This window comes from Microbacterium sp., assembly GCF_047607225.1.
Lineage (GTDB): Bacteria > Actinomycetota > Actinomycetes > Actinomycetales > Microbacteriaceae > Microbacterium.
In genome coordinates this window covers 1-57671 of record NZ_JASGDO010000013.1, presented here as the reverse complement: position 1 = coordinate 57671, position 57671 = coordinate 1, and the positions used below count along the sequence as shown (strand labels likewise).

Below are 57671 nucleotides of genomic sequence, written 5' to 3'. Positions count from 1 at the left end.
TGCAGTCGCGCGTGCGATGAGAACAGCCCGAACAGCAGCCACCTCTTGAACAACGCCGCTGAGGGGGTCCCCTCGAATCCGCCGATGTCGTGGCTCCAAAAGCCGAAGCCGCTCAGGCCGAGCGACAAACCCGCGCGCAACGACTCGGCCATGGACTCGTAGGTGGCCTCGCAGTCTCCGCCCCAGTGCACCGGGAACTGCTGGCCGCCGGCGGTGGCGGAGCGGGCGAACAGCACCGCTTCGCCACGGCCGCGTTCGTCCTCCACGGCCTCGAAGACGGTCTGGTTGTAGAGCTGAGAGTAGTGGTTGTGCATGAGGTCCGGGTCCGAGCCGTCGTGCCAGACGACGTCCGTCGGAATCCGCTCGCCGAAGTCGGCCTTGATCGCATCGATGCCTTGTCGCAGCAAGTGGCGGATCTTCCCGGCGAACCAGTCCCGTGCCGCGGGGTTGGTGAAGTCGACCAATGCCATGCCTGCCACCCACAGGTCCCACTGCCAGACCGTGCCGTCCCGGCGCCTCACCAGGTAGCCTGCATCCGCCGCTTCGCGAAACAGCGACGAGCGCTGGCCGATGTACGGGTTGATCCATGCGCTCGTTCGCAGACCGCGATCGTGCAGGCGGGTGAGCATCCCTTCGGGGTCGGGGAATGCGGACCGGTCCCATTCGAAATCGCACCAATTGAGCGGCTTCATCCAGTAGCAGTCGAAGTGGAACACGCTCATCGGGATCTCGCGTCGGCTCATTCCGTCGACGAACTCCGTCACGGTCTCCTCGTCGTAGTCGGTCGTGAAGGACGTGGTCAACCAGAGCCCGAACGACCACTTCGGCGGCAGGGCGGGCCGACCCGTCATCGCGGTGTAGCGCTCCAGGATCTCGCGAGGTGAGGGACCGTATATGAGGAGGTACTCGAGATCATCGCCGGCGGTCGAGAACTGCACAGCCGACACGACCTCGGAGGCCACCTCGAAGGACACGTGCGCGGGAGTGTTGACGAAGACGCCGAACCCGGCGTCGGTGACGAAGAACGGGATGCTCTTGTATGCCTGGTCGCTCGCCGTGCCGCCGTCCTCGTTCCAGGAGTCGATGACTTGGCCGTTCTTCACGAACGGGGTGAATCGCTCTCCGAAGCCGTACACACTCGCCCCCACCGGCAACGTCAGGCGGTGGAGCATGTACGGGCCGTCATCGGCCACATGCATCGACGCCGTCGACTTGGCGCCCGCTGAGGTCAGGGGGCGGTCGTGCCCCCGGAACCGTAGCGACCACGGTCCGCTCACCGCGAGGCTGCCGGTGAGATCGCCGGAGCGAAGCGCTATCTTTTGCGGGTCCCGCGTCACCGTCACGGCCTTCTCCGTGGCAGCGCTCTCGTCGAGCACGAACTGCGGACGTGCCGGAGTGAGACGGGTGCGACGGCTCACCCTCACCCTGATGACATCGGAGGCGGGCGCGTCGAGGTCGGTGGTGATCGTCGGGGTGTTCAGGTGCGACCCACGGTCCACGAGCGGCCGGCTCAGCGCCGCAACGGATACCGTTTCGCTGGTGGAGGTCACGTCCACCGCCTCGACGGCATACGCGGCGGTGACACCGTCACGCAGGAGCCAGTATCCGTGGGAGAACTTCATCGGGGGTCCTTCGTGGTGGCGAGAGGCCGGGGCGGCGCGGTGCTCGACAGGGACGTCAGATGTGGGGTGAGCAATCGGATCTCCGCCGCGGAATCGCCCTCGACGCTGCGGAGCACCGTCTCGACGGCGATCCGTCCGATATCCGCCGCAGGTACTGCGATGTGGGTCAGTGGCACCCGCGTCTGGGCCGCGATGTCGCTCGGGCAGAGCGCGATGACGGAGATGTCCTCCGGTACCCGGAGGCCGCGCGCTTCGAGCGCGACCAGGAGCGCCGGCAGGACGGCCTCGTTGTGCACGATCAGACCGGTGGTCTCGGGACGCTCGTCGAGGACCGAGCCGAGGCCGGCGACGGCGGCCTCGTGATGGGGCTCCAGAGCGCGCCAGTGCGCGCGGATGCCGCGGCTGCGAGCCGCGTCCTCGAAGCCGGAGGCGAACCGCACCGCATACGTCGATGATCGCCGGTAGACGGCATCGGGTGACCCGAGCATGGCGATCGTGCGGTGTCCGAGGTCGGCGAGGTGGTTCACGGCATGGGCGCCTGCGCGGTACATGTCCAGGTCGACGCAGGGGAGCGGCCCGGGATCGTCCGGGTAGCCGATCAGCACGCACGGCAGACCGCTGTTTCGGAGTACGGGAAGGCGTGGATCCTGCATCTCGAGGTCCATCACGATCGCCGCGTCGACGAGCGAGCTATCCCGGACGCGCAGCACTCCCTCGGCCCCCTCGTCCTGGGTGATCAGGAGGACGTCGTGGTCGAACTCGCGCGCGGTGGCGGCGATGGAGGCCACGAACTCGAGCAGGACGGGGACGTTGTTGTCGGCGCGGAACGGTGCGACGAGGGCGAGCGCGTTCACCCGGCTGCTGGCCAGTGCCCGGGCCGAGGCGTTCGGTCGGTACCCGAGTTCGTCGACCGCGGCGCGCACTCGATCGCGGGTGTCTTCCGAGATGGTCCGCTTCCCGGAGAGCACATAGCTCACGGTGCTGCTCGACACCCCGGCGCGTCGGGCCACGTCGGCGATGGTCACCATGACGGTCCCCTATCCGCGCGGTCACGGGTCAGCTCCGCGTGCTCCGAGATCAGCGAGCGGTACCAGCGCGCCGAATCCTTGGGAATGCGACGCTGCGTGCCGTAGTCGACGAAGAACAGCCCGAATCGGATCGAGTAGCCGAGCTCCCACTCGAGGTTGTCCAGGAGAGACCACACGTAGAGTCCCCGCACATCGACGCCATCGGCGACGGCGTTCGAGATCGATTCGACCGTCGTGCGCAGGTAGTCGATCCGGGCGGTGTCCCGCACACGGCCCGTGGGATCCACGTAATCGTGCAGCGACGCCCCCATCTCGGTGACGTAGAGGGGGAGATCGCGGTATTCGTCGCGAATGCGCACCAGGCACTCCCTGATGCCCTCCGGAACCGCGGCGATCCCGGCGCTCATCATCGGACCCTCGGGATGGATCTGGCGGGCGCCGAGGACGGGCACGGCCGGGTCTGCGGCGACGAGGTGGTTGAGGTAGTAGTTCACGCCGAGGTAGTCGATCGGCTCGCTGATCACGGTCAGATCGCCTGGACGCACGATCGCATCGTCGAAGAGAGTCGGGAACAGCTCGGCGAGGTCTGGGGGGTAGCTGCCGCGGAACAGCGGGTCGAGGTAGACGCGATTCTGCTCACCGTCGAGCAACCGCGCCGCGGCCACATCCGCGGGACGGCGAGACCACGGCCGGGGGAGGGCCATGGACAGGGTGATTCCCATCTCGGCCCCCTCCGCCTCGATCGCACGGAAGCGAGCGAGCGCTTCGCCGTGGCCGAGGAGGAGATGATGGATCGCCGTTCCCGCGGTGTGGTAGTCGCGGTGGCCGGGGGCGTGGACACCGCGGGAGTAGCCCTGTCCGACGACCGTCCAGGGCTCGTTCAGCGTCAGCCACTTCGGCACGCGGTCGCCGAGGGCCGCGAGCACGATCTCGGCGTAGTCGGCGAAGCGGTGGGCCGTATCGCGCGCGTACCAGCCGCCCCTCTCCTCGAGGGCCTGCGGCAGGTCCCAGTGAAAGAGCGTGGCCATCGGTTCGACGCCTCGATCCAGCAGTGCGTCGACCAAGCGCGAGTAATGGTCGAGGCCGCGCTGGTTGACCGCTCCCGCACCGTCGGGCACGATGCGTGGCCACGCGATCGAGAACCGGTAGGCGCCCATCCCGTGGGAGGCCATCAGCTCGATGTCCTCCGGGTAGCGGTGGTAGTGATCGGCGGCCAGATCGCCGGTGTCACCGTTGAGGGTGCGCCCGGGCGTGTGGGAGAACGTGTCCCAGATGGATGTCCCTCTGCCGTCTTCTGCCACGGCTCCTTCGACCTGGTACGCCGCTGTCGCGGCGCCCCATAGGAAGTCGGGACGCAGCCGTCGTAGCGTGGCCTCGTTGATTCCCGACGCTGTCACCGGATGGCTCCTTTCGAACGGCGGTTGCGTGCCGTCATGTCGATCGTGACGGCGGCGAGGAGGATGAGCCCGGTGGCGATCACCTGGACGGCGGCGGGTTGGCCGAGCAGGGCGAGCCCGTTCTGCACGCTGCTGATCACGAGCGCCCCCAGGAGGGCGCCCACGATCGTGCCTCTACCTCCGAACAGGCTCGTTCCTCCGATGACGGCGGCGGCGATCGCGTTGAGCGAGGTGTTGCCTCCGCCGGTGTTCACCGACACAGAGTAACTGCGAGAGGCGTCGAGGATTCCGGCCAGGACGGCCAGGACGGCAGCGGTCACGAAGATCGCGATGCGCAGCCACCCCACGCGGATCCCGGTTCGTCGAGCCGCTTCGGCATTTCCTCCGACCGCGTAGATGTGTCGGCCGAACACCGTCGATGAGGTGAGCAGGGCGAGGACCCCGGTGACGGCGAGCATGATGAGCAGCAGGTAGGGCATGCCGAGGTAGCGGTCCAGCACGGCCATGCCTCCCAGGGCGATGATCGCGACCACGGCGCCGATCGCGATGTCGCGCAGGGCGGGGTTCGCGTCGTAGCCCGCCCTGCGGTCGATGCGGCGGCGGATGACGATGATCCCGGCGCCCACCACCGTGATTCCGACCGCGACGGCCCATCCGGCGGGACGCGGGAGGTAGGTGGAGGCGATGGAGGTGAGGAACGGGTCCTCGATCCGCACTTGTCCGCTCTTGCCGCTCAACGCGAACAGCTGGAGACCCTGCCAGACGAGCATGCCCGCCAGAGTGACGATGAACGACGGCGCTTTGAACACCACGACCCACGATCCCTGCACCAGCCCGATCGTCGCTCCGATGACGAGGGCGATCAGGATCGCTGCCCATGCCGGCCACCCGGCGGAGGCGGACAGGAGCGCCATGACCGACGCCGTCAGCCCGCTGACCGCCCCGATCGAGAGGTCGATCTCGCCGAGGAGGAGCACCAACATGATTCCGAGTGTGAGCACGGCGAGGGTGCCGGTCTGGAGGACGAGATTGGAGAGGTTGCGCGGCGACAGGAAGGCATCGTTGGCGAGTTGGAAGCCGACGCCGATGAGCAAGAGGGCGACCAGCACCGGCCACAGGCCGAGCTCGCCCCGGTTCCACCAGGTACGGATGGTCGGAAGGCCGAAGGACGGGGTCATGAGGTCTCTCCTCGGGGAGCGATCGCGTGGGAACCGGTGATGGCGGCGATGACGTCCTGCGGTGTGCTGCTCGAGGTGCGGAAGACTCCTGCGTTGGCGCCGAGGCGCATCACGGTGACGCGATCGGCCACCTCGAAGACGTCGACCATGTTGTGCGAGATCAGGACGACCGAGATGCCCTTGGCCCGGAGGGCGCGGATCAGGCGGTAGACCATCGCCGTCTGCTGGACTCCGAGAGCGGCCGTGGGTTCGTCCAGCACCACGAGGCCGGACCCCCAGAGCACCGCGCGACCCACGGCGATCGACTGCCGCTGGCCACCGGAGAGAGTGCCGACCTGCGACCGCAGCGACGGCAGCGTCACGGACAGGTCGTCGAGCACGCGCTGGGCTTCAGCGGACATGCGCTTGACGGCCAGGAACCGCGACAGTGGCCCACGTCGGGGGGTCCGCAGCTCTCGGCCGAGGTAGAGGTTGGCCACGACGTCGAGGTTGTCGCACAGCGCGAGGTCCTGGTACACGGTCTCGATGCCCGCATCGACGGCGTCTTGCGGTCCGCGTATGTCGACAGGGGTGCCGTCGACCTCGATCGAGCCGCTGTCGGCGACGTGCACGCCCGCCAGTGTCTTGATGAGGGTGGACTTCCCGGCGCCGTTGTCGCCCACCAGCGCCATGATCTCGCCCGGGGCCACCTCTAGGTCGACTCCGCGGAGGGCTTCGACGGGGCCGAAGGTCTTTCGGATCCCCCGCATCCGGAGCCGGGGGGTTCCGGATGCGGGGGATGAGGAACGAAGGGACTCAGAAGTCACAACTGGCCGCCGCTTCTCCGGAGCACAACTCCTCGCGAGTGATGAACCCGTCATCGATCACTCGAGCGATGTTCGAGCGGTCCAGGGTGATGGGATCCAGGAACAGCGCAGGGACCTTCTTGCCCTCGTTGTCGTACTGGTCCGTCAGGCCGGTGTCGCTGTCGCCGCGCGCCAAGGCGACCGCTGCCTTCGCAGCTGCCTGCGCCTGGATGTTGAAGTCCTTGTAGACCGTCATCGTCTGATTTCCCAGCAGGATCTCCTGCAGGCCTGCCGTCGTGGCGTCCTGCCCGGTGACGATGACCTTGCCGTTGAGGTCGCGGGCCTTCAGGGCGGCGATCACTCCCTGAGCGAGACCGTCGTTCGCGGCGAGGACTGCGTGAACGTCGTCCTTCAACGCCGTCAGAGCCTGCTCGGTCTGCGTCTGGGCGTTCGCGGTCAGCCAGTCGGGGGTGTCCGCCTCGTACCCGATCGTGATGTCACCGGCATCGACGAGAGGATCGAACACCTTGTGCGCGCCGGTCTTGAAGGCGATGCACGCGGTGCACACCTGTGCTCCGTTCATGATGGCGATCGTCGGGTCCTCTCCGGCATGGTCCACGATGTACTGCGCTTGGAGCTCACCCACCTTCTCGTTGTTGAACGTGATGTATCCGTCCAGGTCGGCGCCCTCGATCAAGCCCTCGTACGCGATGAGTGACACGTTCTCTCGCTTCGCGAGATCGGCGATGGGCAGTGCGCCGTCCGAGGTGATGGGGTTCACGACGATCACCGTCGCTCCCTGCGTGACAGCCGCTTCGGCCTGCTGCAGCATCTCGGTCTCGCTGGCTGCGGTGCTCTGGATCAGCTTGGCCTCGGGGTCGATCTCTCGGACGGCCTTTTGGAACGCGGGCCAGTCTTTCTCCTCCCATCGCGCCGAGGAGGTGGCATCGGGCGATATCCAGGCGATGGTGATCTCTCCGCCGGAGGATACGGGCGGATCGTCGGCCGCACAGCCAGTCAGCGAGATAGCGAGTGCGGCCGCAGCGACGATGCCGACGACAAGTGGGTTTCTCATGGATGCAACTCCGTTGTTAGGACATGTGTCTTGACGCATCTCGACGCACATTGTCGAAACGCTTCAACATCTGTAGCTCTGAAAATATGGGATGAGAAGTAGCCAAGTCAAGCAGAATCATCGAATCGCTTCGACGTCGCGGCGGCGAGATCCACTCCGGCCGCCCGGGGGGCGCCCCTACCATGGGGGACATGACCGACTCTCCCCGCTCGGGCATCGAGCTCGCCGAACTCAGCGCCACCATCCGTCCTCAGGACGACCTCTTCCGCCACGTCAACGGCGCGTGGCTGGAACGCACCGAGATCCCCGACGACAAAGCCCGCTGGGGCTCGTTCCACCTGATCGCCGAGCAGGCCGAGAAGGACGTGCGGACGATCATCGAGGAATCGCAGTCGGCCGAGCCGGGCACCGAGGCGCGCAAGCTCGGCGACCTCTACGCCAGCTTCATGGACGTCGAGCGCATCGAGGGACTGGGCGCCACTCCGTTGGCCGGACAGCTCGCCCGCGTCGACGCGATCAGCGACGTCCCCTCGCTGCTGCGGACGATCGGTGAGCTGGAGCGGGAAGGCGTCGGCGGTGTCGTCGGCACCTACATCGAGCCCGACCCGGGCAATCCCCAGCGCTACGTCGTGTTCTTCGTCCAGGGTGGACTGTCGCTTCCCGACGAGAGCTACTACCGCCTCGAGAACTTCGACAAGACCCGCACCGCATTCCGGTCCTACGTCTCCACGATCCTGGGTCTCGCGGAGGCCGCCGACCCCGACGCGCAGGCGGATCGGGTGCTGGCGCTGGAGACCGAGCTCGCCACGCACCACTGGGACAACGTGCGCAGCCGCGACGCGGTCGCCACCTACAACCTGATGTCGTGGGACGCCGTGGGCGAGCTCGTCGGCGTCGACCTGGGGTCGTGGCTGTCGGCGGTGGCGCCGGGGCATGAGGCGGGCTTCGGCGAGATCAACGTCAACCAGCCGAGCTATCTGGAGGGCCTGGGCTCACTCCTCACCCCGGAGCGCCTCGACGACTGGAAGGCCTGGCTGCGGCTGCACATCGTGCGGGCCTCGGCTCCCTTCCTCTCCAGCGCGTTCGTCGACGCCAACTTCGCCTTCTACGGCACCGAGCTCACCGGCGTGCCCGTCAACCGCGAGCGATGGAAGCGCGGAGTGGGCTTCGTGGAAGCGGCGATGGGCGAGGCGGTCGGCAAGGTGTACGTCGAGCGGCACTTCCCGCCCGCGGCCAAGGGGGCGATGGACGAGCTCGTCGCGAACCTCATCGAGGCCTACCGTCAGTCGATCTCGACTCTCGACTGGATGACCGACGCCACCCGCCAGCGTGCGCTGGAGAAGCTCGCGGCGTTCACGCCGAAGGTCGGGTACCCCGTGAAGTGGAAGGACTACTCCGCGCTCGAGGTCGATGCGACCGACCTCATCGGCAACGTGCTGCGTACGAACGCGTGGGAGCACGACCGGCAGCTCGCGAAGCTCGGCGGGCCGATCGATCGCGACGAGTGGTACATGACGCCACAGACCGTCAATGCCTACTACAACCCGCTGATGAACGAGATCGTGTTCCCGGCGGCCATCCTGCAGTACCCCTTCTTCGATCTGGAGCGCGACGCGGCGGCGAACTACGGCGGTATCGGCGCGGTCATCGGACATGAGATCGGCCACGGCTTCGATGATCAAGGGAGCGCCTTCGACGGCACCGGGGCACTGAACGACTGGTGGACCGACGAAGACCGCGCGGCGTTCGAGGAGCGTACCTCCGCCCTCATCGCCCAGTACGACGCCCTGGTCCCCCTGGGCCTGTCCGAGGAGCACACCGTCAACGGCGCGCTCACGATCGGCGAGAACATCGGCGACCTGGGCGGGTTGGGCATCGCGATCAAGGCGTACCGGCTCCACCTGGCCGCTCAGGGCGAGAGCGGTGACGGTCCAGTGATCGATGGCCTCACCGGCATCCAGCGGCTGCTCCTGAGCTGGGCGCAGATCTGGCAGCAGAAGGGGCGCGACGCCGAGACCATCCGCCTGCTGACGATCGATCCCCACTCGCCCAACGAGTTCCGCTGCAACCAGATCGTGCGCAACGTCGACGAGTTCTACACGGCGTTCGACGTCACCGAGGGCGACGCGCTGTGGCTGCCCGCCGATCAGCGCGTGACCATCTGGTGATCTCGGGGCCCGAGCGCTCCTCGGGCCCCACCCTCCGCGCCCGCCCGGCGCATCCCCTCCGTTGGAAGGACCAGCGTGACCGCGGCCGACCCGTCCGAACCGCAGGTGCCCCTCTCGCGGCGTCGCGCGGTGTCGGGGGCCGCCCAGGCGCCGGATGCCGCACCGGAGTTCCGGCGCCGCCCGCCTGCACGTGCCGGAGGTCGACGCGACGCGCCGCTCCGGCGCTCCCGTAGGTCGGTCGACGGTCGTCGTGCCTTCGCCGCCTCGACACGGGCGCTCGACGAGCTCGCCACGGCGGGGGCCCAGGTCTCGGTGCGGGTCGTCGACCTGGATCGCGGCACCGACGTCCTCTCCGGAGACGATCACCTCATCCTCCCGGTGGGGGGAATGGGCGTCGTCGCTCTCCTGATCGAGGCTGCGGCGCAGTTCGAGACCGGCGCGCTGGATCCCCTCGCGATCGTGGAACGCTCCTCCGTCGACCCCGTGGAGGTCGCGGGCTTATGGCGGCACCTGAAGGCGCCCGCGCTTCCGGTGTGCGACCTCGCGGTGTTGGCCGCCTCGACAGGCGACGCCATCGCCGCCAACGCGCTCCTCTCCCGCGTGGGGCTGGACGCGGTGAGGGAGCGACTGGACCGGATCGGTCTGGTCCGCACGGCGCTTCTCGACGGGTTCCGCGACCGTCGGGGCCTCGACGACGCTCCACACGTCTCGCTGGCCTCCACGGGTGAGCTCGCGACGTTGTTCGCGGCGCTCGTGAACGCGCAGGTCGTCTCGCCCGCCGTGAGCGCTCAGGTGTCGGAGTGGCTGAGCCTCAACACCGACCTCTCGCTCGTGGCGGCGGCGACGGGCCTGGATCCGTTCGCGCACGACGACGACCGGCACCAGCTGCTGTTCGTCAACAAGACCGGGCGGGCTGACGGTGTGCGTTCCGAGGCGGGCGTCCTCGCCGGGCCGCGTGCGGGGGTCGCGTACGCCCTCACCGTGTGCTTCGACGACCTGTCGATCTCCCACCGGCTCCGCGCCCACGAGGCCTTCCGCCTCCTGGGCGTCGACCTCATGGAGTACATCCACTGACGCGGCACGCGCCGCCGATCCCTCCCCTCCTCCTCCCGCTCTGCCGAGAGCACATGCTCTCATCGAGCGCATACGTCGCGTGCGTCACCAACATGTGCGTTGGACGAGAGCATGTGCTCTCGGCGATGAGACGAGATGAGACCGGCCCGGGTGGGTGGGGTGGGGCCTGGGTGGGACGGGGCCCGGGTGGGTGGGGTGGGGCCCGGGCGGGTCAGAAGACGATCGTGTGGTTGCCGTGAGGGATCACGCGGTCCTGCGCGTGCCAGAGGACGGCGCGCGACAGCACCTGACGTTCCACGTCGGCGCCGCGTCGCGCGAGCTCGGCGACGGTCTCGGCGTGGGTCACCCGGATGGTGTCCTGCTCGATGATCGGGCCCTCGTCGAGGTCGCTCGTGACGTAGTGGCTCGTCGCGCCGATCAGCTTGACGCCCCGCTCCTTCGCCTTCTTGTACGGCTCGGCACCGATGAAGGCGGGAAGGAACGAGTGATGGATGTTGATCACGGGCACCCCCACCTCGTCGAGGAACTCGGGCGAGAGGATCTGCATGTAGCGAGCCAGCACCACGAAGTCGACGTTGCCGACGAGGAGCTTCAGAATCTCCCGCTCCGACGCCGACTTGTCGGGCCCGGCCACCGAAGGGACGTGGAAGAAGGGCACCCCGAACGTACGGACGTCTTCGGCGGTGGTGGTGTGGTTGGAGATCACCATGGGGATGGTGACGGGGAGATCGCCCCGGCGGTGACGCCACAGCAGGTCGAGGAGGCAGTGGTCCTGCTTCGACGCGAGGATCGCCATCCGCTTCGGCACCGACTGGTCGGTCAGCGACCATTCCAGCTCGAACGGGGCGAGTGTCTCGGCCACCTCGGCCTCGATCGTCGGCCGGTCGGCGGCGAAGTCGGGGCGGTGGAACACGACCCGCTGGAAGTAGGCGCCGCCGCGGGGGTCGTCGGAGTACTGGTCGAACGCGACGATGTTGCCGCCGATGCGCGTGATCATCGCCGAGACGGCGGAGACGATTCCGGGGCTGTCCTTGCCGTGCACGATGAGACAGGCGTGGGCGGGAAGGAGGTGCGGGTTGTGCACGGGAGGCATGCCTTCGATTCTGCCGTGCATGACTGCGGAACACGGCATCGGGCGCGCCCGTTCCGTTCCTGCGGCGCTCGGCCCGCTCAGCGGGGGAGCGCGGGATGCGTCTCGGCGGCGGGCCGGTTCGGAATGAACACGGCGATGACCAGCGCGATCACGGCCGCCGCGCCGCCCAGCACGAACGAGAGCTGGAACGCGCCCGCCGTGGGCACGGCCACGCCGTCTTGCACCGTGGACACCGTCGCCAGGACGGCGCCGATCACGGCGGCCGCGGTACTCGTGCCCAGTGAGCGGAAGAGAGCATTGAGCCCGTTGGAGGCGCCCGTCTCGTGCTGCGGCACGGACCGCATGATCAGCATCGGCATCGCGGCGTAGCCGAACCCGATTCCGACGCCGACGAGGAGGTTGGCCACCAGCAGGTGCCACACCTCCGAGGAGAATGCGAGGGTGAAGCCATACGCGGCGATGAGGGCGATCGCGCCGAGGACGAGAAGGCGCCGCGGGCCGACGGTCCGCGCGAGGCGGCCGGAGAACGGCGAGAGCACCATCATCACCAGGCCCGCCGGCATGATGACGAGGCTGGCGGCCAGGAGCGACAGCCCGAATCCGGCCGGCGGAGGCAGTTCCAGCAGCTGCGGGTAGGAGACGTTGGACGCGAACAGCGAGAAGCCCATCGCGATCGAGGCGATGTTGGTCAGGAGCACGGGCCGCCGGGCGGCGACCCGCAGATCGAGGAGCGGCTCCTCGATGCGCAGTTCGAACCACCCCCATGCGAGCAGCACCACGAGCCCGCCGATCCCGAGTGCGAGCACGGCCGGCGATGCCCAGCCCCATTCGTTCCCGCGCGAGATCGCCAGGAGCAGCGCCGACAGCCCGAGCGCGAGCCCCAGGGTGCCGACGTAGTCGAAGCGCCCGGCGGTGCGCAGCACGCTCACGGGCACGATCCACACCACGAGGGCGAACACGATCGCTCCCAGCGCGGCCGACATCCAGAACAGGGCGTGCCAGTCCGCGTACTGCGTGACGAGGGCGCTGAGCGGCATGCCGAGGGCGCCTCCGACACCGAGCGTCGCGCTGATCAGGGCGATCGCCCCGTCGACGCGGTCTTCGTGCAGCATGTCTCGCAGGATCGAGATCCCGAGCGGAACGACACCGGTGACCGCGCCCTGGAGTCCTCTGCCGACGATCACCCCGACGATCCCCGAGGACAGGGCGGCAATGACCGAGCCGACCACGAGCGCGGCCAGCAGCACGAGCACGATGCGGCGCTTGCCGTACATGTCGCCGAGTCGGCCGGCGATCGGGGTGACGACCGCGGCGACGAGGAGGGTCACCGTGACGACCCACGCGGTGTCCTCGCGGCTGGCGTGGAGGAGCTCGGGCAGGCGGGCCTGGATCGGAACGACCAGCGTGAACATGAACGAGGAGCACAGCCCCGCGATCGCCAGCACCGCGACCACGGCTCCTTGCGGGGGGATGCGCGTGAGCCGGCGTCGAGCCGAGTCGTCGCGAACCATCGTTTCAGGCTAGTGGCGATCCGCAGGCCCGGGGCCGTCTCCCAGCCCGTCGGTCGCGCGCGCGTCAGTGACCCGTCGCGCATCTCTCGGCCACGATCGCGCCCACCGGCCGTTCGTCGCGCGTCTCGCGGAGATGCGTCTCGAGCACGTCGAAACCGGCGGCGGCGAGGCGCCCGCGCAGGTGGTCCGCCGGCCATCGGTATGCCCGAGCGACGGCGTGGTCGAACGGCTCGAGTGACGCGCCGCTGAAGAACCCCAGGACGAGTCGTCCACCGGGCCGGAGCACCCGGGCGAACTCCGCGAGCGGCGTGTGCAGATCCTCCGGAGCGTGGTGGATCGTCGAGAACCACGACAAGACGCCGCCGAGGGCGCCGTTCGGCTCCTGGATGTCGTCGATGCTCTCCGTCGCGAACGACACCCCGGGGAACGTCGATCGTGCGTGCTCGATGAACGACGGCACCAGGTCGATCCCGCGTACGTCGAGCCCCAGCTCCGCGAGGTGCTGTGTCCAATGCCCGGGTCCGCATCCGGCGTCCAGCACCCGACCCGCGACTGCGTGGGCCCACGACTCGACGATCTGCCGGTCGGAAGGGTGGACGGCCGACATCGCACCGAGGAGCTGTGCGTACTCATCGGCGCGGCCCGAGTAGGCCGCGGTCGTGGTCGTCACCTGTCCAGGCTAGCGATGGTGTTCGACCGGCCCCGCGCCCCCTCGGCATGCCGGTACGCAGGCCCGGCGCCGTTCCCCGCGCTCCGATGTCCGGTCAGTCGACGTCGAGCTCCACGGTCGCGAAGGAGTGCGGGGGAAGCCGGAGCGACAGCACCCCGTCGACGATCGTCGTCTCGAGCGGCGCCGGAGCGACCGCCTCGGGGGTGTCGACGTCGTTGAACGCGGCCGTCGAGTCACCCGTCAGCACACGGGCGCGGGCCACGCGCGCACCCCGCCCACGCAGGTCCACCGAGACGTCGAGGTCGCCCTCGGCACCGAGGTGCGTGAGCGAGAGGAGCGCCTTCCCGTCCTTCGTCGAGGCCGAGCTCGACACGAGCGGCAGTTCGGCGCCGCGCGCCGTCGTCGACGGGCTCTCCAGCACGTGCACCGGGATCGACTGTGCGTCCTGGTGCCCCTTGTTCATCTCGAACACGTGGTACGTCGGCGTGAGCACCATCGCGTCGCCGTCGGTGAGGATCATCGCCTGGAGCACGTTGAGCGTCTGCGCGATGTTCGCGATCTGCAGGCGCCGCGCATGCCGGTGGAAGGCGTCGAAGTGGATCCCGGCGACGAGGGCGTCGCGCACCGTGTTCTGCTGGAAGAGGAAGCCCGGGTTCGTCCCCTCCTCGACGTTCCACCACGTGCCCCACTCGTCGCACACGAGCGCGATGCGGCCGTCGGGGTCGTAGGTGTCCATCACGGCGATGTGTCCGCGGAGGATGCGATCCACCTCGGAGGCATAGGCGAGGGTGTCGTAGTACTGCGCGGTGGTGAACGCCGTGGCGTCCTCCGTGTTGATGCCCGATCCCGAGTGCGTGTAGTAGTGGAACGACACGGCCTGGTACACCGGCTTGCCGTACAGGGTGCAGCCGACGCAGTCCAGCGCCTCCATGAGGGCCCGCGTCCACTGCAGGTCGCCCTCATTGGCTCCGGCCGCGATCCGCATGAGTGCGTTGCCGCTGTGGTCGCGACAGAAGGTGGCGTACTTGCGGGCCTCGTAGGCGTACTGCTCGGCGCTCATCGTGCCGCCGCAGCCCCACGGCTCGTTGCCGAGGCCCCAGAACGGCACCTTCCACGGCTCGTCGCGTCCGTTCGCGCGGCGCAGGCGCGCCATGGGGCTGTCGTCGCCGCGGGTGAGGTACTCGACCCACTCGCTCATCTCCTGCACGGTCCCGCTGCCGACGTTGCCGGCGATGTACGGTTCCGCGCCGAGCATCTCGCAGAGGTCCATGAACTCGTGCGTGCCGAAGTGGTTGTTCTCGACCACGTCGCCCCAGTGGGAGTTGACGACGCGGGGCCGCTCTTCGCGCGGACCGATTCCGTCGCGCCAGTGGTACTCGTCGGCGAAGCATCCGCCCGGCCAGCGGAGGTTGGGGATGTCGAGCGCACGGAGAGCCGCGACGACGTCACTGCGGATGCCGCGGACGTTCTCGATCTCGGAGTCCTCGCCCACCCAGAAGCCGTCGTAGATGCAGCGGCCGAGGTGCTCGGCGAAGTGGCCGTAGACGTGTCGGTTGATCGTGGCGCCGGTGACGTCGAGGTCGACGACGATTCGGGCGGTCGCGGTCACGGAGTTCTCCATTCGGTAGCAGGCGTCAGGGGCACGAGGTCGGGCCGTTCGACGGTCGTGGTGAGGTCGTGGCGCGCGCCGTCGGCGGCCGCGTTCAAGAGCTCGGTCATGATCTCGAGGACATGGAGGCCCAGCGCGCCGTCGGCACGGCCGTGGCCGCGGACGAAGTCGATGAGCCCGATCCCGCGGGCTGCGTCGGCGTACCCGGCGCGGGCCGCGATCGGGGTCCAGCCGGGGGTGCCCAGAGCGCTCACGCGCACCTCGCCGTCGAACAGGTTCGGGTCGGGCACCGAGACCGAGCCGAGCTCACCGTGCACCTCGATCGGCGAGGCCCCGGTCGCCACCGCATCGAAGCTGAAGGTCACCGTCGACAGCGCTCCGCCCGCGTGGGTGAGCACACCCGTCACGTGGGTGTCGACCTCGACGGGGATCTCCTCACCCGCCCGCGGGCCGGAACCGATCGTCCGCACGGTGCGGGGGCGGGAAGAGGCTCCCACGACCGATACCACGGGGCCGAGGAGGTGGACGAGCGAGGTCACGTAATACGGACCCATGTCCAGCAGCGGCCCGCCTCCCGCGCGGTAGTAGAAGTCGGGCTGCGGATGCCAGAGCTCGTGCCCCGGGGCCACCCACGTCGCGACGGCCGAGAGCGGCCGTCCGATCGCGCCCGAATCGACGACGGCGCGTGCGGTCTGCACGCCGGTGCCGAGCACCGTGTCGGGCGCCGCGCCCACCCACGCGTCGCCGCGCGTGGCGAGGAGGTCCACGCCGTCGGCGAACGCCGCCGTCAGGGGCTTCTCGCCATAGACGTTCTTGCCGGCGGCCACGGCTGCGCGGGCGATCTCGGCGTGAGCGGCGGGGATCGTCAGGTTGAGGACGGTGGCGACCTCGGGGTCGGCGAGCAGCTCCGCCACGGACAGTGCGCGACACCCGGCGATGCCCGCAGCGACCGTGATCGCCCGCTCGTGATCGAGGTCGGCGACCGCGACGATCCGGATGCCCGGGTGGCTCGTGAGCGTCTCGAGGTAGGTGCCCGAGATGACGCCGAGCCCGACGATGCCTACGCCGTGCGGGTCGCCCACAGCATTCCCCTCTCGATGACGGTGCGGACGGCCGGATCCTGCAGCACGTCGAGGCTGTGGCCGGGGGTGGCGACGAAGATCCGTCCACGGCCCCACAGGCGGGTCCAGACCGCCGGGGAGGTGATCGGGCGGTGCCACGGGTGGTAGGGCTGGACCGGGTGGGTCGTGGTGGCCAGCACGTCGATCAGGTCGTCGTGCAGCACCCAGTACTGCTCGGTGAGGAGCGGGAAGTCGCCGAGGCCGGCGGTGATCTCGTGATCGCGGCCGAGCTCGGTGATCTCCACGGTGTAGGGCAGGAAGTTGTCCGACTCGTCGCCGCGGCACTCGTCGGGGTGCTTCGACGGGTGCGTGGCGAACTGTCCGCCCACGAGCTGCAGGTAGTCGGAGTTGTCGCGATAGGAGTCGGCGATCCCGCCGTGCCAGCCTGCGAGCCCCGTTCCCGCCTCGACCGCGGCGCGAAGACCCCGGAACGCCTCGGTGGAGATCTTCGACATCGTCACCGACTGCAGCACGAGGTCGGTCGCAGCCATGACCTCGGCATCGGCATAGACCTCGTTGTCCTCTTCGACGCGCACGTCGTAGCCGTGGTCGCGGAGGAAGGGGAGGAACAGCTCGGTCGCTTCGACGGGACGGTGGCCGTCCCAGCCGCCGCGGACGACGAGTGCCTTCTTGGCGGTCATCGGTGATCCTTTCGGCTTCGCTGCCTGTGACGCGCCCTCACGATGTCACGCCGGGGATGCGCGCCGCTGAAATGTGCGCAAAAATTGCGGGATGACGACGTCGGGACGCGCGACCCTCGCTCAGATCGCGCACGAGGCCGGTGTGAGCACCTCGACGGTGTCGCGCGCCCTGCGCGGACGGGGCGAGATGGCGGCGCCCACCCGGGCGCGCATCCTCGCCGCGGCGCGGCGCCTCGGCTATGCGCGGGAGGACGAGCCGCGTGGGCGCCCCCGCACCGGGACGGCCCGCCTGTTCGATCTCGTGCTCGGCCACTACCACGACCCGTACACGGACGAGGTGACCGCCGGGGCGCATCAGGCGGCGGCCGAGCTGGGGTACGACCTCGTCCTGACCGCCGAGAGCGACGATCCGGGCGACGACTGGCCGATCCGGGTGCGCGGTCGGGGCTCGGCGGGCGTCGTGCTGGGCCTCATCCGCCCCACACTGAGCCAGCTCACGGTGCTCCGCGACGCGGGCATCCCGATCGTGCTGATGGAACCTCCGTCGGAGCCGTCGGTCGAGCTGACGAGCGTGCGCACGACCGACCGGGCCGGTGCTGCGGAGGCGGCCGCGCACTTGATCGAGCGGGGCTGCACGCGGTTCATCGTGGTGGCCGGTGCGCCCGCCTACCGCTATGGGCGGGCTCGCGTCGAAGGCTTCACCCGCACGGTCGAGGAGCTCCTCCCCGGCGCTCCGCTGATGCGCGTGCAGGCCGGATGGGAGGCCGTGCAGGCGCGCCAGGCGGTGCTGCCCGCGCTGCGATCGCTTCCCGGGAGCGGGCCGGTGGGCTTGTTCGCCTGCTCCGACGAGATGGCGGCGGGTGCCTACCGGTCGATCGCGGAGCTCGGTCTGGGCGTGCCCGCAGACGTGCGGGTCGTCGGCTTCGACGACGTACGTGGCGCGCGGTACCTGCAGCCCGGACTCACCACGGTGCGCCAGCCGATCCGCGAGATGGCCTCGGCCGCGGTGCGTGCGCTCGTGGATCCCGACCTGCCGATCGGCTCGGTGATCGAGCTCCCCACCACCCTCGTGGTCCGGGGCTCCACTCATGCCGGATGAATCGGGAAGTAGACGCTGAAGCTCTCGTCGGCGATCGCGTGCAGGGGAGCGAGTCGCACGGAGCGCGGTTGCCCGACGGTGCGGTAGCCGGTGAGCCACTGCGACCACTGGCGTTCGTTGTCGACGGCAAGAATGGTCTCGGGGCGCGCCGCGTCGCCGGACAGCGTGATCTCGGCGTCGACGAGTCCCGCGAGGACCACGGGTCCCTCCACGAACGCGACCGTCGTAGGGTCATCGGGGATCGGCACGGCGCGGACGGTGTGCGGGAAGTCGACTTCGACCGTGGTGATGCCGGCGGCGTGCGGAACCTCCAGGGTGTCTCCGCGGCGGGTGGCTCCCTCGGCGCCGCGGACGGCCGGTTCTCCGTCGGTCCACTCCGGAACGCGCAGGCGGAGCCTCCCCGCGACGGGTGAGTCCAGGCGCACCCGCACCCGCCATGCGCGGGGTCGGTGCAGGTCGCCGGCCTCCCCCGCGTTGGAGTCCGGACCGACGTAGCCAGCGTGATCGACCAGCTCGACCGTCAGCCGACCGCCGCCGGGGAGGTCGGCCTCGACCGGGATGTACTGTGCGACCGTCACCGTCGCTCCGTCGTCGTCGGACGCGGTGTACACCCCGAGCGAGGCGTGGCGCGTGTGCGCCTGCACGAGGGTGCCGTGGCAGCACCAGAAGTCCTCTGTGGGAGAGCCCCATGCCTTGCGGGCGCCGCCGTGGAGCGGCAGGAAGTAGGCGACCATGCCGGTGCCGGGGTGCTGCTGGGCGAGGATGCCGTTGTAGAGGTTCTTCTCGATGTAGTCGGCGTAGGCGAGGTCGCCCGTCCAGCGCAGCAGTGTGTCCGCCAGCCGGATCATGTTGTAGACCGCGCAGTGCTCCTGCGTCTTCTCGCCGCGGCGGGACGCGAAAGCGTGCGGCGGCGTCCAGATCTCGCCGGAGGTCTGTCCGCCCGTGGCGAAGGTCCCGCGCTGGGTCACGGCGCTGTCCCAGTAGGCCGTGACGATCCGCTGCCACCGCTCGTCGCCGGTCACCTCGTAGGCCCGCGCCGCACCGAGGATCTCGGGGATGGTCGTGTTGGCGTGCATGTTGGTGAGCACGTCCCGTCCCGCCAGCAGCCCGTCGAACAGCGACCGGTGCGTGTACCGATCGAGCAGCTCGAGGTACATCGGGTCGCCCGTCGCCTCCAGCAGGTCGGCCCACACCTCCAGCATGCCGCCCGTCTCCACTTCCAGGATCCGCTGGAAGGAGTCGTCGTCGAAGGTCCGTGCCCAGCCGAGCAGGCGTCCGGCCGCCGCGTGGGCGATCTGTCTCGCGCGCTCCTCGCCGAGCTCGCGAGACACGTCCACGAGACCCATGAGCGTCTTGTGCATGTCGTACTGCGGTGCCCACACCTCCCGCCCGTCCGCGAGGCGATCGAGGAAGGCAGGCGGGATCGCGAACACCCATCCGTCGCCGTTCTCGCGCTGGCAGAGCTCCAGGCCGTCGAGCACTTCGCCCAGGGTGGCGCGCAGGTGTGCGTCGCCGGTCACCGCGATCTCCCTCGCGGCGGCCGAGAGCCAGTGACCGACGAAGTGTCCCCGCAGGAGCGAGCCGGGTGTCTCCCACCCCCAATGGCGGTCGAGCCCGCGGGATTCGGCGTCGTCGCGCGAGGGGTGGAGGTGCCAGGCCTGTGAGCCGATGCCGGCTTCGATCAGGTGGTTCTGGAGCAGATTCGGAGCCCGGAGTGACCGGAGGTAGTCGCGGTTGAGCCGGCGCCGATCCTCGAAGAGGCCGGGGCGCAGGCGTGCCGCCCCCGGCGGGAGAGCGGTGAGCGCCGCGGGGGGTCGCGGGTGGTCGACATCGGACGGAGCAGCGGTGGCCGTCATGGCTCGAACCTCCTCGGTGAGATCGATCTCTCACTGTACTTCGCGGGGTGGATTGCGCAACACTGGGATGCATGCCTTCCGCAAGGATCGTCCATGTCTTCACCGATGAAGTCTCCGTCGTCATCGCTCAGCGCGGGGCCGCGCTGCCGGCGATCTGTCACTGGGGGGAGCGGATCGACGTCGCCGACGACGCCGTGCTCGCAAGCCTCGCCGGTGCCGTTCTCTCCCGCCCGGGGGCCGTGATTCTGCCGGAACACGCCGAGGGGTGGGGTGGTCGTCCGGGGCTGTCCGTGCACCGCGCGGGCGTCGCGTGGACGCCGGTGTTCGAGGTCGAGAGCCTCTCGCTCGGCGGTGCGACGCTGGCGCCGGAGACGGTCGTGCAGAAGCGGGTCTCGGCGCTGGGGGAGGGCCTCGTCGCCCTGCACGCCGTCGACCGGTGGGCCGGAATCGACCTCGAGCTAGAGATCGATCTCACGTCGGAGGGACTCCTGCGGACGCGTACCGTCGTGCGCAACGACAGTGCGGGCGCGGAACTCCTGGACGTGCTCGAGGTCTCGCCCCTTCTCGCCGTCCCGACGCGGGCCACCGAGATCCTCGACTTCGTCGGACGATGGGCGTTCGAACGGGCGCCACAGCGTCATCCCGTCGCGATGGGGATCCACGCGCGGGAGTCGCGGCGCGGCCGCACCGGGCTCGACGCGACGGGCGTGATCGCGGTGGGGGAGCCCGGCTTCAGCGGACCTGGCGGCGACGTCTGGCTGCTCCACGTCGGCTTCAGCGGAAACCACGTCCACGCGGTCGAGCGCACCGACGGCACCCTGGCGCTGCGCGGCGGCGAAGTTCTCCTCCCCGGCGAAGTGCGGCTGGCGACGGGCGACACCTACCGCACCCCCTGGGTGTACGGCAGCTTCGGAGACGGTCTCGACGCGGCCTCGTCGCGCTTCCACCGCCACGTCCGCGGGCTGAACCGCGCGGCGCGGCGACCGCGTCCCGTGACGCTCAACATCTGGGAGGCGGTCTACTTCGACCTCCGACCCGATGACCTCATCGAGCTGGCGACGGCCGCCGCCGACGTCGGGGTGGAGCGCTTCGTCGTCGACGACGGCTGGTTCCTCGGACGCCGCGACGATCATCGAGGCCTCGGCGACTGGATCGTCGATCCCGAGATCTGGCCCGAGGGCATGGGCCCCCTCGCCGACCACGTGCGCGCGACGGGGATGGAGTTCGGCCTGTGGGTGGAGCCCGAGATGATCAACCCCGATTCCGACCTCGCCCGCGCGCACCCCGACTGGATCCTCCGGGCGCGGCCGGAGCTTCCTCCTGAGGCGCGCTTCCAGCAGGTGCTGGATCTGACAAACCCCGAGGCGTTCGCCCACATCCTCGAGGCGCTCGACGGGCTCGTGCGCGATCTCGGTGTGGCGTATCTGAAGTGGGACCACAACCGCGACCTCGTCGCCGCCGGGCACCCGCACACCGGCACGCCCGCTGTGCACGAGCAGACGTGGGCGCTGTACCGGCTCCTGGACGAGTTGCGCGAGCGGCACCCCGATCTGGAGATCGAGTCGTGTGCATCCGGCGGGGGGCGGGTGGACCTCGGTGTGCTCGCGCGCACCGACCGCGTGCACACGTCGGACAACCACGACGCGCTCGACCGGGCGCGCATCCTCCGCTGGACGGGGCTCCTCGTGCCGCCCGAGATGCTCGGATCGCACGTCGCCTCTTCCCCCTCTCACGCCACCGGTCGGCATCACGACCTCCACACGCGATGCGCCATCGCCTTCCTCGGCCACTTCGGCTTCGAGCTCGACGTGCGCGCCGTGAGCGACGAGGAGCGGGCGCAGCTGCAGCGCTGGGTGACGCTCTACCGACGGTTCCGCGGGCTGATCCAGCAGGGGAGGGTCGTCACCGACGACGGACTCGCGTCTCTGCGGGGCGTCGTGGCGCCCGACGCGTCCGACGCGCTGTACTCCATCGTCACTCCGCCGCACTCGGCCGACACCTCTGCACGGGTGCGCCTGACGGGGTTGTCTCCGCGCAGGTCGTACCGCATCGAAGCGGCGCTTCCTTCGTGGCTCGGCCCGTCCGACTACCGACCCGCCTGGGTCGATGCCGCCCCGGCGCTCGGCTCCGACACCGCCGCCGGTCCGGTGTTCTCCGGCAGTGCGCTCGCGGCCATGGGGCTCGAGATCCCGCTGTTCGCCCCGGATCGGGCGCTCCTCGTCCGCGCCACCGCGGTGGGAGACGACGCATGAGCGCGCTCGAGACGGCATCGGGGCACCCGACGCGGATGGACCCGGAACGCCGTGCCCGGGCGGAGCGTCCGCCCATGGGATGGAACAGCTGGGACTGCTTCGGCGGATCGGTCACCGAGGCGGAGGTGCTCGCCAACGCGGAGTACCTGGCCGAGAACCTGCGAGGCCACGGCTGGGACACCGTCGTGGTCGACATCCAGTGGTACGAGCCGGACCCCGGCACGCACGACTACCGCGAGGCGTCGGACGCCGTCCTGGACCAGTGGGGACGACCCCTCCCGGCACCGGGCCGGTTCCCCTCGGCGGCGGGCGGCTCCTTCCGCCCCTTGGCCGACCGCGTCCACGCCCTCGGGCTGCGCTTCGGCGTGCACCTCATGCGGGGCGTGCCCCGGCGTGCCGTCGAGCGCGGGCTCCCCGTGCTCGGGACGGACGTGACCTGCGCCGACATCGCCGACGAGACCCGGCTCTGCCCGTGGAACCCCGACAACGTGGGGGTGGATGTGACCCGCCCGGGAGGTCAGGAGTACTACGACTCGTTGATGGCCCTCCTCGCCGAATGGGCAGTGGACTTCGTCAAGCTCGACGACGTGCTCTATCCGCCGGTCGAGTCGGCGGAGATCGCCGCCGTCTCGCGCGCCATCGATCGCAGTGGTCGGCCGATGGTCCTCTCGCTGTCGCCGGGACGGGAGCTCTCCCTCGCTCACCTGGAGGAGTTCCGCGACGTGGCCCAGATGTGGCGGATCTCCGACGACTTCTGGGACGACTGGGGGCAGTTGCGCGAACAGTTCCAGCGTGCGGCGCGCTGGGCTCCGCACCAACGCCCGGGGGCCTGGGCCGACGCCGACATGCTTCCGCTCGGGCGCATCGGCATCCGTGCGCACGTCGGTGGAGACCGGCTGAGCCGCTTCTCGCTCGACGAACAGCGCACGCTCCTGACGCTGTGGTGCCTCCTGCGCTCGCCGCTCATGTTCGGCGGTCATCTTCCCGACACCCCGGCCGACACCCTCGAGCTCCTGACGAACGAGACCGTCCTCTCGCTCCTGGGCGGCGAGGGCAGCCGTGAGATCATTCGGGACGGCGACCTCGTCGCGTGGGAGGCCTCGGTGTCGGGCCGAGCGTTCCGTGCCGTCTTCTGGCTCGGAGACGAGCCGCGGGCCTACCGGGCGCACTTTGCAGACCTCGGGCTCACCGACGCCGCGCGTGCGGAGGACGTGTGGACCGGAGAGGAGCTCCCGATCGAGGGTGCCGCAGTGCCGCTCACGGTGCCGGCTCACGGGGTGCGCCTGATCGCCTTCGACTGAGACGGGCGGCGGACTGGGGTTTATCCTCGGGAGATTGCGGGTGCTCGTGAAGAGCGGCTTTCGAGAGCCGTGTCACACTTCGTGCCGTGCCGGGCATTCCCTCTTCGACAGCGGAAGTGCCGTGGTCTTCGATGGAGGGGGTAGCGGTGAGCAAGCGCAGTGTTGATGAGGTCCTGTCGGGCAGCAGCCCGACTTTCGTTCCTTCGGTCGCGACGGAAGCGGCGCTGGACGCGCTCGTTCTGGAGTCGCGGAACGCGGCGTCAGGTCACGGGCGGAGGCGGCGGAAGCGCCTTCTGTGGCTGGTTCCGGGAGCGATCGTCGCGGTGGGCGCCCTGACGGCGGGCGCTGTCGTGGCCGAGCAGATGACGCGGCTGGATGTCCCCATCACGGTCGAGTACACGACCGACACAGGTGTGACGGTGTCGTGCACTGCGCACATTGCGAGCTCGCTCTTCTCACCTCGACTGGCGGAGGTGACCGAGTACTACAAGACGCATGAGTTCGCCGCCGACGGCATCGGTCAACGCATCTACAACTACGCGCTCGTCCTCACCGGCGAGAGGGAAGGAACGCCCGCAGATCTGCCCCGCTCCGTGGAATGGCTTCCCGGCGACGGGAGCAGTCCCGACTGGGAGCCGCAGCCAGCCCGCAGCGCTCTCACCGAGTCGATGCTCGACTTCATCGTGATCGACGTCGAGAACGAGCTCGGGCTCTCCGCCGGCCGCGGGGGCGCGGCCGAGATGCACACTGACTGCACGGGACAACTGCATTGACCGTCGCGGTGACGCAGTCCACTCCCCCGCCGGCGAGCGCGGATCTTGCGGAGACGTTCCGGCGCGAGGCGGGCGGGCTGCTGGGCTATTTCATCAAGCGGGATGTCCCGGTCGAGGACGCCGCCGACCTGGTGAGCGACACATTCCTCACCGCCTGGCGATCCAGCCGGACAAGCAAGATCGAGCCGGACCTGCTTCGAGCCTGGCTGTTCGGCATCGCCCGCAAGATGTTGTCGCGGTACCGTCGCGGACGCAGCCGGAGATCCGCATTGAGCGACAGGCTTCGGGCGACCCTCGCTGCGGATCTCGCCACTCAGCACACCGCCGCCGCGCGCGACGACGACCTGGACGAGCGCGTCCGCTCCCTCATCGCCCGCCTCCCCGAGATCGACCAGGAGATCGTGCGCCTGGTGTACTGGGACGGGTTCGCGCAGGCGGAAGTCGCCACGATCCTCGGCAAGCCAGCAACCGCGGTTCGCGCCCGACTGTCCCGCGCGCGAAAGGTGTTGCGAGATCAGCTTGCTGACAGCGCTGACATCGAGTGACGCACCCCACGCGCCGTCGTTTCCTGCACGTCGGCGGCGCCTTCGATCCTCGATCGTCGACGGTGGATGGGAGCCGCTCTTCGTCTTTGCCGCGACGCTCGTCGTCACGATGGCCTGGTCCTGGGTGCCTTCTTTCTGGTACGACGAGGCCGCTACGCTGCAGCTCGCGCGGTTGCCCCTGCCCGAGTTCGTCGGATTCGTGCGGCACCGGGACGCGGTACACGGACTGTATGCGTTCGTGATGCATGGGTGGATCCATGTCTTCGGAGCATCCGAGTTCTCGGTGCGGTTCCCCTCGGCACTCGCCGTCGCCGTGGGGGCCACCGGCGTGTTCCACCTCGGGCGGCGGTGGTTCGGGACGGCCGCGGGCGTCTTGGCGGCACTGATCTTCGTCGTCCTCCCGAGGATGACGACTCAAGGCGTCGAGGCGCGCTCGTACGCGATGGCGACCACTCTGCTGATCGTCGCCGCCGTGCTCGTGGCGGCGGCCCGTGAGCGCCGAGGTTGGGCATTGAGGGTGGCTGTCACGGGAGCGGCCGCGGCGGCGGTGTGGATGTTCGCCTACGCCCTGTTCGTGCTCCCCGCGCTGGCGCTCCTCGCGGATGACACCAGCCTTCCCGGGCGCACACGCATCCGCCGCGCTTCAGCCGTGCTCGCGGTCCCGGGGATTCTCGCTGTGCCCCTCGTGCTCACGATGATTGCGCAGCGGGGCCAGGTCGCGTGGCTGGCCGCGCAGGACGTGAACCCCTACACCGTGCTGATCGAGCCGATGTTCGGCTCCGCATTCTGGGTGCCGATCGGGTGGGCCTTGCTATGCGCTGTCGCGGTACGAGCGGGGCGACGGGTCACGCTGTCGCGCCCCGTGGTATCGCTCCTGGCATGGCTGTGCCTGCCCGGAACGGTGCTGGTGGTCCTGTCTCTCGCGGGGACGCCCGTCTTCACGCCGCGCTACCTGACCATGTGTGCGCCGGCGCTCGCGCTCTTGGGTGGCTCGCTCATCGGGGCTGCTCGTCGGCGGGTCGTGATCGCCGCGTGTGTTCTCGTCTGCGTACTCAGCGTGCCGCACTACGTCGCATCGCGGCTGCCGACGGCGAAACCAGGGGCCACCGACCTGCGCGCGGCGACATCCTTCATCGCGGCGCATGCCCGGCCAGGCGATGCGTTCCTGCTGGAGGCTTCCGGCCCCGGGGGAACGCGGCCACGCGTCGCCATCGCCGCCTATCCGCACGCGTTCGCAGGTCTTCGGGACATCGCATTCGCATCGAGCTATGTCGACACCGGCACCTACTCGGATACCCTCGTCGAGCCGACCTTCACCAAAATCGCCATCGATGCTGACATCTGGGTCGCTACCAGAGACGGCTCGGCGTTCGCACAGCAACTGGCCGAGCATGGTTACGCTCAGGCGTCGATTCGGGAAGTCGGTGGTCTCACGGTGGGCGAGTGGCGCCGGGAGGACGCTCGTGCCGCTCACGGTGCCGGCTCACGGGTGCGCCCGATCGCGCTCGGCTGAGACCGCCGGATCGGTGGGCGGGAATGTGCCGGAACATGATCAAGTTGTTCCTTGCGATTCCCTTTCGATCGTTGTTGAATCGCTAATACGGCGAAGGGTCCCGATATGCGCAAGATCGTAGGAGTGGTCGTCATCACCGCGGCAGTCGGTGTCATCGTGGGAGTAGTTGCGGTCAACGGTGTTCCTGTCTCTGGTCCTGTTCCTGGCGCAACGGAAGGGCAGCCGTCGTCTACAGAGGTTTACGTCGCCTCCGTCGACGACCCGCCATCGTATGCAGACGTTTCGGCAGCAGACGGAGTTGTTCCTGGCACCCGTGGAGTCAACGACTCGGGTCGTAGCTATGGATACCTAGACGGCTCGGACATCCCGACTCCCGATCTGATTGAAGTGATCGCGACCAACGGCAAGATCGGTTACGTCTACTCCGCTGACATGAACGCAGCACTGTCGCCGCCCCCCGGCGCGAAGCCGGAGGATCTGGCTCAGAACCGATCCAATGGCGTGAAGGCGATACCCGTCTATCTCACCGACGGGATCACCCGGATCGGCGAGTTTCCCGTGGTGCCAGCCACGCGAGAGGAGCGCCGTGATGACTAGTGGGCCGAGCGGGTGGGAACGTCCTCGCTTGCAGAGTCGAGCTCTGATAGCCGGAGTACTTCTAGGTAGCTTCTCAGTTGGGGTCTTCGCGGGCGCCGCTGCTGCCACCACTTATTCCGACTGGCGGAGTTTTGGCGGCGGGTATCACGTTCGTGGATATACGACTAGCTCGGGAGGCGTGCCGATCGGCGGTGCGCATGTCGAAAGAACGAACGGGGCCAGTTCTGCCGCCGGCTACTTGGGTGCCGCGGCGTTGCTCTCCAAAGGAACGTCAGGTTGTGCCGTATCGAACACGGTATACAACTCCCGCGCGATCGTGCGGCTGGTCAAGTACATCCAGTACGACTGCGGAGCGGGAAACTACCGAACGCAAGGACTCGGTCGTGCTTATCAAGCGACCACCGGTGCTTACGCTGATGCTGGCTCCAACTTGTCTCCGTATTACTATGTTCCCTAGATCGTGGCGCGCCGCGCGGCCCGTTGGATGATCGCGTTCGATTGAGACCGAGGTGTTTCCACTCTTGTCGTGCGCGAAGTGACGGCCCTCTGCGCGCGGAGGGGGGCGGCTCGACGGACCGGAGCCGTAACTGGAGAATCGCCGAATTGGCGTGGATGGCCGCCTCGAACGCGAAGAGCCTCGGCGCGCCGATCCGTTTCACGAGGGTGCCCCCGAGAGCCGGGCCCGCGGTGGCGGCCACGGTCTCGCTCTGCCCGAGCCTCGCGTTCGCGGAGACGAGGAGCGGCCGCGGCACGATGTGCGGCAGGAACGGCTGCTCAGCCGAATGCGCGAAGAGCGTCAACACTCCGAGGGTGAGGATGACGGCGGCGAGAGACCAGAAGTCCAGACGCTCCAGCAGGAGCAGGACGGGGACGGTGGCGAGGACGAGCGCGCGCCCGATGCTCGTCAGCACGAGAGTGCGTTGCCGGTTCCAACGATCCATCAGGGCGCCGACGATCAAGCCGAGAAAGAGATAGGGCGCCACACTCAGACCGCTCAGGATCCCGATCTGGAAGGGCGTCGCCGCGACGACCGTGACGATGAGCACCTGGAACGCGACCCCCGCGATCGAGGTGCCGACGGCCCGGATCGTCGTCGCACTCCAGAAGAGCCGAAACGCGCGGAGGCGGAGCGCCTCTGATCGCCGCCCCTCTGTGAACGGATCGCTGCGCTCTGTCTCGTGCATGGGGGCCGGGGTGGGTCAGCGGCTGGTCGGCTCAGGAGACAGGGGCGACGTCGTATCGACTCGTGATCGCGACACGGTTGAACGCGTTCATCACGATCGTCAGCCAGGCGATCGCGGCGTGCTCGTCGGCAGACAGGACCTCACGCGCCGTCGCCTCATCGCCATCGGCGGCATGCGTGTCGGCGATGAGTGTCAGACTCTCGACCAATGCGAGAGCCGCCCGCTCCCGGTCGGAGAAGTAGGCCGTCTCGCGCCAGGCGGACAGGACGGCCAGCCGATCGGGCGTCTCCCCGCGGGTGAGGGCGTCGCGAGTGTGCAGTCGGAGACAGAATGCGCATCCGTTGATCTGCGACGTCCGGAGCTTCACCAACTCCACCAGCAGAGCGTCCAATCCAGCCGCCGCGGCGTTCTGCTCGGCCGCGGACGAGAGAGCGATCAGGGCCTTGTAGCTCGTGGGGTGCTGCGTGCCGAGGTTCACGCGGGTCTCGTGGGTCACGTCTCGAACCTGTGCCCTGCCGCGTTCGCGGCACCAAACGGTCCGGCGTAGCCGTCGAGGACTATCGCGTCAGGTGCGTCGGGGCACCGGCTCCGACCACGACCGCAAGACCGCGGAGACGTCCGCGGGCGCGGCGTCGACGGCCCGCGCATGGGCATCGGCGAACAGCTCGGCGAACTCGACGGGGCGGCCCGTCGCGGAGGAGGCGACGGCTCCTTCGACCATCGCCAGGCTCCAGATGTTCGCATGCACCTCTCCCGAGGGGGAAGCCCCGCCATCGAGGGCGGTCAGGAACTCGTTCAGGGCTCCGTCGAGTCCCTCGGCAGCGTCGGGGAGCGCCGCCGTCTGTGGCTCGTCGCTCCCCTGCACGCGCACGGTCGTCTCGCCGTCCCACGTCGCCGATCCGCCCGCCGCCGAGGCATGCCAGTCGCCGTTCCACGACGTCATCAGGCCGTCCGCGCACCAGCTCCCCGAGTACGAGAACCGAGCGCCCCCCGCGAAGCCGAACACGGCGTCAGCGGCCGCGTCGCCCCGGTACCAGCTCCACGGCGGAGAGAACTCTTCGCAGTACACCCGTATCGGTTCGTCGCCCAGGAGGAACCGTGCCTGATCGAAGGTGTGGATCGCCATGTCGCGCAGGAGCGGGCTGTCCATCTCGTCGCGAAAGCCGCCGAAGCGCGGGTTCTGGAAGAACCGCGCCGAGAGCTGGGCGGCACCGCCGTAGGGGCGGAGTGCGTCGCGAAAGGCGATGATGCCGCGTGAGAACCGCCGTGACTGGCTCGTGGCGATGAGGGTGCCGGTCAGCTCGCTCAGGGCGGTCAGCTCGAGCCCTTCCGTGAGCGTCTCGGTGAGCGGCTTCTCGCTCAGCACGGGCACGCCTGCCCGCAGGGCCGTGGAGCTGACGGCAAGATGCGCGGCGGGGATCGTGATGTTGAGGACGATGTCGGCGGATCCCCCTGCCAGGGCGTCGTCGAGCGAGGCGAAGACGGGCAGGTCCATCCCGCGTCGCCCCAGGGCATCGCGGGCGGCGTCGGGGCGGAGGTCGACGACGGCTGCCAGGCGCACATCGTCGCGGCGGGAGACCGTGTCGATCCAGGCCTCGCCCATGGGGCCCGCGCCGACGAGGACGACGTCTCTCATTCCTGGGGCTTCCCGTTCCACTCGCGCGGCGTCTCGTAGTCGCCCTCCTGATACATCGCGAGGCGCGGCAGTGTCCGTGGCTGGTCCTGATGCGCCCACCGGGCGGCGTTGGCCAAGACGCGCTGGATCGCGGCGTCGTGGTACACCGGGTAGTCCTGGTCGCCGGGCGAGAAGTAGAAGATCCGGCCGTGACCGCGGCGGTAGGTCATGCCCGAGCGGAACACCTCGCCACCGGAGAAGTTCGACACGAACACGAGCTCGTCGGGGGCCGGCACGTCGAACGGCTCGCCGTACATCTCCTGCGCCGAGATCACGAGCGGCTGGGGCACGCCGTCGGCGATCGGATGCGTCGGATCGATCGTCCACACCAGCTCCCGGTCCTGCGCCTGGCGCCAGCGCAGCGAGCACGTGGTGCCCATCAGCCGGATGAAGATCTTCGAGAAGTGGGCCGAGTGCAGCGGCACGAATCCCATACCCGCCAGCACGTGCCCGTGCACGCGGTCCACGACCTCATCGGCGACGGCGTCATGGCGGATGTGCCCCCACCAGAACAAGACGTCGGTCTGCGCCAGGCGCTCCTCCGTCAGACCGTGCTCGGGATCGTCGAGGGTCGCCGTCTCGACCACGGCGTCGTCGCCGAGCACTCGCCGCAGACCCGCGGCGATCGTGCCGTGCATCGTGTCGGGATAGATCAGCTGCGGCACCTCGTGGTGCTTCTCGTGGTGGTTCTCACCCCAGACGAGGATCCGGATCGGCATCAGCGAGCCCTCTCGAGGTCGGCGCGGCGGGAGGCGGAGGCGATCATCCCTTGAACGCTCCGTCCATGATGCCGGCCACCATACGCCGACCCACGAAGAAGAAGACGATCAGGAGCGGCAGTGTTGCCATGAACGAGCCGCCCATCGCGAGGGCCACGTCGACCAGGCGGTTGGCCTGCAGCTGCTTGAGCGCGATCTGCACCGTGAACAGCTCCTCCGACTTCAGGACGATGAAAGGCCACATGAAGTCGTTCCACACCGCGGTGAAGGTGATGAGCCCCAGCACGAAGGCTGCCGGCCGCACCACGGGGAACGCGATCCGCCAGAAGATCTGCCATGAGTTCGCCCCGTCGATCCGTGCCGCCTGGATGAGCTCGTCGGTCACGGTCGTGGCCATGTGCTGGCGCATCCAGAAGATGCCGAAGGCGCTCGCGAGCCCCGGGACGATGACCGCCTGGAGGGTGTCGACCCAGTCGAGCGACGAGATGATCAGGTACTGCGGGATCACCGACAGCTGCGCGGGCACGGTCATCGTCAGCAGCACGATCACGAAGAGCACGTCGCGGCCGGGGAAGTGCAGCTTGGCGAAGGCGAAGCCCGCGAGCGCGCACAGGATCGCGGTGACCACGGCGACCGTCGTGGAGACGTAGACGCTGATCAGGAGCGAGTTGATGAACGGCACGGTGTCGAACACCTTCGCCGCCACCTCGAAGAAGTTGCCGCCCGGCAGGAACTTGGGCGGGTAGGAGGTGACCGCCGTCGCCCCGATCGAGGCGATCACGAACATGTAGTACAGCGGGAAGACGCTGATGATGACCGCGATCCACAGCGCGAGGTACACGAGCCAGTGCACCCGCCCGGCGCGGCCGCGACTGCGGCGGGGGGTGCGGCCCTTTCCGCCCAGCGGCGGCGCGGCGGGAAGCCGGGTGGCGGTGTCGAGCGTGTCGGCCATCAGCGGTCTCCTCGCGTGCGGGTGGACAGGAAGAAGTTGATGAGTGCGGCGATCACGACGATGACGAAGAGGGCGACCCCGATCGCCGAGCCGTAGCCGAACTCGAACTGGCCGAAGCCCTGTTCGTAGAGGAACAGCGCGAGCGTCTGGCATTGCCGTGCCGCACCGCACGTGAGGCCGGTTTCGGGGGCCACGAGGAGCGGTTCGGTGAAGATCTGGAGCCCGCCGATCGTCGACATGATCACCGTGAAGATGATGATCGGTCGGAGCGAGGGGATCGTCAGGTGGATGAACTGCTGCCAGCCGGAGGCGCCGTCCACCGCTGCCGCCTCGTAGATCTCGCGCGGGATCGCCTGGAGTCCCGCCAGATACAGCAGGGTGTTGTAGCCGAACCACCGCCAGAAGACCATCGCCGAGATCACGGTCCAGGATCCGGTCTGGCTCGCGAGGAAGTTCACGGGATCTTGCCCGATCAGTTCGAGGAACCAGTTGACCAGGCCGAAGTTCTTGTCGAAGATCTGGCCGAACACGATCGCGGTCGCCGCCACCGAGGTGATGTAGGGCACGAGCAGCGCCATACGGAAGAAGTTCGCCAGCTTGAGGGTCGCGTGGTTGAGCAGGTGCGCGAGCAGGAGTGCCAGGGCGAGCTGGGGGATCGTGGAGAGCAGGAAGATCCCGAAGGTGTTGACGAACGCGTTCCAGAACCGGGGGTCCTGCAGGAGCCGCTCGAAGTTGGCGAGGCCGACGAAGGTCTGCTCCCCGATGGGGTTCCAGTCGAACAGTGCCACGTAGAACGTGAACAGCAGCGGGAACAGCCCGAAGACGAAGAAGATGACGAAGAAGGGGGCGACATACCCGTAGGGGGCCAGCCGCTCCAGGCGCGATTCCCGGATCCGCGTCGACGGCGGTCGCTTTCGACGCCCCTTCTGCACGGGGATCGCGGTCTGAGTGGCGGTCGAGGTCATGAGGCCCTCCGGGGTCGCAGGAGTGGTGGGGACTGGCGCGCGCCCGTCCCGACGGAAGGAGGAGGGGGCGGTCCGGCGAGCGGGCCGCCCCCTGGGGGCTCAGCCGCCCGCGACCGCCTGATCGGCGGCGTCGACGCCGGTCTGCCACGCGTCGGCGGGAGCGGTGTTGCCTGCTTCCATCGCGATGAGGGCGTTGAGGAAGGCGCCGCCGATCGCGCTCGTGTCCGGACCGTTGTAGAAGGAGCGGAAGTTCAGCACCGAGTCACTGATGACCCGTCCGATCGGGGAGTCGCCGAAGAACTCGTCGGTGTAGCCCTTGACCGCGTCGCTCTCCAGGGCCGCGTCGGCGGCGGGGAAGGTGCCGCTGCGCTCGAAGTGTTCGATCTGACCCTCGGGCGACTGCATCGTCTGGATGTACTGCCAAGCGCCGGCGGGGTTCTTCGCGCGAGCCGGGATCGCCAGGCAGCTGCCACCCCAGTTGCCGCCGATGCCGGGGAGGGAGGTCACCCGCCACTTCCCGGCGGTGTCGGGCGCGTCGTTCTTCAGGCCGCTGAGGATCCAGGAGGGGGCGGTCGTCACGGCGAAGGCGCCGTTGGCCTTGCCGGGGCCCCATCCGGTCGACCACGCGTCGATGTGCGCGCTGATGCCGGCCTCGTAGGCGTCGACGCCCACCTGGAACGCGTCCTTCACCTCGGGGTTGTCTGCGTAGATGGTCTTGCCGTCGGCGGAGTAGTACTTCTGGCTCACCTGGTTGACCGCGGCGAAGAAGATCGTCGTGCTGACGTTGTCGACGAACGGCTCGCCCGTGGCCTCGGTGTACTTCTCCCCGAGCGCGATGAAGTCGTCCCACGTGGACCACGCGGCGGCCACCTCGTCGGGGTCGGTGGGCAGGCCCGCCTTCTCGAACAGGTCGGCGCGGTAGGCGAGGCCGAGCCCGCCGACGTCGGTGGGGAGGCAGATGAAAGAACCGTCCTCCGCCGTCGAGGCGTCCACGGCCCAGTCGAGGTAGCCCTCGCCGAGGTCGTCGCCGCCGAGCGTGCGCAGGTCGATGAAGTTGCCGGGGTTGGCGACGAACTTCGGCAGGTCGTCGCCCTGGATGAGCACCAGGTCGGGGACCTTGCCGCCGGCCAGTGCCGCCGTCAGTGCGGTGGCGGTCTCGGTGGTGCTTCCCACCTCGCTGAGCTTGACCTTCGCGTCGGGCTTCTTCTCGAGGTACGCGTTGACGGCGTCCTTCTGCCCGATGCCGGTGAAGGACCAGAACTCGAACTGTGCGTTGGGGTCGCCGTCCTTCGGGGAACCGCCTCCGCCGCTGCAGGCGGTGAGGGTGAGGGCGACCACGCCCAGGGTGGCGACAGTGATGGCGGGCATGCGATATCTCACGACAATTCCTCTTCTCTGGGGAACTTGCGGGCGCCGCGCGTCGGTGCGGGCGCAGAGATCGTTCTCTCGTGCCCCGCAGATTAGCCAGGGCCCTGGGGGCAGACAAGAGAGTTGCGCGAAAAAAACCAGCGCGGTGAATCTGTGCAGGGGAGGGATGCCGCATGCCGCGAAACGACGCGTCTCGCGCTGAGGGATCGTTCTCTGAGGCGTGGTTAGACTGAGCCCGTCGTGAAGGAGCCACAGATGTCTCGACCAACGATCGTCGACGTTGCACGAGCCGCCGGAGTCTCGCGCGCCACCGCCGCGCGCGTCCTGTCGGGCGCCACCACCGTCGACCGGCGCATGGCCGAAGCGGTCGAGCGTGAGGCGTCGCGGCTGGGCTACGAGACCAATCACGCCGCGCGGATCCTCCGGGGCGGGCGTGCCGGGGCGATCGGCCTCGTGGTGGCCCTCAACGAGCTCGACAGTCTGCGGGGCACCTTCTTCACGGCGGTCCTCAAGGGGGCCGCGATGGGGCTCTCGGCCGGCGAGGTGCAGCCGGTCCTCCTTCCCGCCGAGACCGAGGACCATCGCCGCATCCCGCGATTCCTCCGCTCGGGGGCGGTCGACGGGGCCATCGTCATCCTGCAGCACGAGATCACGCACCTCGCGGCCGATCTGGCCGACTCTCCGGTGCCGATCGCGTGGGTCGGACAGCCCGGCGACGTGCTGGCCACGAACGCCTTCGTCGTCGACTCCGACAACCGCGGCGGCGGGGCGCTGGCGGCCCAGGCGCTTCTGCGTGCCGGACGTCGTCGGCTCGGCATCATCACCGGCCCGAGCGACATGCTCCCCGCCAATGAGCGCGCCCGAGGGTGGCATGACGAGCTCGCGGCCCAAGGGATCGCGGTCGGCGCGTCGGCGCACGGCGACTTCACGATGGACGGCGGCGCGGCCGCCATGGCCCGACTCCTGCAGCGCGACCCACACCTCGACGGCGTCTTCGCCTCGTCGGATCTCATGGCAGCGGGCGCCTTGCCGGTGCTGGAGGCGGCGGGTCGCCGGGTGCCGACCGATGTGGCGCTCATCGGCTACGACGACGTGCTGATCGCCGCGACCTCCGACCCGCCCTTGACCACGGTCCGCCAGCCCCTGGAAGAGATGGGGCGAGCCGCTGCGGAGGCGGTGCTCGCCGCCACCCGCGGAGAGGAAGCACCACGCGTGCAGATCCTGCCCACGAGCCTCGTGACCCGTGAATCGCTGTAGCGCCGGGAGCGACCGATGACCGCTCGCACGCGTTTCGTCAGCACGGGCGTGGCCGGCGACTGGGAGCACGGGCTCGTCGTGGGCACCGGGACGGTCGGCGGCGTGCTCTTCGGGGATCCCTCCCGCCACCGCCTGCAGTTGTGCCACGAGGAGTTCTTCGTGCCGCGGAGCGCCCTGCGCCCCGCCCCGCGCTTCGATTCCGTGATCGGCGCCCTCCGCGACGCGCTCGTGGCGGCACGATACGACGAGGCGGATGCCCTCTTCGACGACGCCGTCCGTCGCGACGGGGACGCGGGGCTGGTGTGGACCGACCCGTTTCTTCCCCTCGGGGGCCTCACCTGGACACCCGAACCCGAGGCCGAGCCCGAGCCTGCGGAGCGCGATTATCGGCGGTCCGGCGACTTCCGTTCGGGGCGCATCGAGGTGTCGTGGCGGCAGGGTGCCGGTCGCGCCGGCGTCGCCGTCGTGCCCGACCGGGAGGGCGGCACGCTGCGGGTCGAGCTCTGGGCCGATGGCGGCGGCGCAGGGCTCCTCGCACTCGACGGCCCGGATGCCTCGTCAGCGGGCGACTCCGCCGATGAGCACTCCCCGGCGCATGTCGATCGCGGCGACGCCGTGCGGGCAGACGCGCCGGAGATCGCGCCGGGCTCGCTTCGACTGCGGGTGGCGCCCACCCTCGACCCGCAGGTGCCGCGCAGCCGCTGGGCGGCGACGGGCGGGGCGATCTCGGCGACGGTCGAGGGTGACGTCGTCACAGAGATGCGAGCCTCCGGCCTCCGCGTCGCGCTCCCGCCGGGGGAGCGCGTGCGCGTGCGCGTCGAGGTGGCGGTCACGACCGGCGCGTCGCCGATGCGACCGCGCGTACACGCGCCGCACGCGGAACTGTTCGACCGCAGCCGGTTCGACCTGCGTGCGGGGGTCTCCGAAGACCTCCCGCTGGAGGATCTGTTCCGACAGGCGCGGGCCGGAGACGAAGCGGCGCGACGCGGAACGGTCGAGCTCGCCTTCGCCGCGGGGAGGCACGCGATCATCTCCGCGTCCGGGGCGCTGCCGCCGACCCTCGTCGGCCTCTGGCAGGGGAGCAGCAGGCCCGCGTGGTCGGCCGACTACACGCAGAACGGCAACGTCCAGCACGGCGCCATCGCCTCCCTCGTGGCCGGCGGCACGCCCGAGCTCATCCGCGCCTACTTCGACGCGCTCGCGCGCCATCGCCACGACTACGCCGCCAACGCCGCGCGGGTCTTCGGTGCGCCGGGGTGGCTCCTCCCGGCGCGGTTCTCCACACACGGCCACGCCAACCACCTGATCCCGGCCTTTCCGCACCCGTTCTGGATCGGCGCCGGCGGATGGGCGCTTCGTCTCGCGTGGGATTACCTCATCACGACGGGCGATCTCGCCTTCGCGCGGACGGAGGCCTGGCCCCTCGCGGTGCAGGCGATGGCGTTCTACGACGCGACGGCGATGCCGGCCGCGAGCGGCAGGAGGCTCGTCCCGTCGTACTCGCCCGAGAACACCCCCGCGGGTCGCGATCATCCGCTGTCACTCGACGCCACGATGGACGTCGCGATCGTCCGCGATGCCGCCCGCCTCACCGAGCGGCTCGCCGACCTCCTCGGGATCGACGACACCGAGACGCGCGATCGTTGCCGACGCCTGCGCGACGAGCTTCCGCCGTACCGCGTCGCGGCCGACGGCACCTTCGCCGAGTGGCTCGCTCCCGGCGAGGAGGAGAACCTGGCCCACCGTCACGTGTCGCAGCTGTACCCCTTCTGGTACGAACCGGACGAGGCCGCCGAGACGCTCCCCATGCGCGCCGCCGCGGTGGAGACGATCCGCCGCAAGCTCGCGTGGCGCGCATCCCGCCCCTTCGCGCCGCCCGAAGGCAACCTCGAGATGGTGTTCGGCTACGTCGGCCTCGGATTGGCCGCGGCCCGGTTGGGTGAGGCGGAGCTGGCCCGGGAGTGCGTGGAGCGCATGGCCGTCGACCACTGGCGACCCAACGCGGTGTCCACTCACGATGCGGATGCGATCTTCAACGTCGACGCCTGCGGAGGGCTGCCCGCGGTCGTCATTGAGATGCTCGTGCAGTCTCAGCCCGGCGAGGTGCATCTGCTTCCGGCGGTGCCCGCCGCGTGGCACGCGGGCGCGATCGAGGGAATCCGCTGCCGCGGCGGCGTGGTGGTCGAGCGGTTGGAATGGGAGGGCGGCTCCCTGCGGGCGCGGTTGCGGTTGGCGCCGGGCACCGAGGCCACCCGTCCGGGCGACCGCGTGCGTGTCCGCGCGTTCGGGACCGACCAGGTGGCGCTCCTCGGCGACGAACCGGTCGACGTCTTCCGTCGAGGGGAGACAGGATCGTGAAGAGCGACATCGAGGTGGGAGGTCCGCGGACGGGGGCGTCGCGGCCCGCTTCGGCTGTGGGCGTCGCTGTCAGGGGGTCGGTCGTTCGCGAATCAACCAAGCGACCACCGAGGCGGCGATCGTGTCCGACTCCTGGAGAAAGGGGTCGGCTGAGTGAGGGATCGCGCCTTGATTGACACCCCACTGCGCTGATCGAGCGAGGTGGCCGGCAACCCACCACGGTGGTGCGGCGGATTCCGTCACGGCGACTCGGTGGTCGACTGGATTCACCTTGATGCCCGCCTCGTCAGGGGACGCTGCGCTCTCGATCAACCCGCCACGCAGGAGTTGCCGGAGCAGCCCGCTACCGGATCGCGTGACGGAGCCGAATGCCTGCCGGGCCTCCAACAGTTGCCGGGCGTGAACGCCGGCTCCGTTGACGGGTGATGTCGCGCGGAACCCGTCCGGTGCGGTCGAGTACTCTGCAGCCGGGCCGAGGAGTGTGACTCGACCCTCACGCCGCCACCGTGCGAGCAACGCCTGGCGTCCGGCGGGCGGGCCACTCGTGAGGCGTCCGGCAGGCTGGAGGAAGTGGGCGCGGAGAAGCTCAGCGCCGGCAGACGAGAACGCGCCGGCGCGGATCAGCCTCAGTATTCGCGGCCGGATCTCGAGCACGGCGCGCCTGACCGCTGCCCAGGGACTCGTCTGCGGGCTTTCGATCGTGATCGCCTCCTGCGCGAAGAATCGGTCCAGAGCGTCGGTGAAACTCTCACCTCGACGCTGGCGAGGCGCGGCCACGTCGGCCCAATCGAAGGGCCCGGCCACGGAGGCGGCCAGCGGGGCCGAGTATCGCTCGTACTCGTCGCGAAGGTCCGCGTGCACCGCGCGCCAGACGGCGGCCGCGTCCGCACTGCCACTGCCCGCGTGGCGGTCGAGAAGACGGGCGACAGCGGCCGTGGTCACCCGGGTCGGGTCGACCTCGGGACCTGGTCCGTCCGGCTGGGCCCGCTTGGGGAGCCCGTGTCCGGATCCGGCGACCAGCCCTGTCGGGCCCCCACCGGGCCCATCGACCTCGAGGAGTCCGAGCAGATCGAAGAACGTCGCACCCAGACCACGGACGAGAACCGGAGTATGGAAGTCGACGTCTTCCAGAACCGATAGCTCCATCGGTCCAGGAGGACGATAGACCCCGCCGACCGCGGCCGCATGAGCAGCGAGGGCAGTCACCGCCTCGTCGTCGACGTCATCGACGAAGCCCATCGAGAAGATGACCGCGTCCGAATGGAGGATGCTGCCGTCGCTGAGCGTGAGACCCGTCGGCTCGCCGGCGTTCATGTGTTCCACCGTCGCCCTGCGCGTGACGACCTGAAGGGTATCCCGGTGACGGCGGATCACTTCGTCCAGGGCCCACGAGTAGTACGCGCCCTGGAGCGCTCGCGCGGGTTTGGTCCACGGTTGCGTGCCTGCAGCCTCTGCGCGCACTCGCGGATCGACACTCGCCGACCCCATCGTCCCGCACCATTCGTACAGGCTCGGACCTCCGTCGATGGGGGCAGCGCTCGTGATCGTCGCGTCGCAGAACACCGTGGTCTCGGACGCGCTCGTGTTGTTCAGCAGCACCCGTGGCTGCGACGTGTTCCACACCCGTCCGGCGCCGGCCGGGTAGGGGTCGACGAGAGTGACCCGGATCCGGACGGACCCCCGTGCGGCATGGGCTCCGAGGCGGTCTACGAGTGTGATCGCGCGGGGTCCGGCGCCGATGAGCACGATGTGAGGATCGACACATGCCTCCTCCGTCACCTGTCCATCTTCGGGATGACGCCGGGGCTGCTGCGCCACCGGTGACGCAATCCGAAACACGACGACCCGACTCGCTCCTGCCAGGTAGCGTCGACGGGTGCGATCACGCACACGGGCGGGCATACCCCTGCGCGGCAGATGACGGGCCATCCGGCCCCCGACTCGACCGTTGAGGCATGATGACTCTCTCCTTTGCCCTGTTGCTTCGCCCTGGTGGCTACTCGTCGGGCTCGTGGCGTGACCCTTCGTCCCGAATCGAGGAGGCCACCGACCTGCGGCTGTACGTGGAGATCGCGCAGCGCGCAGAGGCGGCCGGAATCGATGCGCTGTTCATGGCCGATGCCTTGGCTCTCGGCCGCGACCGCGGCGATCACCTTGCGCAGCCGCTGGAGCCGGTCACGTTGCTCTCGGCGCTCGCCGCGGTCACCTCGCACATCGGGCTGATCGGCACGATCTCGACCACATACACCGAGCCGTACAACGTGGCCCGGCAGCTGGCGTCACTCGATCATCTGAGCAGGGGCCGCGCGGGGTGGAACGTGGTCACGACCGCCGACGAGACGGCATCCCGCAACTTCGGTCACGACTCGCATGCGGCTCACGCACTCCGTTACGCCCGCGCAGATGAGTATCAGCAGGCGGTGAAGCGGTTGTGGTCGTCGTGGTCAGCGGATGCGATCGACGTCGACCGTGCTGCCGGCACGCAGACGAGAGAGGGCGCGATCCGTCCTATCGACTTCCACGCCGAGCACATCTCGATCGCGGGCGCGTTGAACGTGCCGCGTCCACCCCAGGGCTGGCCGCTCCTCGCGCATGCAGGTCAGAGTCCGGATGGTCTGGCCGTCGCGGCCCGCCACGCCGAACTGATCTTCTCCGTGCAGCAGGACGTGCACACGGCTGCCGCCTTCGCCGCAGACGTCCGGGCACGGCTCGTCGCACAGGGGCGTCGGGCCGACGGCATCCGCATCCTGCCGGGCCTCATCCCGGTGGTCGGTTCGACCGAGTCCGAAGCCCGTCGCCTCGAGAGCGAGCTTCGCGAGTGGGGCGCGGATGCCGACACGGCTACGGAGCTCTCGTGGGTGCTGGGGTTCGACGTCCGAACGGCCGATCCGGACCGTGTGGTCGAGGACAGCGAACTGGTACCCCCGTCAGCCATCAACGGCCCGCAGAGCTGGTACGCCCAGGTCCACGGCTATCTGGCCGCGCAGCCCCGCACGGTCGGCGAGATCCGGGCGAAGTTCGCCTCGACGGGACGTTCCGGGCATCTGCGTCTCGTTGGCTCGGCCGAGCAGGTCGCAGACGCCCTGACCGAGTGGCACGACCGCCGTGCCGCCGACGGCTTCGTCATTCAGGCTCCCGTCTTTCCCCGCGATGCGGAGACGTTCTACGACGAGGTCCTCCCGATCCTGGAGCGACGCGGAATCTGGGACCCGGCCTACCGGAGCACGACTCTTCGGGAGAATCTCGGGCTTCCCGCCGTCGACGCCGATGCCGTCTTCGAGGGAGCGACCGCATGAGCGCCGCCATACTCCAGGACGACGCGGTCGACGCGATCGCCGGTGCGGCGGCAGCGACTCTGCGCGAGGCGCGATCGTCGGTGCGCGAACAGCTCCAGGCCGTCCACGAGGCCATCTTCGCGCCGGCACACGGCGACTACGGCCTCACGCCCGCCGATCGGTCCGTCATCGCCTTGTTCGTCGCTGCGCTCCACCGCGACTCCGCGGCGATCGGCTACTACGACGCGCGACTGAACGCGTTGGGGGTCGCCGGTGAGGTCGAGGAGGCCGTGTTGACGCTGGCCGACCAGTCCGGCGGGTCGGGACCCTTCGGCGGCTACCCGCCCGGCACCATCCTGGCCGCCGAGTCCACGACCGGCCCGCATCTGCGGCTTCCGCTTTCCACGGTGTTCGGTGTGCGGATCGCGCGCGGTCTGGAGTATGCGCACCTCGTGCTCCTCCACCCGCGAGACACGACCGAGGAAGACCTGGACCGGCTTCGCGAGGCCGGATGGACGGCCGATCAGATCGTCATCCTCACTCAGATCGTCGCCGCACTGAGCTTCCAGCTGCGGGTGGCTGTGGGCGCCCGCGCGATCGCGCGCGTCGCCGCATCCGCCGAGTCGGTCGCGGCCACGCGGGCGCGAGAGGGTGCTCGTCGGGTCGACTCTCCCGATGCCGGTGATTCGGGCGAGCATCCGCGCGCGTTCACCGATCGCATCGTGGCGTGGAAGCCGTGGATCACCGACGACCGGTCCGCCGCGCCGTCGGAGGTCGACTGGGTCGGTCTCTTCGGAAAGCGGCGTGCGTCGTCGCCGTCGTTCCGTCTCTCGGCGCGCGACCCGTACATCTCACTCCCGCTCAGCCGTCTCGAAGACGACATCTTCGCCGATGGCGCATCCGGGCTCGATCGTGCGGAGCGCGAGCTCGGCGCCCTCGTCGTGTCCCGGGAGAACGGCTGCCTCTACTGCGCGTCGGTCCACAGCAGGGCGACCGAGAAGTTCTCCGGGCGCGGTAACGACGTTCGAGCCATCCTCGACGACGGGCCACGTGTCGACCTCGGCTCGCGCTGGAACGTGTTCGCGGACGCAGCGCTGGCGGTCACCTCCACTCCGCTCGCGTGGCCCGACGAACTCGTTGCCGCACTCGTCGCCCAATCCGGCGACGCTACGGCGGCGCTCGATTTCGTCCACAGTGTGGGCTACTTCAACTTCGCCAATCGCATCATGCTGGCACTCGGCGAGCCTGTGCTCGCCTGACCCGGCCGGCACCGCTCCGGCGCACCCTCGGGCTCGCGGCACCCTCGTCGAAGGTGTCGCGCAAGGAGTCGCCCAGCAGGCTGAAGGTCATCGCCGTCAGTGTGATGAGTGCTCCAGGGATCACGACGTACCACCATGCCTGAAAGACATGCGTCGCGCTTCCCGCCAGGATCGCGCCCCATTCCGGGGCGGGGGCAGGCGCACCGAGCCCGATGATCGACAGTCCCGCGATCGCGAGCAGCGCGCTCCCGGCCGCCATCGTCATCTGGGTGAGCACGGGCGGAAACACGTGCGGCACGAGATGGGTGGCGAGGATCCGGATGTCCCCCGCGCCCTGGGTGCGAGCCGCCTCGACGAACACCGCCTGACGCTGCGAGAGGGCGAGACCGCGCGACACCTTCACGAAGTACGGCACGTAGGCCACGGTGAGGGCGACGAACAGGGGAAGCGTTCCTCGGCCGAGGGCATAGGCGATGAGCATCGCGAGCAGCAACAGCGGGAAGGCCTGCAGCGCGTCGCAGGTGCGCATCACGACGGTGTCGACGGCGCCGCCGCGATAGCCCGACACCGTGCCGATGAGGAGGCCGACCGTGCCCGACACGGCGACGATCGCGATCGCTAGTCCGAGCGAGGTCCATCCCCCGTGCGCGAAACGCGTGAACAGGTCCCGACCGAGCTCGTCGGTCCCGAAGAGGTGATCGAGACCGGGCGGCAGAAGCTGCAGGCTCGTGTCGATCGTGTTCGGAGCGTAGGGAGAGAACGCCGTTCCGAGCACGACCAAGAGCAGGACGATGCTCAACACGACCGTCGCGAAGCCGGTCGGCACATCACGGAAGAGCGCGCGGGCGATCATGACAACCGGATCCTTGGGTCGATGAGACGGTAGGCGATGTCGACGAACAGGGAGGTCAGCACGAACACGCCGCCGAGGGTCACGGCGACCGCGGACACCACCGGATAGTCGAGGCCGACGATCGCATCCCAGGTATAGCTGCCGAGGCCTGGCCACTGATAGATGCGTTCGACGAAGATCGCGCCGGCCACGAGGAACGCGAACTCCATGCCGACGACGGTGATCGCCGGGCTTGCCGCGTTCGGCAGAGCATGTCGGGCGAGCAGGCGGAAGCGGCCGCTGCCCCGGGTGCGCGCCGTGGCCACGTAGTCCGAACGCAGCTCGTCGCGCAGCTGTGCACGAAGAAGGCGAGTGAGGGCCCCGAGGCTGGCGATGGTCAGGCTCGCCACCGGAAGGATCAGGTGGACGACGGCGGTGCCGAAGGTGGCGACATCGCCGGCGAGCAGCGCATCGACGGTGTAGAAACCCGTCAGGGTCGGGGGTGCCGACTGAGAGAACGGCAGCCGACCACCCGACGGCAGCACCTGCAGCCATCCGTAGAAGACGAGCTGGAGGAGGAGGGCGAGCCAGAAGACGGGCGCGGACGATCCCACGACGGATCCGATGCGCACGGCGGTGTCGGTCCACGTGCCGCGGGCGCCGACGGCGAGGATGGCAAGCAGGACGGCGCCGGCGGAGGAGGCGAGCGTCGCGTACAGCGCCAGCTCCATCGTCGCGGGGAGCCGCGCGCCGATCTCCGCCGAGATCGGCTGCTTCGATCGCAGTGAAGATCCGAAGTCGAGTGCTGCGACCGATTGCAGGTAGTGGCCGAACTGCTCCCAGAGCGGCTTGTCCAGGCCGAGATTGCGCCGCACCACCGCGATCTGGTCGGGGCTCGTGCCGATGCCTGCCAGTGTCGTGGCCGGGTCTCCGGGCAGAACTCGAGTCACGAAAAAGCTCACCACGACGATCAACAGCAGCACGACGAGCATCGATGCGATGCGGCGGGCGATGATCAGCGGGATGTGCACGACGACCTTTCAGAGGAAGCGGGGCGGGGAAGCCGGAAGGCAGCCCCGCCCCGGAGGGTCAGTCCGCGACGCGGAGGTCGTAGAAGAAGATGTCTCCGCCGTAGTCGACGGGGTGCACCTCGTATCCGGTGAACCGGGAGTTGATCACTTCGACACGGTTCGGGACTGCGGCGAAGATCGCGGGTGCCTCGTCGAGGAGGATGGCCTGCGCCTGAGCCAGGGCGGCATCCCGCGTCGCCTCGTCAGCGGCGAACTGTGCCTCGTCGATCAGCCCGTCGAACTCGGCGTCATCGAAGAACGACCAGTTGTACCCGCCGATGAACTTGCTGTGGAAGTACGAGCCGAGGTAGTCGGCCGGATCGGCCGTGATCGGGCCGTGCCACAGGTTGTTGAAGTCCGGCGCCGTCTCGGGGGAGCTCTGCGCTTCCACCATCTGGTCCCAGGTGGTCGCCGTCACCTCGAGGTCGATGCCGAGCTCCGCGAGCGAGTCCTGCAGGATGAGCGACTCGGCCTTCTCGAAGGCCAGAGGCTCGTAGTAGTAGAGCGTCAGCTTGTCGATCGTCTCGCCCGACTCGGCGAGCAGTTCCTTGGCTCGATCCAGGTCCTGCGAGAGCGGCCGGAGGCTCGTGTCGAATCCTGGGTAGCCGGCGGGGAGTCCGCCGGACGGGACGACACCCTCACCCTTGTACGCCGCCTGCAACGCCGACTCGTAGTCGTACGCCAGCTGGATCGCCTGACGCACGAGCTTGTTGTCCAGGGGCGCGCGCTGCGTGTTCAGCTGGATCTGGTCGATCTGCGTGCCTTCGGCGCGATAGACGGTGACCTCGTCGGAGTCTTCCAGCTGGTCGAGGTAGTCGACGAGCGGGTACATGATCCCACTGACGTGGTCGACCTCGCCACGCAGGAGCTGCTGGACGACCGTCGTGGCGTCGGGAGTGGTGACGAATCGCACCGTGTCGATCTGGCCGTCCTCCCAGCCGCCCCAGTAGTCCTCGTTGCGATCGAGCTCCAGGCTCTGGCCTTCGACCTTGTCGCCGACCACGTAGGGCCCGGTTCCCGCCGAGTTCTGGGCGAGCCAGGCAGCACCCCAGTCGCCGTCGGCTTCATTCTCCTTCGCCGCGGTGGGCGAGGCGAAGACCGCGAACGACAGCGCCTCGAGGAACTGGATCTGAGGCTGGGCGAGCGTCAGTCGCACGGTGCCGTCGTCGACCGCGACGACGTCGCTGACGTTGGAGAGGATGCCGGCGACCTGGCCCCCGAGGGCCTCGATCCGCTCGAAGTTGTACACCACGGCAGCCGCGTCGAAGGGGGTGCCGTCGCTGAACTCCACGCCGTCTCGCAGCGTGAACGTGTACTCGAGCTTGTCGTCCGAGACGGTCCATTCGGTCGCGAGGCTCGGCTCGACATCGTACGAGCCGGGGACCTGGTCGACGAGGCCCTCGTAGACGCTGCGGATCACCGCCAAGCTTCCCAGGCCGTTGCTGTTGGACACCGGATCCCAGGCTGTCGGCAGCCCGCTGAAGGTGAAGACGACATCCTGGTCGGATGGCGGTGCATCGTCGGTCGTGCCGGCGCACCCGGCGAGAGCGAGTGCCGTCGCGAGGGCGGCGGCCACGGCGGCCGTGCGACGTGGAGAGAGGATGGACATACCCCAGTGCCTTTCGTTTCGGGGACGACGCGTCCGGATCGGGACGCGATGGCGGGAGCGGGGTATGCCGACACTGCCGAGTGAGTGTCATGTAAACACGAACGTGTCAGAACGGCCGCGCCGCATGTCGTTGTGTTACTCGTGATGCGAGTCGAGTCATCGCGGTTGAGAAGCTGGCGTCATGGTCCCGGATAGCACCGCTCCGCTGCTGCGGGTCGACCGGCTTCGCGTCGCCTTCGCCGACGCGGCTGCCGTCGACGGCGTCTCGTTCACCGTCGAGCCCGGCGAGCGCGCGGCGATCGTCGGGGAGTCGGGGTCGGGGAAGTCGACGATCATCAAAGCGATCCTCGGTCTCCTCCCCTCGTCGGCCGACGAGGCGGGCAGCATCCGGTTCGAGGGGGTCGATCTCGCCAGCGCGAGCGAGCGGGAGCGGCGTCGGATCCGAGGTCAGCGCATCGGCTTCGTCCCGCAGGATCCGTTGTCGAGCCTGAACCCTCTGCTGCGAGTCGGCGGGCAGGTGACCGAGTCGCCCGTGGTCCATCGCGCCGTGGGCCGCCGATCCGCTCGCGCTCTCGCCGAGGACCTCCTCGATCGCGTCGGGCTTCCGCGTCACGCCAAGAACGCGAGCAAGTTCCCCCACCAGCTCTCGGGCGGCATGCGGCAACGGGCGCTCATCGCGGCGGGCATCGCCAGCGACCCGGCGCTGATCCTTGCGGATGAGCCGACGTCGGCGCTCGACGCGACGGTGCAGCGTCGCATTCTGGATCTGCTCGACGAACTCTCCGAACGCACCCGCGCGTCGCTGCTCCTCGTCACCCACGACCTCGGGGTCGCTCGCGACCGCGCGGATCGGATCCTGGTGATGCGGGACGGGCGCATCGTGGAGGAGGGGCGCAGTGCGGTCGTCTTCTCGTCGCCGGCCCACTCGTACACGCAACGCCTGGTGAGCGCGGTGCCGCGTCTGGACGACGGCGGGGTCACGACACGGGCATCGACGGATCCTCCCCTCTTGATCGCCGAAGGGCTCGACAAGACCTTCCACTCGCGCACGGCGAGCGGCGCCCGCGTCGATCATCATGCGGTGCGCGGCGTCTCGTTCTCGCTGCACCGGGGCGAGACGGTGGCGATCGTGGGCGAGAGCGGGTCAGGAAAGAGCACCACTGCGCGGATCGTCCTCGGACTCGTCTCACCGGATGCCGGGACGGTGTCACTGGACGGGATCGATGTGACGGGGTTCACGTCCGCCGCCGCTCGCGCTCGCCGCCCCGACCTGCAGGCGGTGTTCCAGGATCCGTCGAGTTCCCTGGACCCGCGTTTCAGCGTCGCGCGTGCGATCGCCGAACCGCTCGTCGTCGGCCGAGTCGGCACGAAGGCGTCGCGGGACGCGCGAGTGACCGAGCTCCTCGACCGGGTGGGTCTCGCGACCACTCTCGCAGGACGCCGCGTCACGGAGCTCAGCGGCGGTCAGCGGCAGCGCGTCGCGATCGCGCGGGCCCTCGCGACGGCGCCGTCCGTCGTCGTCTGCGATGAGCCGGTGTCCGCTCTGGACGTGATCGTCCAGGAGCAGGTGCTCGACCTCATGGCCGAGCTGCAGCGTGACCTCGCCGTCAGCTACGTGCTCATCACCCACGACCTCGGAGTCGTGCGTCGGAGCGCCCATCGGGTGCTGGTGATGCACGACGGGTCGATCGTCGAAAGCGGTGCCGTCGACGACGTGCTCGCCCGTCCGGCCACGGATTACACGGCCGAGCTGATCCGGGCCGTCCCGGCGAGGGTGGCGGCATGAGCGCTACCGAGGAACGCGCCGCCGTGTGGGCGAGGATGCTCCAGATGTACCGGCTGGCAGAGCGCGGCGACAGTGATGCCGTCGATCGCCTGCTCGCACCCGACGCCACATTCTGGGATACGGATGCCGTCGACCTGGTCGTCGGCCTCGATGCTCTCCGCGACGTGCGCCGTGGCCGCCCCGATCCCGGCGACGACTCCGCGTTCGAGATCGAGACGGAGGAGCCTCTCATCGACGTCCACGGTGACATCGCGCTCGTGCGCCACGTCTTCCGGGTGCGCAAGGGCGGCGCGGACGTGTGGTGGTTCGTGCGCAACACGAGCGTGTGGCGCAGGTCGAACGGCGAGTGGCTCCTTGCTCACAACCACGAAGACGTCCTCGGCGATGCCGCCGTCATCGGGCGATGGGCGGTGCAGAGATAAGAGCCTCGCCGGCTGCGCACCGCGTCGAACGCGCAGGCCCACCCCAGATGGCGTCGTGGCTTCACCGGTGCGGCACGGGTGTGTCAGCGTGGGAGCGGTCCGGGGCCACGCGGCGGAGGTACTCCGCCACGGCGTCGCGGCTCTTCGTGAGGCAGGCGAGCCGGTCTTCCAGCGCGGCGAGCTCGCTGGCCAACTCGGCGGCGAGCTCCCGCGAGCACTCTCGAGGCAGTCCGTCTGTGCACTGCTGCTCGATGTCGAGAACGACCCGTGTCATGCGGGTCGACAGGCCCGCCTGCACGAGGCCGCGGACGCGCCGGGCGCGCTCGACGGACGCGTCGGTGTAGTCGCGGTAGCCGTTGCCGGCGCGGGGTGCGTCGAGGAGCCCCTGCTGCTCGTAGTAGCGCAGCATGCGCGTCGGGATACCGGTACGCGCGGACAGTTCACCGATCTTCATCACAGCCACCTTGACATTGACATTGATGTCAAAGTTTACGCTTCCGACATGACCACCGACACCACCGATTCCGTCGTCATGGAGATCCGTTCGCGCCTGCCGATCGGCCCTCTGCTCCTCCTGAGCTTCGCCGTCTTCCTGACGGTCACCGTCGAGGCTCTGCCTGCGGGTCTGCTGACCGAGATGAGCGGCGATCTCGGGACCAGCGCGGATGGGATCGGTCTGCTCATCTCGGTGTGGGCGCTCACGGTGATCGTGACGAGCATCCCGCTGACGCGGCTGCTCCGCCGCTTCGACCGCCGCCCCGTGGTGGCGGGGGCGCTCACGGTTTTCGCGGTGGCGAACCTCGCCACGGCCCTCTCGCCGACGCTTACCGTCGCGCTGGCGACGCGGGTCGCCGCTGCGGTCGCCCACGGCGTGTTCTGGGCGGTCGTCATCGTCTACGCGACCTCGCTCCTTCCGCGCAGCCACTGGGGTCGGGGCCTCGCGATCGTCACGGCGGGCGGCACCGCCGCTACCGTCATCGGACTGCCGCTCGGAACGACCCTCGCCCAGGTCGTCGGATGGCGGTGGGTCTTCGTGGCCGCCGCCGCGGCAGCACTCCTCGCCGCCGCGGCGATCGCGGTCATCATGCCTCGAAACGCCGGAGCGCCGTCGGTCGAGCCCTCAGCGCAGGATCCCGAGACGAGCGGGCGCGACCGCTCGCTCGTGCCCCTGCTGGTCTTCGGGATGGCCGCCGTCCTCATCGCGACGGGCCAGTTCACGTCGTTCACCTACATCCGCCCCTACCTGGAGACGGCCGCCGGTTTCGATCCTGTCTGGGCACCACCGTTGCTGTTCGCCTACGGCGCGACCGGAGTGATCGGCGTGGTACTTGCCGGCATCCTCGCCGACCGGATGCCCCGCGCCGCGCTCACCGCGACGGTCGCTCTGTTCGTCGTCGCCTTCGCTGTGCTCGCGCTGCTGCCCACTCGGCCTTTCGCCGTGGTGGCGGCGTTGGCCGTGTGGGGAGCGGCGATGGGCGCGCTCTTCCCGCTCTTGCAGTCCACGCTCATGCGGGTCGCCAGTGACCGCACGCGGACCCTGGCGAGCGCAGGCATCGTCGTCTTCTTCAATGTCGGGATCACGATCGGCCCCTGGCTCGGTGGACGGCTGGTGGAGGCCTCGGCCGCAACGCCCTTCGTGGCGTCGGCGGGCCTCCTGCTGACGGCCGGAGCGCTCGTCGTCGTGGGTCTCGGGCTTGCCCGGCAGGAGTTGGCGAAGCGGTAGCCGATGACGTGGGCCACCCATCGAGAACTGGGCGGTCCGAGGAGTTCCCGGCTCGGAGCGGGAGATCGGCTTCGTCGTCGACGTGTAAGGACTCTGTGGGTCCGTGTCGGCGCGGACATGCCCGGGGAGCGCGCCGAATACGTCGTCGCATTACGTCCGCTGACAGGACATGACGTCGGCCGATCGGACGTGAACGGGGCGCCTCTAACGTCGCCGCATGACCACCGACAGCTGGGGCTTCGAGACGCTGCAGATCCATGCAGGTGCCGCGCCCGACATCGCGACCCGCGCCAGGGTGACGCCGATCTACCAGAGCGCCAGCTTCACCTACGAAGACGCAGACCAGGCGGCAGCCTCGTTCCTGCTCGAGGATCTGGACTCGTTCGCGTACTCCCGCATCTCGAACCCCACGACGGCAGCCGCCGAGCGGCGGCTCGCGGCCCTCGAAGGAGGGCGCGCCGCTGTGGCGACCGCGAGTGGGCAGGCCGCCACGACGGTCGCGTTGCTCAACCTGCTCCGTGCCGGCGGTCACATCGTCGCGAGCGACCAGATCTACGGCGGCACGACGAACCTGCTCCTGCAGCGATTCCCCGAGCTGGGCATCGAGGTCTCGCTCGTCACCGACATCAACGACCCGGACGCCTGGCGTCGCGAGATCCGACCGAACACCCGCGCGTTCTTCGCGGAGAGCATCGGCAATCCCACGGGCGCGGTCCTCGATATCCCGGCGATCGCGGAAGTCGCCCACCGCGACGCGGGAGTTCCCCTCATCATCGACAACACCCTCGCGACGCCGTTCCTGCTGCGGCCGCTGGACCACGGCGCCGACATCGTCGTGCACTCCACCACGAAGTACCTCGCCGGCCACGGCACGAGCATCGGCGGGGTCGTCGTCGACGGCGGCCGCTTCGACTACGGGGCGGAACCGCACAAGTGGCCGGGCCTCCACCACGCAGACGTGGGCCACGGCGACCGCAGCTACTGGGAGCGGTTCGGGGCGGACGGACTGGCCTACGCACTGCGCCTTCGCACCACCCTGGTGCGTGACTACGGTCCCGCACCCTCGCCCTTCAACAGCTTCCTGCTCCTCCAGGGGCTCGAAACGCTCAGCCTTCGCGTGCGGCAGCACGTGTCCAATGCCGAGACGGTGGTCGCCTTCCTCGCGCGGCACTCGCTGGTCGAGCGCGTCCACTATCCGACGGCGCCCGCCTCGCCCTGGCACGAGGTGGCGCGCCGACTGCTGCCGCGAGGTGCCGGAGGAGTCGTCTCGTTCGACCTTCGTGGCGGGCGTGAGACGGCTCGCGCCTTTGTGGAGTCCCTCGAGCTCTTCAGTCACCTCGCCAACATCGGTGACGTCCGCAGCCTCGTGATCCATCCCGCGTCCACGGTCAACTCCGGACTGACCGATGAGCAGCTTCATCGCGCAGGCATCGGTCCGGGGCTACTGCGGCTGTCGATCGGCACCGAGTCGCCGGAAGACCTCGTTCGCGACCTCGAGCGGGGCTTTGCCGCCGCCGACGGCGTCACTGCTCGTGCCGCGCCGGTCGCCGCAGCCGCGGCGCCGTGAATCGCCACTGAGTCGCCACCATCCGAAGACCTCACCGCCCAACACCTCACCACCCGATCACCAGGAGACACCAATGACCACCGATCCCGCCTCCGCCGGAGGAACCGACCAGAGCCTCGAGGAGCTCGGCGCCGCCAACGCGAGCAAGCGCAAGCGACGCAACATCACCATCGGCGTCGTCGCAGGAATCGTCGTTGTCGGCGGGGCCGGCGCAGCGACTGCGATCGCGCTGAACCAGCCGCCGGCCGATCCGACCAGCGAGGTCACCTTCGCCGTCCAGCTGCTGCCCGACAATCTCGACATCCGCACGACGTCGGGCGCGGCGCTGGACCAGCTCCTCATCGACAACGTGTACGAAGGACTCGTCTCCCGCGACGCCTCGGGGAAGATCTCGCCGTCGCTCGCGAAGGAGTGGACGGTCTCCGACGACAGCCTCACCTACACGTTCACGCTCAATCCCGGGACGACGTTCTCCAACGGCGACGAGCTGACCAGTGCGGATGTCGTCTGGTCCATCGAGGATCTGATCGACAACGAACGCAAGGACTTCGAGGCACTCGCGAGCATCGACACCATCACCGCGGAGGGTGACGAGACGGTCGTCATCACGCTGTCGACACCCGACCCGACACTGCTGTACAACCTCGCGGGTCGTCCGGGGCTTGTCCTCGACGAAGACGCCGACAACGACCTGCAGACGACGGCCATCGGCTCCGGTCCGTTCCTGCTCGACGAGTTCACGGCCGGAGACTCCGTCGTGCTCACCCGCAACGCGGACTACTGGGGCGAGAAGGCGAAGATCGGGACCGCGGTGTTCCAGCTGTACGCCGACACCAACGCGATCCTCAATGCGCTCAACGAGGGTGCGGTGCAGTTCGGCGCCGTCGACAAGAACCTGCAGGCGCAGATCGCCGACAACGACGCGTTCACCTTGGAGGAGGGCTTCGCATCCGATAAGTTCACTCTCGCCTTCAACAACAAGGCCGAGCCCTTCACCGACGTCCGGGTGCGCAAGGCGGTGCGTGCAGCGATCGATCACGACGCGATCATCGAAGCGCTCGGCGGTGGCAAGACCCTCTACGGCCCGATCGTCGACAGTGACCCCGGTTACGAGGACCTGAGCTCGGTCGCGCCGTTCGACCCGGCGACGGCGCGGCAGCTCCTGTCCGATGCCGGCTATGCCGACGGCCTCGATCTGACGCTCACCGTCCCGTCGTTCTACGGCACGACCGTCACCGACCTCCTCACCTCGCAGCTCGCGGAGGTCGGCATCACGCTCACCGTCGACCAGGTCGAGTTCTCCACGTGGCTTAACGACGTCTACACCAACCACGACTACCAACTGAGCATCGTCGATCACGCGGAAGCCCGCGACTTCTACAACTGGGCGAACCCCGACTACTACTTCGGCTACGACAACGCCGAGGTGCAGGCGCTGTGGAAGGAGGCGACGACGGCGACCGACGAGGCCACCTACGCGGAGAAGCTGAAGCAGGCCGCCCGTATCGTCTCGGAGGACGCTGCCGCGGACTGGCTTTACAACCCGACGACGCTCGTCGCCGTCGACAAGCGCCTGTCGGGAGTATCGGTCGACTCGACCAGCTCCCGGCTGGACGTGACCGCCGCGTCGTTCACGGAGTGATCGTCCGTTGACTCGCTTCCTTCTCGGCAGGACCCTGCTGTTGCTGCTCGGACTCGTCGTGGCGAGTCTGCTGATCTTCCTCGCGCTGCGCGTGCTTCCGGGCGACGTTGCGCAGGTCATCGGCGGCACCAAGGCGACACCGGAGCAGGTCGAGAAGATCCGCGAGTCATTGGGCCTCAACCAGAGCCTGGCCACCCAGTACACCTCCTGGGTGGCCGGGCTCCTGCGGGGCGATCTCGGATCGTCCCTCCTGACCGGCAGGCCGGTGGGCGACGACCTCGCCCACCGGTTCCAGGTCACCCTGCCGCTCACGCTGCTCTCGCTGGCCATCGCTCTCGTCGTCGCGCTTCCCCTCGGAACCTACGCAGCACTGCGTCACGACCGGCCGATCGGAGTGGCGGTGGGCTTCGGCTCACAGACGCTGGCAGCCGTGCCCGCACTGTGGGCCGGGCTGCTCCTGATCCTGCTGTTCGGTCGTGGTGTGGGGCTCGTCGGCATCCTGCCCACGAGCGGATTCCCGCGCACAGGGTGGCAGGACCCCGGTGCCGCGCTGACGGCTCTCGTCCTCCCGGCGCTCACCATCGGACTCATCGAAGGCGCCGTGCTCCTGCGTTTCGTGCGCTCGGCGGCGCTGGAGGCGCTCGATCAGGACTATGTGCGCGCGGGGGCGGCACGAGGGCTCACCCGGCCGCAAGCGCTCGTTCGTCACGGACTGCCGAACGTGGGCCTGTCCGTCGTGTCGGTGTCGGGCCTCATCTTCGCCGGGCTCATCACGGGAGCCGTCCTCATCGAGGCCCTCTTCAATCTTCCGGGAGTCGGGCGGATGCTCGTCGACGACGTCGGATCCCGTGACATCGCGAAAGTACAGGGTGAAGTGATCTTCCTCACCGGCATCGTGCTGGTCATCGGCGCCGTCATCGACGTCACCCACCGCCTCATCGACCCCCGGCAGCGGGAACGGGCGGCCGCCGCATGAGCGGGCGAGGGAGGGGAGCCGTGCTCGCCGAGCTGTGGCGACGCCCGGGGGGAGCGTACGGCCTTCTCGTCGTCGTCCTCGTCTTCGCCGCTGCAGTGGTATCGCTGCTGTGGACGCCGTATCCGCTGCTGCAGCAGGACGTCGCCGACAAGTGGCAGGGGCCCTCGCTCGACCACTGGCTGGGCACCGACCAGATCGGTCGTGACACCTTCAGCTGGCTGCTCGCAGGCGCTCGTACGACGGTGTTCGTCTCGGTGCTGTCTGCGGTCATCGCCGGTGCGCTCGGTGTGGTTCTGGGCGCGCTGGGCGCCCTCACCCCCCGGTGGGTGTCGGAGCCGTTGGCGGTGCTCGTCGACATCCTCATCGCGTTTCCGACCCTCCTGATCGCGATGCTGTTCGCCGCGAGCCTCGGTGGCTCGCTCTGGGTGGTGGTGGCCGCCGTCGGCATTGCCGGAGGGGTGTCGATCGGGCGGGTGGTGCGGCCCGAGATCCGTATCGCCGATCGCTCCGACTTCGTGCTGGCGGCGCGCGCGGCGGGGGTGCGCCGCGCGCGTGTCATCCGCCGGCACGTCGTCCCGAACGTCGCCCCCGTCGTCATCGTGCAGATTTCGCTCATCGCCGCGGTCGCCGTGCTCGCGGAAGCGGGCTTGAGCTACCTGGGATACGGGGCACCGGCGGGTACACCGTCGTGGGGGCGGAGCCTGGCGGAGTCGCAGAGGTTCATCGGCGTCCAGCCGGCCGCCGTCCTGTGGCCCGGGCTGACGATCACCCTCACCGTGCTGGGGTTCTCGCTCCTGGGCGACGCGCTGCGAGAAGCCGTCGACCCTCGCCTGCGGCGCGCCCGGGCGGCGACCGACGAGGACTCGCCCGACCGGCCACCCGAGCGACGAACCGCGCCCGTCAGCGTGGAGGTGGTGTCATGACACTCCAGATCACCGACCTCACGATCGACATCCGGGGACGCCGCGTCGTCGACGGCGTGAGCTTCTCTCTCGGTGACGGTGAGCGGCTCGGCCTGATCGGCGAGTCCGGGTCGGGCAAGTCGTTGACCGCGCTCGCCGTGCTGGGGCTGCTGCCCCGGGGCGCGGTCGTCGGCGGCAGCATCCGACTCGACGGGCGCGAACTCGTCGGCCTCCACGATGATGAGTTCGCCGCCTTCCGCGGACGGCAGGCCGCCATCGTGTTCCAGGAGCCGGCGACCGCGCTGAACCCCGTGCGCACCGTCGGCGCCCAGATCGCCGAGCCCCTGCGCATCCACTACGGGCTCAGCCGCGTCCAGGCGAGGGCTCGCGTCGTGCAGTTGGCCGAGCAGGTCGCGCTCCCGGATCCGGAACGGATCATCCGGCAGTATCCCCACCAGCTCTCCGGCGGGCAGCGGCAGCGTGTGGCGATCGCCGTCGCCCTCTCCACGTCACCGCGACTGCTCATCGCCGATGAGCCCACGACGGCGCTCGACGTCACCATCCAGGCCGGGATCCTCGACCTCTTCGACAGGACCGTCCGTGACAGCGGGGCTTCCCTGCTGTTCATCACGCACGACTTCGCGGTGCTGTCCCAGATCACCTCCCGCGCCGTCGTGCTCGCTGGAGGGCGTGTCGTCGAGGAGGGTTCGGTGGCGGAGGTGCTGCACGGCGGTGCGCATCCCGTCACCCGCTCTCTGGCCGATGCTGCCCGGGCCACGTCGTGGACGGGAGTCGACGCATGACCACGCTGTTGGCGGCGCGAGGGATCCGCAAGCGGTTCGCCCTGCCGAAGGAATCGCTGTTCGCGCGCACCGTGCACCGGGAGGCGCTCGTGTATGTGGACATCGACATCGACGAGGGGCTCACGACGGCCATCATCGGCGAGTCCGGGTCGGGAAAGTCCACTCTCGTCCGGATCCTGCTGGGACTCGGCCGAGCGGATGCGGGGGACGTGCGGTTCGCGGGGCGCACGATCGACCCCGGTCGCGGGGCGGAACTCCGCCGGCTCCGCCGCGACACCGGGATCGTGCTCCAGGACCCGTACGCGTCGCTGGATCCCCGCTTCACCGTCGCGCAGACGATCGCCGAACCGTTGGAGGCGCTCGGTATCTCCGGCGACCATCGGGCGCGCGTCGTCGAGGTGCTCGATCAGGTGGGACTGCCCTCGTGGCGCGCCGATCAGTTCCCGCACGAACTGTCGGGCGGGCAGCGTCAGCGGGTGGCCTTGGCGCGGGCGATCGTCCACGGTCCGCGGCTGCTGGTCGGTGACGAACCGCTCAGCGCGCTCGATGTCACCGTCCGTGCACAGATCCTCGAGCTCCTGCGGGAGCTGCGGGACCGTCTCGGGCTCACGATCGTGCTGGTCTCGCACGACATCGGGCTCGTCCAGCACGTCGCCGACCGGATCGTCGTCATGAAGGACGGCCGGGTCGTCGAGTCGGGCGAAGCCACCGCGGTGCTCCGCAACCCATCCCATCCGTACACGCGGTCGCTGCTGGCGGCCGTGCCACGACTGATCGACAAGGAGATCGCATGACGGACTCACCTCCTCTCACGCCCGAACGTCCGTTCCGGCTTGGCTTCCTGACACACGTCAACGGCTATGGGCGCTCCGCGGCGCGCGTCTACGGCGAGGTGCTCGACACCATCCAGGCCGCCGAGGACCTGGGCTTCGACGGCGCCTTCATCGCACAACACCATTTCGGAGGGGAACGCGTCGGGGTGCCCTCGCCGTTCGTGCTGCTGGCCGCGGCGGCATCGCGCACCCGTCGGATTCACCTCGGCACGGCCGTGTCGGCGCTCCCGATAGAGGAGCCGTTGCGGTTCGCGGAGGACGCCGCAGTGCTCGACGAGCTGAGCGGCGGGCGCCTGCAGCTGGGGCTCGGCACCGGCGGGGCCAATCGCGCCGCGTTCGGGGCATTCGGGGTGTCGCCGGAACAGTCACAGGCCCGCTACGACGACGCTCTCGCTCTCGTGCACGACGCCCTCGAGGGCCGGCCCATACGTCACACCGGCCTCGTGCTCGAACCGCCGGCGCGCGGGCTGCGCGACCGACTGTGGCAGGGGACGGGAAGCGACGAGAAGGCGCGACGTGTCGCCGCCGCCGGCGACGGTCTGTTCATCGGAACCTTCTCCCACAAGCCCGCCGAGCAGCAGCTCCCGCTCATCGACGCGTACCGGACCGCGTGGCGAGGGAACGGCCCGTCGCGGGTCGGTGCCGCGCGGGCCGTCTTCCCCGGCGTCAGTCGCCCGGCAGCACTCGCCGACCTCGGCCGGGGCCTCACGCTGTTCCGCGAGCGGATCGCGGATCACGTGGACTTCGCCGGTCTCGACGATGAGCGCCTTGCGGCACGGATCAACGCCCACTACGGCTCGGTCGACGACGTCATCGGCAGCCTGCGCGCCGACGCGGCCCTGCTCGGCCACGTGGACTACTTCTTCCCCGTCGTGCAGCACGAGGCGTCCACGGTCGAGGAGGAGATCGCACGGCTCGAGATCATCGCCACCCAGATCGCACCGGAACTCGGATGGCGGTCCGCCGTGGAGCCCGCGCTGGAGGAGATCCGATGAGTGCCGCGCCCCGCATCGGGTTCCAGACCCACGTTCACGGTGACGCACCCGCCCGCGAGCTCCTTCCCGGTCTGATCGACCTCTTCGTCGCTGCGGACGAGCTCGGATTCGCCTCCGGGTGGCTCGCGCAGCACCACGTCGGCAGCGACTCGGGCCGGCTCCCCTCGCCGCTCATCGTCCTGGGCGCCGCTGCCGCGGCCACGAAGAGCATCCGACTCGGGACGACCGTCATCGTGCTTCCCCTCGAGGATCCCGTGCGCCTGGCCGAGGATGCGGCGGTGCTCGACGTCGTCTCCGGCGGCAGGGTCGAGTTGGGACTGGGCACCGGCGGCTTCTCGGCCACCGAGTTCGCCGCGTTCGGCGAGGATCCGCAGCGCCGGCGCGAACGGTACGCCGAGAAGCTCGATCAGCTCCTCGAACTGTTGGCCGGATGGGGATTGCCCGACGGGCTCACACTCACGCCCGCCGCGCCGACCCTCGCCCAGCGGCTGTGGGAGTCGGCGTCCACGCCGGAGCGGGCGGCCGCCACGGCGCGCGCCGGCCGTGGCCTGCTCCTCGGGGTCGGTGACGCCGGCGCTCAGCGCGCGCTCG

Annotated in this window: 49 protein-coding genes (1 of these 49 running past the window's edge); 24 read left to right on the top strand and 25 right to left on the bottom strand. The window is 69.3% G+C overall.

What is annotated here, in order from left to right:
- The 6 genes in view from yicI to QM591_RS01730 are tightly spaced (at most 46 nt apart) and all read right to left on the bottom strand, a layout consistent with a single transcriptional unit that may run on beyond the window.
- Positions 1 to 1622: the 5' portion of an alpha-xylosidase gene (yicI, locus tag QM591_RS01755; RefSeq protein WP_415128976.1), read on the bottom strand. The gene continues 676 nt to the left of window position 1, outside the view; only the first 1622 of its 2298 coding nucleotides appear in the window; the start codon lies at positions 1620 to 1622; its stop codon lies beyond the left edge, outside the window.
- Positions 1619 to 2650 carry a LacI family DNA-binding transcriptional regulator gene (locus tag QM591_RS01750; protein WP_415128974.1) on the bottom strand — a complete coding sequence of 344 codons (1032 nt, stop codon included), beginning with the start codon at positions 2648 to 2650 and terminating at the stop codon, positions 1619 to 1621. The genes yicI and QM591_RS01750 overlap by 4 nt, the downstream gene beginning before the upstream one ends.
- Positions 2644 to 4047, bottom strand: coding sequence for a GH1 family beta-glucosidase (locus QM591_RS01745; RefSeq protein ID WP_415128972.1), 1404 nt, complete (start codon positions 4045 to 4047; stop codon positions 2644 to 2646). Before QM591_RS01745 ends, QM591_RS01750 begins: the two co-directional genes overlap by 7 nt.
- A complete protein-coding gene (locus QM591_RS01740; RefSeq protein WP_415128970.1) occupies positions 4044 to 5225 on the bottom strand; it encodes a sugar ABC transporter permease in 1182 nt (393 codons plus the stop codon). Before QM591_RS01740 ends, QM591_RS01745 begins: the two co-directional genes overlap by 4 nt.
- On the bottom strand, positions 5222 to 5974 hold the full coding sequence (locus QM591_RS01735; protein WP_415128968.1) for an ATP-binding cassette domain-containing protein: 753 nt from the start codon (positions 5972 to 5974) through the stop codon (positions 5222 to 5224). Before QM591_RS01735 ends, QM591_RS01740 begins: the two co-directional genes overlap by 4 nt.
- Before the next feature lie 46 nt (positions 5975 to 6020).
- Positions 6021 to 7085, bottom strand: coding sequence for a sugar ABC transporter substrate-binding protein (locus QM591_RS01730; RefSeq protein WP_415128966.1), 1065 nt, complete (start codon positions 7083 to 7085; stop codon positions 6021 to 6023).
- 191 nt (positions 7086 to 7276) lie between these two features.
- Here QM591_RS01730 and QM591_RS01725 point away from each other — a divergent pair, with 191 nt between their 5' ends.
- Positions 7277 to 9253: a M13 family metallopeptidase gene (locus tag QM591_RS01725; RefSeq protein ID WP_415128964.1), complete on the top strand. Its 1977-nt coding sequence runs from the start codon at positions 7277 to 7279 to the stop codon at positions 9251 to 9253.
- A gap of 75 nt (positions 9254 to 9328) precedes the next feature.
- Entirely contained in the window at positions 9329 to 10327 is a 999-nt protein-coding gene (locus tag QM591_RS01720) for a serine hydrolase (protein ID WP_415128962.1), read from the top strand.
- A 211-nt stretch (positions 10328 to 10538) separates the two neighbouring features.
- Here the strand turns inward: QM591_RS01720 and purU are convergent, their stop codons facing one another.
- From purU to QM591_RS01690, 6 genes are all read right to left on the bottom strand, one after another.
- Positions 10539 to 11420 (bottom strand): formyltetrahydrofolate deformylase, encoded by an 882-nt coding sequence (gene purU / locus QM591_RS01715; RefSeq protein WP_415128960.1) that lies wholly within the window; start codon positions 11418 to 11420, stop codon positions 10539 to 10541.
- Positions 11421 to 11497: 77 nt separating this feature from the next.
- Positions 11498 to 12892 (bottom strand): MFS transporter, encoded by a 1395-nt coding sequence (locus QM591_RS01710; protein WP_415129006.1) that lies wholly within the window; start codon positions 12890 to 12892, stop codon positions 11498 to 11500.
- A 103-nt stretch (positions 12893 to 12995) separates the two neighbouring features.
- Entirely contained in the window at positions 12996 to 13601 is a 606-nt protein-coding gene (locus QM591_RS01705) for a class I SAM-dependent DNA methyltransferase (protein ID WP_415128958.1), read from the bottom strand.
- 94 nt (positions 13602 to 13695) lie between these two features.
- Positions 13696 to 15210: an alpha-N-arabinofuranosidase gene (locus QM591_RS01700; RefSeq protein ID WP_415128956.1), complete on the bottom strand. Its 1515-nt coding sequence runs from the start codon at positions 15208 to 15210 to the stop codon at positions 13696 to 13698.
- Positions 15207 to 16292, bottom strand: coding sequence for a Gfo/Idh/MocA family protein (locus QM591_RS01695; RefSeq protein WP_415128954.1), 1086 nt, complete (start codon positions 16290 to 16292; stop codon positions 15207 to 15209). The genes QM591_RS01700 and QM591_RS01695 overlap by 4 nt, the downstream gene beginning before the upstream one ends.
- Positions 16271 to 16972 (bottom strand): ThuA domain-containing protein, encoded by a 702-nt coding sequence (locus tag QM591_RS01690; RefSeq protein ID WP_415128952.1) that lies wholly within the window; start codon positions 16970 to 16972, stop codon positions 16271 to 16273. Before QM591_RS01690 ends, QM591_RS01695 begins: the two co-directional genes overlap by 22 nt.
- 91 nt (positions 16973 to 17063) lie before the next feature.
- On the opposite strand from QM591_RS01690, the gene QM591_RS01685 reads away from it, so the two are divergent.
- Complete coding sequence (locus QM591_RS01685) at positions 17064 to 18071, top strand: LacI family DNA-binding transcriptional regulator (RefSeq protein ID WP_415128950.1); 1008 nt, start codon at positions 17064 to 17066, stop codon at positions 18069 to 18071.
- Here the strand turns inward: QM591_RS01685 and QM591_RS01680 are convergent.
- Positions 18059 to 19927, bottom strand: coding sequence for a beta-L-arabinofuranosidase domain-containing protein (locus QM591_RS01680; RefSeq protein WP_415128948.1), 1869 nt, complete (start codon positions 19925 to 19927; stop codon positions 18059 to 18061). The genes QM591_RS01685 and QM591_RS01680 overlap by 13 nt on opposite strands.
- Positions 19928 to 19998: 71 nt before the next feature.
- Between QM591_RS01680 and QM591_RS01675 the strand changes: the two genes are divergently transcribed.
- The 6 genes from QM591_RS01675 to QM591_RS01650 all read left to right on the top strand — a co-directional run bounded on the left by QM591_RS01675 (position 19999) and on the right by QM591_RS01650 (position 26908).
- On the top strand, positions 19999 to 22179 hold the full coding sequence (locus QM591_RS01675) for an alpha-galactosidase (protein ID WP_415128947.1): 2181 nt from the start codon (positions 19999 to 20001) through the stop codon (positions 22177 to 22179).
- Positions 22176 to 23480 (top strand): alpha-galactosidase, encoded by a 1305-nt coding sequence (locus QM591_RS01670; protein ID WP_415128946.1) that lies wholly within the window; start codon positions 22176 to 22178, stop codon positions 23478 to 23480. Before QM591_RS01675 ends, QM591_RS01670 begins: the two co-directional genes overlap by 4 nt.
- 146 nt (positions 23481 to 23626) lie before the next feature.
- Positions 23627 to 24253, top strand: a complete 627-nt coding sequence (locus QM591_RS01665) for a hypothetical protein (protein ID WP_415128945.1) — start codon at positions 23627 to 23629, stop codon at positions 24251 to 24253.
- A gap of 8 nt (positions 24254 to 24261) precedes the next feature.
- Positions 24262 to 24798, top strand: coding sequence for an RNA polymerase sigma factor (locus QM591_RS01660; protein ID WP_415128943.1), 537 nt, complete (start codon positions 24262 to 24264; stop codon positions 24796 to 24798).
- Positions 24773 to 26311, top strand: coding sequence for a glycosyltransferase family 39 protein (locus QM591_RS01655; RefSeq protein ID WP_415128941.1), 1539 nt, complete (start codon positions 24773 to 24775; stop codon positions 26309 to 26311). The genes QM591_RS01660 and QM591_RS01655 overlap by 26 nt, the downstream gene beginning before the upstream one ends.
- A gap of 105 nt (positions 26312 to 26416) precedes the next feature.
- The gene (locus tag QM591_RS01650) at positions 26417 to 26908 is read left to right on the top strand and encodes a hypothetical protein (protein ID WP_415128939.1); all 492 of its coding nucleotides are present in this window, start codon (positions 26417 to 26419) and stop codon (positions 26906 to 26908) included.
- Between the two features lie 326 nt (positions 26909 to 27234).
- On the opposite strand, the gene QM591_RS01645 is transcribed toward QM591_RS01650, so the two are convergent.
- The 7 genes from QM591_RS01645 to QM591_RS01615 all read right to left on the bottom strand — a co-directional run bounded on the left by QM591_RS01645 (position 27235) and on the right by QM591_RS01615 (position 33771).
- Positions 27235 to 28092, bottom strand: coding sequence for an MFS transporter (locus QM591_RS01645; protein ID WP_415128937.1), 858 nt, complete (start codon positions 28090 to 28092; stop codon positions 27235 to 27237).
- A 31-nt stretch (positions 28093 to 28123) separates the two neighbouring features.
- Positions 28124 to 28588, bottom strand: a complete 465-nt coding sequence (locus tag QM591_RS01640) for a carboxymuconolactone decarboxylase family protein (protein ID WP_415128935.1) — start codon at positions 28586 to 28588, stop codon at positions 28124 to 28126.
- 69 nt (positions 28589 to 28657) lie between these two features.
- Entirely contained in the window at positions 28658 to 29728 is a 1071-nt protein-coding gene (locus QM591_RS01635) for a Gfo/Idh/MocA family protein (RefSeq protein ID WP_415128933.1), read from the bottom strand.
- Positions 29725 to 30486 carry a ThuA domain-containing protein gene (locus QM591_RS01630; RefSeq protein ID WP_415128930.1) on the bottom strand — a complete coding sequence of 254 codons (762 nt, stop codon included), beginning with the start codon at positions 30484 to 30486 and terminating at the stop codon, positions 29725 to 29727. The genes QM591_RS01635 and QM591_RS01630 overlap by 4 nt, the downstream gene beginning before the upstream one ends.
- Before the next feature lie 43 nt (positions 30487 to 30529).
- The gene (locus QM591_RS01625) at positions 30530 to 31438 is read right to left on the bottom strand and encodes a carbohydrate ABC transporter permease (protein ID WP_082829273.1); all 909 of its coding nucleotides are present in this window, start codon (positions 31436 to 31438) and stop codon (positions 30530 to 30532) included.
- Positions 31438 to 32403 carry a carbohydrate ABC transporter permease gene (locus tag QM591_RS01620; protein ID WP_067166185.1) on the bottom strand — a complete coding sequence of 322 codons (966 nt, stop codon included), beginning with the start codon at positions 32401 to 32403 and terminating at the stop codon, positions 31438 to 31440. Before QM591_RS01620 ends, QM591_RS01625 begins: the two co-directional genes overlap by 1 nt.
- A 99-nt stretch (positions 32404 to 32502) precedes the next feature.
- Complete coding sequence (locus QM591_RS01615; protein ID WP_415128927.1) at positions 32503 to 33771, bottom strand: ABC transporter substrate-binding protein; 1269 nt, start codon at positions 33769 to 33771, stop codon at positions 32503 to 32505.
- Between the two features lie 255 nt (positions 33772 to 34026).
- Here QM591_RS01615 and QM591_RS01610 point away from each other — a divergent pair, with 255 nt between their 5' ends.
- Both QM591_RS01610 and QM591_RS01605 read left to right on the top strand, forming a co-directional pair.
- Positions 34027 to 35028 carry a LacI family DNA-binding transcriptional regulator gene (locus QM591_RS01610; RefSeq protein ID WP_415128925.1) on the top strand — a complete coding sequence of 334 codons (1002 nt, stop codon included), beginning with the start codon at positions 34027 to 34029 and terminating at the stop codon, positions 35026 to 35028.
- Between the two features lie 15 nt (positions 35029 to 35043).
- The gene (locus QM591_RS01605; RefSeq protein WP_415128923.1) at positions 35044 to 37386 is read left to right on the top strand and encodes a glycosyl hydrolase family 95 catalytic domain-containing protein; all 2343 of its coding nucleotides are present in this window, start codon (positions 35044 to 35046) and stop codon (positions 37384 to 37386) included.
- Positions 37387 to 37455: 69 nt separating this feature from the next.
- On the opposite strand, the gene QM591_RS01600 is transcribed toward QM591_RS01605, so the two are convergent.
- On the bottom strand, positions 37456 to 39165 hold the full coding sequence (locus tag QM591_RS01600; RefSeq protein WP_415128921.1) for an FAD/NAD(P)-binding protein: 1710 nt from the start codon (positions 39163 to 39165) through the stop codon (positions 37456 to 37458).
- A 176-nt stretch (positions 39166 to 39341) separates the two neighbouring features.
- On the opposite strand from QM591_RS01600, the gene QM591_RS01595 reads away from it, so the two are divergent.
- Together QM591_RS01595 and QM591_RS01590 are read left to right on the top strand one after the other, a co-directional pair.
- On the top strand, positions 39342 to 40682 hold the full coding sequence (locus tag QM591_RS01595; RefSeq protein ID WP_415128919.1) for an NtaA/DmoA family FMN-dependent monooxygenase: 1341 nt from the start codon (positions 39342 to 39344) through the stop codon (positions 40680 to 40682).
- Positions 40679 to 41920 carry a CMD domain protein gene (locus QM591_RS01590; RefSeq protein WP_415128917.1) on the top strand — a complete coding sequence of 414 codons (1242 nt, stop codon included), beginning with the start codon at positions 40679 to 40681 and terminating at the stop codon, positions 41918 to 41920. The genes QM591_RS01595 and QM591_RS01590 overlap by 4 nt, the downstream gene beginning before the upstream one ends.
- On the opposite strand, the gene QM591_RS01585 is transcribed toward QM591_RS01590, so the two are convergent.
- Genes QM591_RS01585 through QM591_RS01575 form a run of 3 tightly spaced genes read right to left on the bottom strand, consistent with a single transcriptional unit; the run spans position 41886 to position 45431 of the window.
- Positions 41886 to 42773, bottom strand: a complete 888-nt coding sequence (locus tag QM591_RS01585; RefSeq protein WP_415128915.1) for an ABC transporter permease — start codon at positions 42771 to 42773, stop codon at positions 41886 to 41888. The two genes, QM591_RS01590 and QM591_RS01585, sit on opposite strands and share 35 nt — an antisense overlap.
- Positions 42770 to 43783 (bottom strand): ABC transporter permease, encoded by a 1014-nt coding sequence (locus QM591_RS01580; RefSeq protein ID WP_415128912.1) that lies wholly within the window; start codon positions 43781 to 43783, stop codon positions 42770 to 42772. The genes QM591_RS01585 and QM591_RS01580 overlap by 4 nt, the downstream gene beginning before the upstream one ends.
- Positions 43784 to 43841: 58 nt before the next feature.
- Positions 43842 to 45431: an ABC transporter substrate-binding protein gene (locus QM591_RS01575; RefSeq protein WP_415128910.1), complete on the bottom strand. Its 1590-nt coding sequence runs from the start codon at positions 45429 to 45431 to the stop codon at positions 43842 to 43844.
- A 181-nt stretch (positions 45432 to 45612) separates the two neighbouring features.
- On the opposite strand from QM591_RS01575, the gene QM591_RS01570 reads away from it, so the two are divergent.
- Positions 45613 to 47217, top strand: coding sequence for a dipeptide ABC transporter ATP-binding protein (locus QM591_RS01570; RefSeq protein ID WP_415128908.1), 1605 nt, complete (start codon positions 45613 to 45615; stop codon positions 47215 to 47217).
- Positions 47214 to 47639 (top strand): YybH family protein, encoded by a 426-nt coding sequence (locus tag QM591_RS01565; protein ID WP_415128906.1) that lies wholly within the window; start codon positions 47214 to 47216, stop codon positions 47637 to 47639. The genes QM591_RS01570 and QM591_RS01565 overlap by 4 nt, the downstream gene beginning before the upstream one ends.
- A gap of 61 nt (positions 47640 to 47700) precedes the next feature.
- Here the strand turns inward: QM591_RS01565 and QM591_RS01560 are convergent, their stop codons facing one another.
- Positions 47701 to 48093 (bottom strand): MerR family transcriptional regulator, encoded by a 393-nt coding sequence (locus tag QM591_RS01560; RefSeq protein WP_415128904.1) that lies wholly within the window; start codon positions 48091 to 48093, stop codon positions 47701 to 47703.
- Positions 48094 to 48141: 48 nt separating this feature from the next.
- On the opposite strand from QM591_RS01560, the gene QM591_RS01555 reads away from it, so the two are divergent.
- From QM591_RS01555 to QM591_RS01515, 9 genes are all read left to right on the top strand, one after another.
- The gene (locus QM591_RS01555; RefSeq protein WP_415128902.1) at positions 48142 to 49362 is read left to right on the top strand and encodes an MFS transporter; all 1221 of its coding nucleotides are present in this window, start codon (positions 48142 to 48144) and stop codon (positions 49360 to 49362) included.
- Between the two features lie 217 nt (positions 49363 to 49579).
- Positions 49580 to 50929, top strand: coding sequence for an O-acetylhomoserine aminocarboxypropyltransferase/cysteine synthase family protein (locus QM591_RS01550; RefSeq protein ID WP_415128900.1), 1350 nt, complete (start codon positions 49580 to 49582; stop codon positions 50927 to 50929).
- Positions 50930 to 51002: 73 nt separating this feature from the next.
- On the top strand, positions 51003 to 52571 hold the full coding sequence (locus QM591_RS01545) for an ABC transporter substrate-binding protein (protein ID WP_415128898.1): 1569 nt from the start codon (positions 51003 to 51005) through the stop codon (positions 52569 to 52571).
- A 7-nt stretch (positions 52572 to 52578) separates the two neighbouring features.
- Positions 52579 to 53547, top strand: coding sequence for an ABC transporter permease (locus tag QM591_RS01540; RefSeq protein WP_415128896.1), 969 nt, complete (start codon positions 52579 to 52581; stop codon positions 53545 to 53547).
- A gap of 20 nt (positions 53548 to 53567) precedes the next feature.
- Positions 53568 to 54470 (top strand): ABC transporter permease, encoded by a 903-nt coding sequence (locus QM591_RS01535; RefSeq protein WP_415128894.1) that lies wholly within the window; start codon positions 53568 to 53570, stop codon positions 54468 to 54470.
- A complete protein-coding gene (locus QM591_RS01530; RefSeq protein ID WP_415128892.1) occupies positions 54467 to 55252 on the top strand; it encodes an ABC transporter ATP-binding protein in 786 nt (261 codons plus the stop codon). Before QM591_RS01535 ends, QM591_RS01530 begins: the two co-directional genes overlap by 4 nt.
- Positions 55249 to 56046 (top strand): ABC transporter ATP-binding protein, encoded by a 798-nt coding sequence (locus QM591_RS01525; protein WP_415128890.1) that lies wholly within the window; start codon positions 55249 to 55251, stop codon positions 56044 to 56046. Before QM591_RS01530 ends, QM591_RS01525 begins: the two co-directional genes overlap by 4 nt.
- A complete protein-coding gene (locus QM591_RS01520) occupies positions 56043 to 57080 on the top strand; it encodes an LLM class flavin-dependent oxidoreductase (RefSeq protein ID WP_415128888.1) in 1038 nt (345 codons plus the stop codon). Before QM591_RS01525 ends, QM591_RS01520 begins: the two co-directional genes overlap by 4 nt.
- Positions 57077 to 57671, top strand: a 595-nt coding sequence (locus QM591_RS01515) for an LLM class flavin-dependent oxidoreductase (RefSeq protein ID WP_415128886.1), incomplete at its 3' end; no start/stop codon positions are given. The genes QM591_RS01520 and QM591_RS01515, both read left to right, overlap by 4 nt.

Coding starts and splice junctions, on each gene's coding strand:
- QM591_RS01750 (WP_415128974.1), bottom strand. CDS start 2,650: ATGGTGACCATCGCCGACGTGGCCCGACGCGCCGGGGTGTCGAGCAGC.
- QM591_RS01740 (WP_415128970.1), bottom strand. CDS start 5,225: ATGACCCCGTCCTTCGGCCTTCCGACCATCCGTACCTGGTGGAACCGG.
- QM591_RS01735 (WP_415128968.1), bottom strand. CDS start 5,974: ATGCGGGGGATCCGAAAGACCTTCGGCCCCGTCGAAGCCCTCCGCGGA.
- QM591_RS01730 (WP_415128966.1), bottom strand. CDS start 7,085: ATGAGAAACCCACTTGTCGTCGGCATCGTCGCTGCGGCCGCACTCGCT.
- QM591_RS01725 (WP_415128964.1), top strand. CDS start 7,277: ATGACCGACTCTCCCCGCTCGGGCATCGAGCTCGCCGAACTCAGCGCC.
- purU (WP_415128960.1), bottom strand. CDS start 11,420: ATGCCTCCCGTGCACAACCCGCACCTCCTTCCCGCCCACGCCTGTCTC.
- QM591_RS01690 (WP_415128952.1), bottom strand. CDS start 16,972: ATGACCGCCAAGAAGGCACTCGTCGTCCGCGGCGGCTGGGACGGCCAC.
- QM591_RS01685 (WP_415128950.1), top strand. CDS start 17,064: ATGACGACGTCGGGACGCGCGACCCTCGCTCAGATCGCGCACGAGGCC.
- QM591_RS01680 (WP_415128948.1), bottom strand. CDS start 19,927: ATGACGGCCACCGCTGCTCCGTCCGATGTCGACCACCCGCGACCCCCC.
- QM591_RS01675 (WP_415128947.1), top strand. CDS start 19,999: ATGCCTTCCGCAAGGATCGTCCATGTCTTCACCGATGAAGTCTCCGTC.
- QM591_RS01670 (WP_415128946.1), top strand. CDS start 22,176: ATGAGCGCGCTCGAGACGGCATCGGGGCACCCGACGCGGATGGACCCG.
- QM591_RS01650 (WP_415128939.1), top strand. CDS start 26,417: ATGCGCAAGATCGTAGGAGTGGTCGTCATCACCGCGGCAGTCGGTGTC.
- QM591_RS01645 (WP_415128937.1), bottom strand. CDS start 28,092: ATGCACGAGACAGAGCGCAGCGATCCGTTCACAGAGGGGCGGCGATCA.
- QM591_RS01635 (WP_415128933.1), bottom strand. CDS start 29,728: ATGAGAGACGTCGTCCTCGTCGGCGCGGGCCCCATGGGCGAGGCCTGG.
- QM591_RS01630 (WP_415128930.1), bottom strand. CDS start 30,486: ATGCCGATCCGGATCCTCGTCTGGGGTGAGAACCACCACGAGAAGCAC.
- QM591_RS01625 (WP_082829273.1), bottom strand. CDS start 31,438: ATGGCCGACACGCTCGACACCGCCACCCGGCTTCCCGCCGCGCCGCCG.
- QM591_RS01620 (WP_067166185.1), bottom strand. CDS start 32,403: ATGACCTCGACCGCCACTCAGACCGCGATCCCCGTGCAGAAGGGGCGT.
- QM591_RS01615 (WP_415128927.1), bottom strand. CDS start 33,771: ATGCCCGCCATCACTGTCGCCACCCTGGGCGTGGTCGCCCTCACCCTC.
- QM591_RS01610 (WP_415128925.1), top strand. CDS start 34,027: ATGTCTCGACCAACGATCGTCGACGTTGCACGAGCCGCCGGAGTCTCG.
- QM591_RS01605 (WP_415128923.1), top strand. CDS start 35,044: ATGACCGCTCGCACGCGTTTCGTCAGCACGGGCGTGGCCGGCGACTGG.
- QM591_RS01595 (WP_415128919.1), top strand. CDS start 39,342: ATGATGACTCTCTCCTTTGCCCTGTTGCTTCGCCCTGGTGGCTACTCG.
- QM591_RS01590 (WP_415128917.1), top strand. CDS start 40,679: ATGAGCGCCGCCATACTCCAGGACGACGCGGTCGACGCGATCGCCGGT.
- QM591_RS01585 (WP_415128915.1), bottom strand. CDS start 42,773: ATGATCGCCCGCGCGCTCTTCCGTGATGTGCCGACCGGCTTCGCGACG.
- QM591_RS01575 (WP_415128910.1), bottom strand. CDS start 45,431: ATGTCCATCCTCTCTCCACGTCGCACGGCCGCCGTGGCCGCCGCCCTC.
- QM591_RS01570 (WP_415128908.1), top strand. CDS start 45,613: ATGGTCCCGGATAGCACCGCTCCGCTGCTGCGGGTCGACCGGCTTCGC.
- QM591_RS01565 (WP_415128906.1), top strand. CDS start 47,214: ATGAGCGCTACCGAGGAACGCGCCGCCGTGTGGGCGAGGATGCTCCAG.
- QM591_RS01560 (WP_415128904.1), bottom strand. CDS start 48,093: ATGAAGATCGGTGAACTGTCCGCGCGTACCGGTATCCCGACGCGCATG.
- QM591_RS01555 (WP_415128902.1), top strand. CDS start 48,142: ATGACCACCGACACCACCGATTCCGTCGTCATGGAGATCCGTTCGCGC.
- QM591_RS01550 (WP_415128900.1), top strand. CDS start 49,580: ATGACCACCGACAGCTGGGGCTTCGAGACGCTGCAGATCCATGCAGGT.
- QM591_RS01545 (WP_415128898.1), top strand. CDS start 51,003: ATGACCACCGATCCCGCCTCCGCCGGAGGAACCGACCAGAGCCTCGAG.
- QM591_RS01530 (WP_415128892.1), top strand. CDS start 54,467: ATGACACTCCAGATCACCGACCTCACGATCGACATCCGGGGACGCCGC.
- QM591_RS01525 (WP_415128890.1), top strand. CDS start 55,249: ATGACCACGCTGTTGGCGGCGCGAGGGATCCGCAAGCGGTTCGCCCTG.
- QM591_RS01520 (WP_415128888.1), top strand. CDS start 56,043: ATGACGGACTCACCTCCTCTCACGCCCGAACGTCCGTTCCGGCTTGGC.